Source organism: Rathayibacter sp. SD072 (assembly GCF_017355185.1).
Lineage (GTDB): Bacteria > Actinomycetota > Actinomycetes > Actinomycetales > Microbacteriaceae > Rathayibacter.
In genome coordinates, this window is record NZ_JADILJ010000024.1 from 1 (window position 1) to 56,708 (window position 56,708).

Below are 56,708 nucleotides of genomic sequence, written 5' to 3' on the forward strand. Positions count from 1 at the left end.
CGTCACCGTGCTCGATGCCCTGCGCTCGCCGCGGCAGCTCTCGCGCGAGGTCCTCGCCGGCATGGTGACGACACTCGCCCTCGTGCCCGAGGTGATCTCGTTCTCGGTCGTCGCGGGCGTGGATCCGATGGTCAGCCTGGTCTCGTCGATCGTGCTCGCGCTCACCATGTCGATCCTGGGCGGGCGGCCCGGAGTGATAACGGCGGCCGCCGGATCCGTCGCGCTCGTCATCGCCCCGCTCGTGAGCGAGAACGGAGTGCAGTACGTGCTCCCGACCGTGATCCTGGCGGGAGTGATCCAGATCGTGTTCGGCCTCGCGGGCCTCGCGCGGCTGATGCGGTTCATCCCGCGCTCGGTGATGATCGGCTTCGTCAACGCGCTGGGGATCCTGATCTTCCTCGCGCAGGTGCCGCACGTGATCGGGGTGCCGTGGGTCGCGTACGTGCTCTTCGCGGTGACGATCGCGATCATCCTGGTGCTGCCGCGCTTCACGCGGGCGGTGCCGGCTCCGCTCGTCGCGATCGTCGTGGTGACCACCGCGGTGATCGTCGCGGGGCTCGTCGTTCCCGACGTCGCCGACGAGGGGCCGCTCACCGGCCAGCTGCCCGGCATCACCCCGTTCCTGGTGCCGCTCACGCTCGAGACGCTGCAGCTGATCCTGCCGACCGCGCTGAGCGTGGCGTTCGTGGGGCTCATGGAGACCCTGCTGACGGCGAAGCTCGTCGACGAGATGACGGACACCCCGTCGCACAAGGGCCGCGAGTCGTGGGCGCTGGGCGTCTCGAACATCCTCGCGGGCTTCTACGGCGGCATCGCGGGCTGCGCGATGATCGGGCAGACCGTGCTGAACGTGAAGACCGGCCGCGCGCGGACCCGTATCTCGACCGTCGTCGCCGGCGTGTTCCTCCTGGCGCTCGTCACTGGTCTGAGCTCGCTGATGGGCCGGATCCCGATGGTGGCGCTCGCCGCGGTGATGATGATCGTGGCGATCACGACGGTCGACTGGCACAGCCTCCGTCCGTCGACGCTGCGGAGGATGCCGCTCCCGGAGACGCTCGTGATGGTGGTCACGGTGGTCGTCGTGGTGGCGACCGACAACCTCGCGCTCGGCGTGCTGGTGGGAGTGGTGCTGGCCATGATCCTGTTCGCCCGCCGGGTCGCCCACGTGATCGCGGTCGAGCGCGTCGTCGCGGAGGACGGCGGGTCGGTGCGCTACGACGTCACCGGTCCGCTCTTCTTCGGCAGCAGCAACGACCTGGTCGACCGCTTCGCCTACGCCGACGACCCCGCGCACGTGGTGGTCGACCTCCGGCACGCGCAGATCTGGGACGCCTCGACGGTCGCCGCGCTCGACTCGATCGAGACGAAGTACCGCGACCACGGGGCGACCGTGTCGATCGAGGGGCTGGACGAGCGCAGCACGGGCTTCCACCGTCGACTCACGGGGCGCCTGGGGTCCTGAGCAGGGGTCAAGCCCCTACAGTCCGTCGCGCGGAGTTGCTGGGATGGTCGGGAACGGAAGGAGCACCATGTCGACCGAACCCTCCCGCGAGGAGCTGCCGCTGCCCGACTGGAACGACATCCCGCTCGGCACGATCGCCGAGCGCATCCGCCCCCTGGACGAGGAGGGCGTCGTCGCCCTGCTGAGCTACGAGGAGGCGCACGGGGACCGCGCGCCGATCACCACGATCCTCCGCTCGCGACTCGCGCAGCTCCGAGAGGGCGCCGAACCCGCCGGCCGTGTTCCGGAGGTGCTGCCCGAGGTCTCGCAGGGGTCGACGGGCTCGAAGGTCTCGCCCGCCACTTCCGGTCCGCCGATCAACCCGCCGTCGCACGGCGATCCGACGAACCCGGCGCAGCCGCGCTGAGCTCCCTGCACACGGTCCGCCCAGCCTCGTTCGGCAGAATGGGGGACAGCCGATGACGGCGACCGGACGAGGGAGCAGTACCCGGACAGCGACAGGACTGACTCGGTAGGAGTCGTCATGTCCTGGATCGTCCTCGTCGTCTCGGGAGTCCTCGAAGCCGTGTGGGCCACCGCCCTCGGCAGGTCGGAGGGTTTCACCCGTGTGGGTCCGACCGCCGTCTTCGGTGTCGCGGTGGTGGCCAGCATGGCCGGGCTCGCCTACGCGATGCGCGAGCTGCCCACCGGCACCGCCTACGCGGTGTGGGTCGGGATCGGGGCCTCGCTGACCGTGCTGTACGGCATGTTCTTCGGCGGCGAGGGCTTCTCGCTCGTGCGCACCCTGCTGGTGGTCGGCATCGTGGCCTGCGTGATCGGGCTGAAGGTCCTGCACTGATCCGCGAGATGCCCCTCCGGTGCACGGCGCCCCGCGCACCGAACCGGCATCTCGCTGTGCATTCCACAGGGTGGTTGCAGCGGGGTGCGCGGTGCTCGTAGGCTCGTGTCATCAGGGGAGAACGGTCGTTCTACTGCTCTCCCCGTCTTCTTGAGGAGGAACCATGCCCACTCGTTCTGCACGCACCGCCTGGAACGGCTCGCTCGAGACCGGCGAGGGCCAGGTCGAGCTCTCGAGCTCGAAGCTCGGCACCTACGACGTCTCGTTCCCCAAGCGCGCCGCTGACGACGCCAACGGCGCCACCAGTCCCGAGGAGCTCCTCGGCGCCGCGCACTCCGCCTGCTACGCCATGCAGTTCTCGGCCGTGCTCGGGCAGGCCGGCGGCACCGTCGAGGCCCTCGACGTCCGCGCCGACGTCTCGCTCGGCCCGGACTCCGCGGGCGGCTTCAAGCTGACCGGGATCCACCTCGTCGTCAGCGGAGAGGTCTCCGGCATCGACGAGGCCGCGTTCCTCAAGGCGGCCGACGAGGCCAAGGCCACGTGCCCGGTCTCGAAGGCGCTGACCGGAGTCGAGATCACCCTCGACGCCACATTCGAGAGCTGAGCCCCGGCTCCACGCACTCCGAGCACCCCGTCGCGCACTGCGGCGGGGTGCTCGTGCGTCCGGGCCCGCGTGCTGATCGAGCAGCCCGCCCTGCGGGCGTCTCGAGATTCCCGTGCGCTGAGGATGCGGCAGTGTGCCGTTCTCCCGGGCAGCGCGGGTCTCAGTACGCCCCTGCGGGGCTACTCGACCAGCGGAGCGGGGCGTCCTCGACTCCGGTAAGGATCCCGCCCGCGCCGGACAGGGAAGACTGTGCAGATGCCTCCCGATGACGAGCGACGAGAGCGGTTCGAGGCGCTCGTGGCCCGGACCGCGGATCCGGTGCGCCGCTACCTCCGCCGCCGGACCGACGAGGCGACGGCCGACGATGTCCTGTCCGAGACGATGATCGTGCTCTGGCGGCGGATCGACGCCGTGCCCGAGGAGGAGATCGCCTGGGCGATCGGGGTCGCGCGCCTGCAGCTCGCCAACGCCGAGCGAGGCCGCCGCCGGCAGGACAGGCTGGCGCACCGCATCCTGGTCGTCGATCCGCCCCGCGAGACCGGGCCGGAGGTCGACGACGGCACCGCCGACGCCGTCTCGCGCGTGCTCGCGCAGCTGACGCCCGCCGACGCCGAGCTGCTCCGGCTCTCGGTGTGGGAGGAGCTCGCGCCCCGCGAGATCGCGCAGGTCCTCGGAGCGACTCCGGGCGCCGTCTCGGTGCGGCTGCACCGGGCCCGCGCCAGATTCGCGGCTCTCTGGAGTAAGACCGGCGGCGCCGCCGGACATGCAGGGGAAGAGGAGGGGAGCGGACGATGACCGATCCTGACGCGCAGGAGCTGCGCCGGCTGATCCGCGCCGCCGACCCCGCCTCGTCGCTCGCGCCCCTGCGCGACGACCAGCTCGCCCGACTCGCCCAGCACGCCATCGCGGAGGACGCCATGACCCAGAAGCCCGCCATCACTCCCGCCCGCCCGGCCGCCCGTCGCCGGGCGCCCCTCTTCGCCGGACTAGGCGCGCTCGCCGGAGGGCTCGCGGCCGCCGCCGTCGCGCTGACCCTCGCGCTCGGCCCCGGTTCCGCGCCGACCCGCCTCGACCAGCCGCCGGCCGGCAGCGGCCTCAGCGCGATGTGCGCCGTGGTCACCGCCGAGGCGATCGCCGACTCCGACACCGCCTTCCGCGCCGAGGCGACCGGGATCGACGGCGACGTCGTCACCCTGTCGGTCCTCGACGTGCTGCACGGCGACGTCGGCGACACGGTCACCGCCACGCAGGGCGGCGGCACGGCGATCGACGGCGAGCCGCTGCGGTTCGACGAGGGGTCGACCTACCTGCTCGCGACCCGCGACGGCGTGATCTCGACGTGCGGGCTGAGCGGCGAGGACTCGCCCGAGCTCGCGGCGCTGTACACGGAGGCGTTCCCGGGCTGACCGCTCGACGCGTTCACAACGAAGGAAGGATGCGGGAGAGCCCCCCGCTATCCGCGTGATCCGAGCGGCGGACGTGAATCCTTCCTTCGTTGTGAACGCCGCCCCGGCCCTCAGCTGTCCGGGCGCGGTGGGAATGCGCTTTCCACCGGCCGATGATCCCGGGTAGCATCGGGACTCCGCATCACCGTCGATCGCCGCTAGGACGCCATGACCGCCGCACCCCTCCTCCGCGCCGCCCTCGTCGGGACGGGCGCGGTCGCCCACCTCCACGCGCAGGCCCTCGCCACCCGCGCCGACGTGCGGATCGTCGCGGCCGTCGACACCGATCCGGCCCGCGCCGCCGAGTTCGCCGAGCGCTACGGCATCGCCGCGCACGGCACGAGCATCGACGACCTGCCCGAGGTCGACGTCGTGCACCTCTGCACCCCGCCCGCGGTCCACGCGGCCCAGGCCGAGGCGGCCTTCGCGCGGGACGCGCACGTCGTCGTCGAGAAGCCGCCGGCGCTCTCGCTCGCCGAGGTCGATCGGATGACCGCCGCGGCCGACGCCGCCGGTCGCCTCCTCGCCGTGGTCTTCCAGCAGCGCACCGGCACCGCCGCCGCGCACGTGAAGCGGCTGCTCGACTCCGGAGCGCTCGGCCGGGTGCTCGTCGCCCGCTGCGACACCCTCTGGTACCGCGACCCCGCCTACTTCGCCGTGCCCTGGCGCGGCACCTGGGAATCCGAGGGCGGCGGCACCACGCTCGGCCACGGCATCCACCAGATCGACCTGCTCGCGCACCTCGTCGGCGACGTGGTCGAGGTGACCGGCCAGGCCTGGCGCGAGGCGCGCGACATCGAGACCGAGGACGTCTCGACCGCAGTGCTGCGGTTCGCCTCGGGAGCCGTCGCCTCGGTGCTCACGTCGGCGGTCTCGCCGCGCGAGGTCAGCGCGATCCGCCTCGACACCGAGCGCGCCACGATCGAGGTCGAGCACCTCTACGGCCACGGCCGCACCCACTGGCGCATCACCCCGTCGCGCGAGGTCGCGCCCGAGGAGGCGGAGGCCTGGGCGTTCCCCGACGGCGAGGACGTGCCGAGCGGCCATGCGCCGTACCTCGACGCCGTGTACGACGCGATCGCGACAGGCGGCCCGCTGCCCGACGTCGCCTCCGGACCGGCCCGCTCGCTCGAGATCGTCGCGGCGCTGTACCTCTCGAGCAGCCGCGGCCGACCGGTGCGGATCGACGAGCTGGCCGATCCCGCGCTCCGGGGCCCGATGCGCGCCGCCGTGCAGGACCAACGCCCGTGAGCGCCGTCGAGCTCGCCGCCGGCCTCGGGACGCTCGTGCTCGCGGAGGACGCACCGCGCCACGTCGAGTCGCCGCGGCCCTTCGTGCATCCGCTGCGCACCCCCTCCGGTGTCGTCGTCTCCGACCTGCGCCCGCCGGATCACGACTGGCACCACGGCCTCTCGCTCGCGGTGTCGAACATCCGCGTCGGCGACGACCCCGACGAGATCAACCTCTGGGGCGGCGTCACCTGGGTCACCGGCGACGGCTACCGGCAGCTCGACAACAACGGCTCGCAGCTCGTCGAGTCGGTGACCCGCGAGCACGACTCGGTGCGCCTGCGCCTGGGCTGGTACGACGCGCACGGCCGGCGGTTCCTCGAGGAGGAGCGACGCTTGAGTGTGCACGAGGGGGCGACCGCGACGGTGCTCGAGGTCGTCAGCGAGTGGACGTCGCTGACCGACCGTCCGCTCGGATTCGGCTCGCCGACCACGGCCGGGCGGCCGGGCGCGGGCTACGGCGGGCTGTTCCTCCGTGCCGCACCGCGCCTCGAGGGCGCCCGCGTGCTCGCTCCGCACGGCGAGAGCGGCGAGGCGATGGGCCGATCGGAGGAGTGGCTCGCGCTGGTCGGCGCGGGCGTCACCGTCGCGATGCGCGCCGATCCCGGGAACCCGGTGGCGCCGACTCCGTGGTTCGTGCGCAGCGAGGGCACCCCGATGCTGTGCGCGGCGCCTTTCTTCCACGAGGTCTGGACACTGCCGCCCGCCGAGTCGGCGCGCTGGCGCTGGCAGGTGCTCGTCGCCGACGGCGAGCTCGACGCCACCGCGATCGGGTCCGCCTGGTGACGGCGCTGCGCCCCGACGCCTTCAGCACCCCCTACGAGGATCCGCTGCTCGACGGCCCGACCGACCCCGTCGTCGTGCCGGCGCCCGACGGCTCGTGGCGCCTGTTCTACACGCAGCGCCGGGCCGCCCTCGATCTGCCGGGCGTCGAGTGGGTGCACGGCACGCGGATCGGCGTCGCGGAGTCGGCGGACGGCGCGTCGTGGCGGTACGCGGGCACGGTCGACGGCCTCGATCCCGCCGGCGCTCCGGACCCGTCGACGCAGTGGGCGCCCGACATCGTGCGGATCGACGGCCGCTACCTGATGACGCTGAGCTGGATCGAGGGCGTGCGCCCGGACTGGACCGGCCGCGCCTCGCTCGTGCAGTTCGCGAGCGACGACCTGGTCTCGTGGCGGCGCCTGGGCACGATCGACGTCGGCTCGGACCGGGTCATCGACGCGGCGATCGCCCGGTGCGGAGACGGCCGCTGGCGGCTCTGGTACAAGGACGAGGAGCAGCACTCGACGACGTGGGCGGCGGTGTCGGACGACCCGTTCGATCCGGAGTCGTGGCGCGTCGAGGGGCTCGCGATCGGCGGCCGGCCGCACGAGGGGCCCAAGGTGTTCGTGCTCGGCGGGCGGTACTGGATGATCACCGACGAGTGGCGCGGGCTGGCCGTGCACTCCTCGCCCGACGGAGTCGGCGGCTGGGAGCGGCAGGGGCTGATCCTGACGGCGCCGGAGCGGCTCGGGGATCGGCCGGTCGTGGGGCGCCATGCGGATGTCGTGCCGCTCGACGAGGAGTCGGCGCTGATCGTGTACTTCACCCATCCGGGGTGGGACGGGGCCGAGCTGGCGGACGCCCCGGCCGACCGCTCGCGGCGCCGGAGCCACGTGCGCGCGGCGGTGCTCAGGGTCGACGGGGGAGTGCTGGGCTGCGACGCCGACTGAGGACCGCCTCCGGCTCGCCAGGACGCGCCAGCCGGAGGCGATCCGCGGGTCAGGCCGGCGTCGCCTGGTACCGGAAGCCCGCGCCCAGGTGCTCGGACGGCAGGCGGTCGCCGCGCCCGTGCAGCTTGTTGCGGAGGCTCCCCTCGACGTACTCGTCGGGGTACGCGCCGCGGCGGCGCAGCTCCGGCACGATGAACTCCACGACGTCCTCGAAGGTGCCCGGCGTGATCGCGTAGGCGAGGTTGAAGCCGTCGACGTCGGTGTCCTCGACCCACTCCTGCAGGTGGTCCGCCACCTCCGTCGGCGAGCCGACGACGAACGGGCCGAGTCCGCCGATCACGCTGAGCTTCGCGATGTCGCGGACCTTCCACTCGCTGCCGTCCTCGTTCGCCTCCTGGAAGTTGGCGACGGCCGACTGGATCGCGTTGCTCTTCACGTTGCCGATCGGCTCGTCGAGGTCGTACTGCGAGAGGTCGATGCCCATCCAGCCCGACATGAAGACCAGCGCGCCCTCCTCGCTCGTGTACGAGAGGAAGTCGCGGTGCTTCTCGTGCGCGGCCTCGCTCGTCTCGGCGGTGATGATCGTCAGCAGCGTGTAGATCTTGGCGGAGTAGCGGTCGCGGCCCGCGGCTTCGAGCGCGTCGCGGATCCTCGAGACCGTGGCCTTCAGGCCGGCCTTCGTCGAGGACGCGACGAAGATCGCCTCCGCGTTGCCCGCCGCGAAGCGGATGCCGCGCGGCGACGCCCCGGCCTGGTAGATCACCGGGGTGCGCTGCAGCGACGGCTCCGAGAGGTGGATGCCGGGCACGGTGAAGTTCTTGCCGCGGTGCCCGATCTCGTGCACCTTCGACGGGTCGGTGAAGACTCCGGAGTCGCGGTCGCGGATGACCGCGTCGTCCTCCCACGAGCCCTCCCACAGCTTGTAGAGCACCTCGAGGTACTCGTCGGCCACGTCGTAGCGGTCGTCGTGCTCCAGCTGGTCCTCGTGGCCCATGTTGCGCGCGGCGCTGGGCAGGTAGCCGGTGACGACGTTCCAGCCGACGCGGCCCTTGGTCAGGTGGTCGAGCGTCGACATGCGGCGCGCGAACGGGTACGGGTGCTCGTAGGCGGTGCCGGCGGTGATGCCGAAGCCGAGGTGCTCGGTCGCGGCGGCCATCGCCGACACGAGCAGGATCGGGTCGTTGACGGGGACCTGCGCGCCGTGGCGGATGGCGGCCTCGTTGGAGCCTCCGTACACGTCGTAGGTGCCGAGGACGTCGGCGATGAAGATGCCGTCGAAGGTGCCGCGCTCGAGGAGCTTCGCGAGCTCGGTCCAGTACGAGAGGTCCTTGTAGCGCCAGGACTGGTCCTGGGGGTGGCGCCACATGCCGGAGGACTGGTGGGCGACGCAGTTCATGTCGAAGGCGTTGAAGCGGATCTGGCGGGTCATGGGCACGATAGTGCCCGACGCTCCCCGGAGAGCGTCCGGGCTGCCGACGCGCGACGTCACAAACCAACGGGTGTGCGGGAGTGCGCCGGGCTCGAGGTGTCGCCCATCGAGCCGTGACCAGGATCATCACGCGTGATGTCTCGGGGTGCGGCCCTGACCCGAATCATCTCGGGCGGTGATTCGGGTTGTGGCCGTAACCCGAATCATCTCGGGCGGTAATTCGGGTTGTGGCGGTAACGCGAATCATCTCCTGCGGTTGCTCGGGTTGCGGAGGGCGTCCCCCTGACCCCTCAGCCCAGCTGACGCCCCAGGAACGCGATGTGCTCCGCGATCTGGAACGCCTCGCCCTGCTCGTGCCCGTTGTACGGGTAGATCCGCATCTCGCGCGGGCCGGTGTAGCGGTTGTAGGAGGCGTACACCGTCGAGGGCGGGCAGATGTCGTCGAGCAGGCCCACCGAGAACATCGCGGGGATCCGCGCGTGCGGAGCGAAGGACGTGCCGTCGAAGTAGGCGAGCGTGGCGAAGACGCGCTCCTCGGAGCCGCGGTGGATCCGCAGGTACTTCACGATCTCGCCGTAGGGCATCGTGTCGATGATCCGCGTGGCGTGGCGCATGTGGCTGAGGAACGGCACGTCGATGACCGCGGCCTGCGCGGAGTCCGACTCGTCGAGCATCCCGAGGATGCCCGCGACGGCGAGGCAGATGCCGCCGCCCTGGCTGCCGCCCGAGATCGCGACGCGCGACGGATCGACGGCCGGGTGCGCCCGCAGCACGTCGAGCGCGCGCACCGCGTCGGTGAAGACGCGGCGGTAGTAGTACTCCTCGGGCGAGGCGATGCCCTGGGTCATGAAGCCGTTGGCGTGCGGTCCGCTGCCGACCGGGTCGGGGGTGTCGCCGGTGCGGTGGCCGGTGCCCTGACCGCGGGTGTCCATCACGAGGTGCGCGTAGCCGGCGGCGCTCATGGTGGTCCACTCGGTGAGGTGCCCGCGCCCGCCGCCGTAGCCGATGTAGCTCACGAGGGCGGGGAGGGGCCCCTCGATGCCGCGCGGGAGGATCAGCCAGGCGCGGATGGGGTGGCCGCCCCAGCCCGAGAACGTGACGTCGAAGGTGTCCAGCAGCGGGAATCCGGCGTCGACCTGCTCGAGGACGGGCTCGGTCGCGAGGGCGCGGGCCTCGGCCACGGTGCTGCGCCAGAACTCCGCGAAGCCCTCGGGCTCTGCGAGTTCGGGCGCGTACTCCTCGAGGAGCTCGAGGGGCAGGTCGAACTGGGGCATCGGGGTCTCCTTCCGCGGTGCGGCGACGGTGCCGCGGATCCGCTACTTGACGTCCATCCGATATCGAACCTATCGTAGGGCAAACGCTTTCCCGGAACGTTTCACATGCCGATGCGAACCCCCGACAGATGTCGGGTAGGTTCTCCTCGAATGCTCCGGGACTGGAACGAGGAAGTTCACGAGAGGACGATGATGTTCAGCACCAAGCGCACACGACTCGCCGCCGCGGCGATCGCCGCCGCCGCCGCGATCAGCCTGACGGCATGCTCCGGAGGGGGTGCCTCCGGCTCCTCCACCGTCGACCCCGACGAGGAGATCACGCTCGACTACACCTTCTGGGGCAACGACGACCGGGCCGCCCGCTACGACCAGGCCATCGCGCTGTTCGAGGAGGAGTACCCGAACATCACGATCAACTCCACCTTCACGGACTACCCCGGCTACTGGGAGAAGCGCCAGACCGAGGCCGCCGGCGGCGGACTCCCCGACGTGATGCAGTTCGACTACACCTACCTCCGCCAGTACGGCGACAACGGCCTGCTGGGCGACCTCAGCGAGTACTTCGGCGGCGTCGTCGACGAGACCACCATCTCGGACGACCTCCTCGCCACCGGCGAGCTCGACGGCGCGACCTACGCGATCCCGACCGGCTACAGCGCCTGGGCGGTCTTCCAGAACCAGGACCTCCTCACCGCGAACGGCCTCGAGCCCTACGCGGGCGGCGGGAGCTGGGAGGACTACGCGGCCTACGTCGCGGACGTCACCGAGAAGACCGGCGGCGCCGTCTACGGCGGCACCGACTACACCGGCCGCATCCAGAACTTCGAGCTGCAGCTGCGCGCCGAGGGCAAGGAGCTGTTCACCGAGGACGGCGAGCTCGGCTTCTCCGAGGACGACCTCGCGGCGTTCTGGGAGCAGGGCGACGAGATGCGCACCACGACCGGCGTGCCGGCCGCGCGCCTCCAGGAGCTGCTGCCCAAGTCCGGCTTCGGCGCCGGCATCGCCTCCAGCGAGATGAGCTGGAGCAACTTCCTCGGCGGCTACATCGGCGACTCGGGAGCCTCCGAGATCGTCATGACCGCTCCGCCCACCGCCGACGAGGGGTCGAAGGACCTCTACCAGAAGGTCGGCCTGATGCAGGCGATCTCCTCGGCCACCGAGCACCCCGAGGCCGCGGCGACGTTCCTCGACTTCCTCATCAACAGCCCCGAGGTCGGCGAGATCTTCGGCGCCACGCTCGGCATCCCGGCCTCGTCGGCGCAGCTCGAGGGCGCGAACCTCGAGGGCCCCGACAAGCAGGTCGCGGACTACCTCGAGTCGGTCTCGGACCGCATCGGAGAGGCCCCGGCCGCTCCGGTCGCCGGCTACGGCGCCATCGAGGCGAACTTCCTCGACCTGGGCACCAGCCTCGGCCTCGGCGCCGTGAGCGTCGACGAGGCGGTCCAGCAGTTCTTCGACGAGACCGCCGTCACGCTCGACAACTGATCCCCTAGACGGCCAGGAAAGGCATCTCTCATGACGACGACGTCGACCCCGAGCGGCACCGCCGCAGCCGGTCGCGTCGCGCCCACCGCCGGCCGGACGAGCACTCCTCGTCCGGCCGGTGACGGGCCGCGGCGCCGCCCGAAGCGGGACACCCTGGCCGGATACGCCTTCCTGTCCCCCTGGCTCATCGGCTTCGTCGGGCTCACGCTCGGCCCGATGCTGATGTCCCTCTACTTCGCGTTCACCGACTACAACCTCTTCACGGCGCCGGAGTGGGTCGGCCTGGCCAACTTCGAGCGCCTGATCGGCGATCCGAAGTTCCTCCAGTCGGTGCAGCTGACCCTCGCCTACGTGTTCGTCGGGACGCCGATCAAGCTCGCCGCGGCGCTGCTCGTCGCGATGCTGCTCAACTACTCCGCCAAGGGCACCGGGTTCTTCCGCTCGGCCTTCTACGCTCCGTCGCTGATCGGCGCGAGCGTCAGCATCGCGATCGTCTGGCGCGCGATGTTCTCGACCGACGGCCCCGTCGACTCCGGTCTGCAGGTCTTCGGCATGGACTTCGGCGGCTGGGTCGGCGTGCCGGCCCTCATCCTGCCGATGATGATCATCCTCGCGGTGTGGCAGTTCGGCGCCCCGATGGTCATCTTCCTGGCCGGTCTCAAGCAGGTCCCGGCCGAGCTCTACGAGGCCGCGATGATGGACGGCGCGGGACCCTGGCGCAAGTTCAAGAGCGTCACCCTGCCGATGCTCTCGCCGGTCATCTTCTTCAACCTGCTGCTCGAGATGATCAACGCGTTCCAGGTCTTCGCCTCGGCGTACATCATCGGCAACGGCACCGGCGGCCCCGCCGGAGCGACCAACTTCTACACGGTGTACCTCTACACCCGTGCGTTCACGAACAACCAGATGGGCTACGCGTCCGCGATGGCCTGGGTCCTCCTGCTGTTCGTCGGGATCCTCGCCTTCGTCCTCTTCAAGACTCAGAAGAGCTGGGTGCACTACTCGGGAGACACGCGATGACCACGTTCGACACCACCCTGCCCTCGGCCGACACCCAGGTGCTGACCGAGCCGGCGCCGCGCAGGCGTCCCGCCCGCAAGCGCCCGAAGCCGGCGACGATCGTCTGGATCGTCGCGATGATCGCCCTGACGGCGATCGTCCTCTACCCGCTGGTCTGGATGGGCGCCGCGGCGTTCAAGCCGAACAGCGAGTTCGGCGGTCAGACCTCGCTCCTGCCGCAGAACCCCACGATCGACAACTTCGTGAAGGTCTTCGCGGGGGTGGGAGGAGTGCCGCTCTGGCAGTTCTTCCTCAACTCCACGATCCTCGCGGTCGGGTCGGTCATCGGAGTCGTGATCTCGTCGTCGATGGCGGCCTACGCCTTCGCGCGGCTCGACTTCCGCGGCCGTCCGCTCTACTTCGCGCTGATGATCGGCACGCTGCTGCTGCCGATGCACGTGCTGCTGATCCCGCAGTACACGATCTTCCGCACGCTCGGCATGATGGACACCTACTGGCCGCTGCTGATCGGGAAGTTCCTGGCGACGGAGGCGTTCTTCGTCTTCCTGATGGTGCAGTTCATCCGCAACCTGCCCCGCGAGCTCGACGAGGCCGCGCGGATCGACGGGGCCGGCCACGTCCGGATCTTCGGCTCGATCACGATCCCGCTGATCCGCCCCGCGCTGATCACGTCGTCGATCTTCGCGTTCATCTGGAGCTGGAACGACTTCCTCGGCCCGCTGCTCTACCTGAACACCCCCGACAAGCAGCCGCTGCCGCTGGCGCTGCGCGTCTACAACGACCAGACCTCGGCGTCCGACTACGGAGCGACGATCGCCGTCTCGGTGCTGGCGCTGCTCCCGGTGCTGATCTTCTTCATCATCTTCCAGCGCTTCCTCGTCGACGGGGTCGCGACGCAGGGTCTGAAGGGCTGACATGACGCTCCAGCGAGGGGAGTCGAAGCGGCGCTCGCGCGCGACGGCGTCGGCCCGGCGCGCGGCGGCCGACGGCAGCAGGCTGCGCTGGCCCGGCGCCGCCGACCGCTTCGCCCTCCTCGCGGAGGTCCTGTTCACGGGGCTGATCGTCGCGGTCGTCTCCCTGGGGGTCGTCACGATCCCGCTCGCGCTGGCCGTGGGCATCCGCCACCTCCGCCGCTTCGTGCTGGCCGAGGCGACCGGGCTCGCGCTGGTGTGGGCCGACGTGCGTGCCGGATTCGTCCGGGTGCTGCCGGTGGGCGCGGGTGTCGCGCTGGCCGCGCTGGTGCTCGGAGCCGACCTCGTGCTGATCTCGTCGGGCGTGCTGCCCGGCGGAGTCGCGGTCGCGGTCGTCTGCACCCTGCTGCTCGCCGCGATCGCGGTCGTGGTGCTCGTCGCCGCCACCGACTGGGAGCCGGGGGCGCGCTGGGGGGCGCTCGTCCGCGCGGCGGCGCGGCGCTCGGTGCGCGACGTGCGCGGCTCCGCTCTGCTGGCCGGAGGGCTGCTGATGACCGTCGTGTCGGCGTGGCAGCTCGCTCCGCTCGTCGTGCCGGCGCTGGGCTGCCTGGTGTTCGCGGCACTGGCCGTGCGGCTGTCGGCGGAGGCCCACTCGCGCTGACCCTGGGTGCCGGGTGGAAGATCCCCGGGATCGGGAACACCTCCGGACCCTGCGCGTTGAAGCCCGTATGACGACTTACGGAATCATCGGAGCAGGCAACATCGGCAGCCAGATCGCCCGCGCGGTCATCGGCCAGGGCGACGACGTGGTGATCGCGAACTCCCGCGGACCCGAGACCCTCGCGGACATCATCGCGGAGCTCGGCCCGAAGGCGCGCGCCGCGACCGCTCAGGAGGCCGCCGAGGCGGCGGACGTCGCCGTCGTGACGGTGCCGCTGAAGAACCTCGACCAGGTGCCGGTCGCGCCGCTCGCGGGCAAGATCGTGCTCGACACGAACAACTACTACTTCGAGCGCGACGGGCGCATCGAGGCGCTCGACCGCGGCGAGACCACGACGGCCGAGATGGCGCAGGCGCACCTGCCGGAGTCGAAGATCGTGAAGGCGTTCAACCACATCATGGCCGCCGACATCACGACCGACGGCTTCCCCGCGGGCGACCCGCAGCGTCGCGCGCTCGTCGCGTCGAGCGACTACCCCGAGGCGCTGCACTTCGTGACCGACCTCTACGACCGGCTCGGCTTCGACACCGTGACCGTCACTCCGCTGTCGGAGTCGTGGCGCGTCGAGCGCGACCGCCCCGCGTACGGCGTGCGCCAGTCGAGCGCGGAGCTCGAGGCGAACCTCGCCGAGGCGCCGCGCACGGTCTAGGCACGACCCGGCGCCGTCCGGTCCGAGCCTGCGCGGCTCTGCCGCACCCTCCTGCGAGAGTAGAGGGGAGCGCTGACGAGCCGCCCGGCTCGGACCGGAGGGAACCGCCATGTCATCCGACGCCCGTCGCACCCGCACGAGAGGCGCGCTGTCGCGGCGCGGGATCGTGCTCGGTCTGACCGCGCTGCCGGTCCTGCCGCTGCTGAGCGCCTGCACCCCCGGCGCCGACGGCGGTGAGCGGCAGCCGTCCGACACCGCTCAGCGCCCTCGGACCACGACCGCGGCGCCCGCCGGGCCCGTCGTGCTCGCCGCGGATGCCGCCGCGACCAGCGCCGCATTGTTCACGAGCGCCCCGCTGGTCGTCGTCGTCGAGGAGGCGCCGGCGTCGGTGGTCCTCGCCGCGCAGCTCGCGATCACGTGGGGCGTGCCGCTGCTGGTGGCGCCGGCCGCCGCGTCCGCCTCCGCTTCCCCCGCGCCGGGGCCGCTCGACGCCGAGCTCGCTCGCCTGGGCACCTCGCGGGTGATCGCCGTCGGCTCGGTCGCGGCACCCGCGGACATCGAGACCGTGCAGACGGAGGCGACGCCCGAGGCGGTCGCCGAGGCCACCGGAGTCGAGGTGTCGGCTCTCGCGATCGCCGACCTCGCCGGGTTCGCCCCCGGTCCGTCGGCCGAGCCGCCCTTCGGCGCCGTGCCCGAGCGAGCGGAGCCGCCCACAGGCGTCCTCGCGCTCGCGCAGCCGGTCGACGCCGACGTGCCCGCGCTCGCGACGGCCCGCGCCGCCGGGGTGCCGGTGACGCTCGTCGAGGGCGCCGATCTCCTCGCCTCGGGAGCCGCGGTCACGGCCGTGGCCGAGGCCGCCCCGACGGCGACCCTGCTGCTGGGTGCCGGGCTCGCCGCGCAGACCGCGCCGGAGTGGTCCCTCCGGGCCGCTGCGACCGGCTGGCAGCTGCCGGGCGGCGGGCAGCGCCTGTTCGGCGGGCACCTGTTCGTGGCGATCTACGGCACTCCGGGCGCCCCGGTGCTCGGGATCCTCGGCGAGCAGGGCCTGGAGGCGACCATCGAGCGCGCCGCGACCGTCGCCGAGCCGTACCGCGCGCTCACTCCGCTGCAGGTCGTGCCGAGCCTCGAGATCATCACGACGGTCGCGGCGGGCAGTGCGGGCGGCGACGGCGACTACTCCAACGAGCTGCCGGCCGACGGCATCCGCCCCTACATCGACGCGGCGGCGGCGGCCGGCATGTACGTCGTGCTCGACCTGCAGCCGGGCCGCTCCGACTTCCTGACGCAGGCCCGCGCTTACGAGGAGCTCCTGCGGCTGCCGAACGTGGGCCTCGCCCTGGATCCGGAGTGGCGGCTCGCCCCCGACGAGGTGCCGCTCGTGCAGATCGGCCGCGTCTCGGCCGCCGAGGTCGACAGCGTCACGACGTGGCTCGCCGACCTCGTGCGCGACGCCGGGCTCCCGCCGAAGATGCTCGTGCTGCACCAGTTCCGCTCGTCGATGCTGCAGGACCGCTCGAGCATCCGCCGCGACCGCCCCGAGCTCGAGTTCCTCGTGCACGTCGACGGCCAGGGGGCGCAGCCGGACAAGCAGGCCACCTGGAACGCGCTGCACCGCGACGCTCCGGAGGACTTCGCCTGGGGCTGGAAGAACTTCTACGACGAGGACCTGCCGATGCTCACCCCCGCCCAGACCATGGCGGACGTGTCGCCGCTGCCGGACCTGGTCACGTACCAGTAGTGCGCTCCGGCGCTCAGCCGGTGACCAGGAACGCGTCCAGGAGCAGGGTCCGTCCCCGGGCCGCGGGATTGCGGTCGGCGGTGCTCCGGATCGAGACGGTGTGCACTCCGGCGGGCAGTGCGGCACTGGTCCACACCGTCTGCCGGTACTTCGTCGTGCTGCTGTACCGGTCGATCCGGGCGACCTTCACGCCGTCGACGAAGACCTCGTTGATCCCCCCGGACGGCGAGAGCCGGCTGATCCACTGCACTCCGGTCCCGGTGAACGTCAGCGTCGCCGATGCGGTGGACTCGGAGCTGTAGGCGGAGCCGCCTCCGTCGTCGGCGGCGGCGCTCAGAGCCGTCCACGTGCCCGAGTACGCGACGGCGGAGGACGTGTTCTGGTACCGCCCGGGTCCGTTGGTGCCGGGAGCCGGCGTGGCGGTCGGCCGGGGCGTGAGAGTCGGCGTCGGCGTCGGCGTCGGCGTGGCGGTCGGCGTGCGGGTGGGCGTCGCCGTGGCGGTCGGCGTGCGGGTCGGCGTCGGCGTGGCGGTGGGAGCCGCGTTGGCGATGGTGAAGCGGACGGTCGGGCTGACACCCGTGTTGCGGGCGGGATCCTTCGCCTTGGCGGTCATCTGGTACGAGCCGTCGGCGTACGCCCTCGAGTCGAACGAGTAGGTGTAGCTGCCGTTCGCGCCAGGGACGCCTCGCCCGATCGCCGTCGAGCCGAGGTAGAAGCTCATGCTGTGGATACCGGAGGCATCGGTCGCCGTCGCGGTGAGTGCGACCGTGCCCGACACCGTCGCGTTCGCCTGCGGAGCGAGCAGGACGACCTTCGGCTTGACGGTGTCCGGCGCTGCGGGCGCGGTCGACGTCGGGGTCGCCGAGGGCGTGGTGCTGGGTGCGGCCGTCGCCGTCGCGGTCGCAGTGGGCGTCGGTGTCGGCGTCGGCGTCGTTCCCGGGTTCAGCGCCGCGATCGCGCTCCCGGCGAGCAGGAACGCTCCCACGCAGAAGGGGGGAGAGTCGGTGAGCAGAGTGCCGGTCGAGGCGGCTGTCGGCGCGGTCCGGGGAGCGGCGGCCGTGTAGTTCCGCGCGGGCTGGAACCCGACGGCCTGGCAGCCGCTCACGAAACCGCTCGGCTGCAGCGAGACGGTGGTCAGTCCCTCCCACGCCCGGGTGACGGACGGCAGGTACGTCGCCCGGTCGAGGGTTCCGGACGAGATCCCGGCGGCGAGGGCGTAGGCGGTGAGCGCGGTGACGCTGGTCTCGGGAGCAGGGAAGAGGGCGGTGTTCAGCAGGCTCGATCGCCAGAGTCCGTCCGAGCCCTGCAGCCCGATCATGCGGGCGGCCATCGTCCGAAGCATGTCCTCGTAGGGATCGGCGCGGGAGTCTCCGGCGGGCAGCGCTGCGATCACGTCGGCCATGCCGGCCATCACCCAGGCGTTGCCGCGTCCCCAGAAGACCTTGCCGCCGCTGGAGTCGGTGGCGCCGACGTACCGGCAGTCCCGGTACCAGAGTCCCTCCGCGGCGTCGAAGAGCCCGGGCTGCGGGACCGCTGCACCCGCGCAGCGGTCGCTGAGACCGCCTTCGTCGCGCGACCACCGGTAGAGGGCGTCCATCTTGTCGAGGTAGGCCGGGTCGCCCGTGCGCTCCGACCAGTAGGCCCAGTTGGCGAGGCCCATGAAGTGCGCGTCCGACCAGTCGTACTGGTCGATCGGGAGGGTCGCCAGGCCCTGCGCCATCCGGGCGTCCATCGAGGTCAGCGAGGCGCGCGGATCGGAGGCGTTGAGGGAGTGGTGGACCTGGCCGGCCTTGAGGTCGTCGGGATCCAGTCCGGAGGTCGAGATCTTCCACGAGGTGAGGCCTCCCCAGGTCATGCCGTCCGCGAGGTAGGCCGGCTCGCGGGTCTGGGCGTAGAGCGCGTTCTCGCCCTGCGCGAAGGTCGCCCACGACCAGCCGGGGAGGCTCAGCGGAGGCGCGAGAGTGATCATCGGGCGGTAGTAGTCGGCCGCCAGGGCCGTCGACGACAGGATCGTCGAGGAGGCGGGCAGCGGTGCCGCCGCGGCAGCGGGCGCGGCGGCCGAGAGGACTCCCGCCAGCAGCACGGGCGCGAGGAGGATGGCGAGGGCGGTGCGCGCAGCTGTCACGGTCGGTCCAGACGTCGAGCTCGATCGGGCGGATCGGCCCTGATCCGCTCGGGTGCCGACGGTGCGTCCGCGGCGATCCCAGGTGATCGCGCGACGTCGGGGAGCCGGCGAGCCCGACGTTAGTCCTCGTCGTCGTGACCGCGTGTCCCCGCCGCTGGGTCACTTGCCCGTCCCGAGCGCTCGCGCTCAGACCGGCGCGTCGACCAGCGTCAGCGCGGGCAGCTGCACGGAGGCATCGGCGCTCCACGCGGCGAGGACGCGCGGCCCGAGGTCGGCGCTCGCCGCGAAGCCCGCGTCGAAGCGGATCGCCGACAGCGCGAACGTCGTGCCGTCGACGTCGAGCGGCTCCCAGTCGCCTCCGGTCGCGGCGAGCGTCGTCGACCGCGTCGAGACCGCCTCCATCGTCGCGCGGTTCTCGGCCCGGGACCCGGCGAACACCGTCGTCTCGAACAGCAGGCCCTCGACGGCCAGCGTCGCGGTGCTCACGCGATCCGTGCGGGTCCCCAGGACGACGCCGCGCACCCACCGCGTCCCGGTGCGCTCCATGGTCCGCAGCACGACGCCGTCGAACGCGACCGACACGTCCGTCAGCCGTCCGTCGTCCTCACTGCCGCCCACGATCTCCCAGGGACGGTCGACGGGGACGAGGATGCGCACCGTCGCATCCTGCCACGTCGTGCGGCGGGGGTCAGCCGGGCAGCCGCGCCGTGATCTCGGCGGCGGCCACGACCGCGCGCTCGTACGCGGCCCGCGCCAGAACAGGAGCGTGGGCCAGAACAGGAGCGTGGGGGAGACGAGCAGGAAGTCCAGCGGCCGCGGCGGGTTCTCGTCGGTCCACACCGCGATCCGCTCGTCGTTCACGGAGAGCACGTAGTACATCGAGGACGCAGAGCGCGGAGCCTGCGTCTCGAGACGGTCGGTGAGGTCCTTCGCCCCCGTGTCGCTCGTCGACTCGTGATCTCGGGCCGAGAACAGCACCGCTGCGGGCAGGAGCGCGCTGAGCCGACGCTCCGTCAGTCGGGACGCGCGTCGGAGGAGGTACCAGAGCACCCCGCCCAGGATCAGCCCGCAGAGCGCGGCCGCCCAGCGGGCGCGGCCGACGGCGAGCAGTGCCAGAGCACCCGCGACCACCGGCAGGCAGATCGCGAGCGTCGCTCGGCGCTCGATCCGCTCGCGTCGCGAGGAGGACGCGGGGCCGCTCATCGGCGTGCGACCACGCCACCGGTGCAGACGCCCGCGCCGAGCTCCTCGAGGGTGCGGGGAGGCGGATCCGCGGTGGTCGCGGTGGGAGAGGTCGCCCGGCGATCCTGGCAGGTCGGCGAGCCCGCTCGGAGGGGTGGTGGCGGCGGAGGTGCGCGTCAGCGCACCGCGCGCGTCGACGCCCGCACGATCAGCTCGGGCTCGAAGCCCGCCGACCGCACGTCCGCGTCGCCGCGGATCGCCGCGATCAGCAGCTGGGCCGCGCACTCGCCCATGCGGTGGGTGGGCTGGCGCACCGAGGTCAGCGGCACGACGGCCGCGTCGGCGAACGGGATGTCGTCGTAGCCGACGATCGCGATCTCGCCCGGGATCGAGACTCCGCCGCGGACCAGGCTCTGCATGACGCCCAGCGCGAGCTCGTCGTTGGCGGCGAAGATCCCGTCGGGCCGCTCGTCGGCGGGCATGGCCAGGATCCGCTCGCCCAGCTCGCGCCCCAGCCCGGGGCCCATCGACACCGTCTCGATCGAGGAGAACGCGGCACTGGAGGGCCGGACCGCCTCGACGAACCCCTCGAAGCGGTCGCGTACCTGGGGGATCCGGAAGGTCCCGCCGAGGAACAGCAGGCGTCGGCACCCGCTCGCGAGCAGGTGCTCGGCCGCCGTCCGGCCGCCCAGGACATCGTCGAGCGCGACCGACAGCAGCCTGCCCCGCGGGTCGACCTGGTCGACCAGCACGACCGGCACGCCCCGCTGCGCGAACGCGTCGAGGTGGTCGAGCGAGGAGGCGATCGGAGCGAGCAGCACCCCGTCGACCCGCTGGCGGGCGAAGAGGTCGAGGTAGCGCAGCTCGCGCGCGGCCGAGTCCTGGGTGGCGCCGAGGACGAGGGAGTAGCCCGCCTCCTCGGCGCCGTGCTCCGCCCCGAGCGCGAGCTCGGCGTAGAACGGGTTGCCCAGGTTCACGACGGCCATTCCGACCGCCATGCTCTTGCCCGCCCGCAGCTGCCGCGCCGCCACGTTCGGGATGTACCCCAGCTCGGCGACCGCGTCGGCGACCGCCGCCATCGCCGCGCTGGAGACCCGCTCGGGGCGGTTCAGCGCGTACGAGGCGGTGGTCACCGAGACGCCGGCGCGGGCGGCGACGTCGCGGATGCCGATCTGGGGCACGGTGTCAGTCCGTGCTCGAGGAGCGGCGGCGGGAGTGCACCAGCAGGGCCGCACCGCCGAGCAGGAGCGCGAGCACCCCGGCCGGGAGGAGCGACAGATCGACGCCCGTCGAGGCCAGGCCGGTGCCGGAGCCCGTGTTCGAGCCGGAGCCCGACCCGCTGTGCGGGCCGCCGGGCGCCGTGTGCGTCGGCTGCGGGGACGGCGCGGTCGCAGTCGGCTCGGGAGTCGGCTCCGCGGTCGGTCCGGGAGTGGGCTGGGTGGTGGGCTCCGTGGTCGGCGCGGTCGTCGGCTCCGGACTCGGCCCCGGGGTCCCCGGCTGCGCGAGCACCGGCACGGTCGACCAGTCGATGTCGCTCGCCAGCCCGTACGAGGTGTACGACGGCTGGTTGTACGCCGTGTTCTGGCGCGCGACCTCGACCCGGTACTGCGGGTCGTGCATGAGCGTCGTCAGCTTGCGGTCGGTGACCTCGGTGCTCGAGTAGACGCGGATCGCGCTCGAGTCGGCGGTCGGCAGCAGGAGCTCCTCGCGCCAGTCGCCCAGCACATCCGCGACCAGCGACGGGTTGCCCTTGGTGCCGTTGTTCGTGACCGTGCCGTCGGCCGAGAGCAGCACTTCTCCGTCGCCCGTGACGATCGTCGGGGTGACCGGAGTGGCGTCCTGCATCGTCGTGCTCGCGACGATCTGCGTGGTCATGTCGGCCGCCCAGCGGATGCTCTGGTTGGTGCCCGGCTGCGTGTCCGAGAGCGGCTCGCCGCTGCTCGAGAACTCGCCGACCGCCCAGACCTCCTGGCCCGGCACGGCCGGGTCGATGTCGCCGATCATGCCGCGACCGGTGTCCTTGCCGGTGTAGCCGCCGAAGAGCAGCTCGCCGGTGGCGGCGTCGCGCATCGCGTAGCCGTAGGGGGCGTAGGCGCCGCCCTCGTGCACCGTGAAGATCTCGAGACCGGGGTTCGCGGGATCGATGTCCGTGACGTGCATCGCGTCGCCGTGGCCGAGCTTGGCCTCGACGCCCGGGTCCGCGCTGCCCTCGGGCAGGGTGTCGTAAGAGCTGTAGAGGAGGCTGCCGTCGTCGTCGAGGGTGGCGGAGCCGTAGACGATCTCCTGGCGCCCGTCGCCGTCGACATCGGCCGCGCTGAGCGAGTGGAAGCCCTGCGTGGTCAGGCGGCCCCACTCCTCGCTCGTGCCCTCGCGGCCGTGCGGGCCGTCGTTGAACGGGTTCGTCATCGGCACGTGACCGCTGTCGGCCTTCCAGCGCTGGGTCAGCTCGCGGCCGTCCCAGTCGTAGGCCACGACGACGGCGCGCGTGTAGTAGCCGCGGGCGAAGACGGCCGAGTGGGTCTCTCCGTCGAACGACGCGACTCCGGCGAGGAAGCGGTCGACGCGGTTGCCCGGCTCGATGCGCGACATGGCGTAGTCGCCCCAGAGCAGGCCGTCGTCCCCGCGACCAGGCTCGTAGGCCGCGGTCTCGAGCTCGGCTCCGGTCTCGCCGTCGAACACGGTGAGGTACTCGGGCCCGGTGAGCACGAAGCCCTCGAAGGTGGTGAGGTCGTTGCGGTCGCTGCGGCTGGGCGCGTAGACGTCGATGAAGTAGTCGACGAGCTCCTCGGCGCCGGCGCGGTCGAGCGGGTACTCGTGCGTCGGAGCGGTGCCGAACGCCTCCTCGAGGGTCGCGGGCCACTGCCCGCTCGTCACCTCCTCGCGCTCGCCCCAGCCCTGGAAGACCCCGACGAGGTGCTCGCGGTAGTCGGCGGCGGACATCCGGTAGTCGTCGTCGGCGGTGACGCCGGCCGCGACGTCCTCGGGCAGCAGAGTGATCGACTCCGCCTCGGAGGCGTCGCCGCCGGGCAGCACCCGGGTGCCGGGCGCGGTCTTGGTCATGATCTCGGAGCGGCCGTCGCCGTCGAAGTCCGAGACCGTGAACTGCGTGTAGTGCGCACCCGAGCGGATGTTGACGCCCAGGTCGATGCGGTGCAGCAGCGTGCCGTCGGCCTCGTAGGTGTCGAGGTAGGTGCTGCCGGTGTAGCCCTTCTGCGAGACGTCCTTCGCGTTCGAGGGGTACCACTTCACGACGTACTCGTAGTCGCCGTCGCCGTCCATGTCGCCGACGCTCATGTCGTTGGCGCTGTAGGTGTACGCCTCGCCGGCCGGAGTGACTCCGTCGGCGGGCTTCTGCAGCGGCAGGGTCTCGAAGGCGTCGGCCGACGCGGTGGCGGGCGCGCTGGGCTCGCCCGGCTCGCCGTCGACGATCGGCACGACGCGGTACTCGTCGCCTGGAGCACCGTCGGCATCGTGCAGGTTGGTGCTGTCGGTGACGACTCCGACCTTCTCCGCTCCGCGGAAGACGGCGAAATCGGCGCCGATCATGCCGCTGTCGGAGGAGCCGGTGACCTCGGTCGCCAGCAGGCGCCAGCTGACGAAGACCCCTCCGTCGGGCGAGGCGAGCGCCACGACGCCGCGGTCGAGGTCCTCGAGCTGCGCGGTGAGGACGGGGTTGCCGGACGCGGCGTTGAGCGGCGCGGCCGAGGCGGGGATCGCCGCGGCGAGCGAGACGCCGGCGACGAGGGCGAGGCAGACGCCGGAGCGCACCGCCCGCCGGGAAGGAGCGTGACCGGACGAGGTCGCGCGCGGACGTAGGAACGAATTCGGCATTGAATCCCTCGGCATCGATGGACCAGGGTGCTGGAATGCGTTTTCCCTGGCGGTCCGGCCAGCCTAGGCGACCCCTTTCGCAGGGGTCAACAGCCCGCCGACAGGTGGCGGACAGCCCGCGTCGTCTCGCGCCGACCGGCCCGCGGCGCAGGCGGCCGGGCGCGGCCACCCCGTACCGTGGGGCGGATCGTCCCTCGTCCGGTGCAGGCGGCGGTCACCGATGATCGGAGCACCACAGGTGTCAGCTGTTCCCTCTCTTCCCCGCGGTGCGACGTTCCGCGGCGACCTCCTCGCCGAGCTGACGCGGCTGGAGGACTCCCAGGTCGAGGGCTGCATCCTCGTCGAGGGCATCACCTTCACCGACGACTCGACCGGGCTCGCCCTCGCCTCGCGACGATCCGTCGATGTTCCGGCCTTCATCAGCGCCGACGGGCTCTACAGGGCGCTCCGTCCGCACCTGGATCTCCGGCCCGTCAGCGAGAGGAGCTGGTCGAGCTACCCGGACGCCTCCGTGCACGGGCACTGGCGGATCCTGCTCTACGACCTCGCCCTCCTCGAGAGCAACATGGCGGAGGAGGTGCCCGGTCTGCACTACGCATCGGTGGTCCGGGACGGTGAGGAGGCCACGGTCTCCGTCGCGGTCGGGCCGCAGCGGCAGCGGCTGGTGGTGCCGCTCACGACGCATCCGCTGGGCGTCCCGATCGATCTCGCGCACGCCGTGATGGAGGCACGCGCCACCCCCTGACCCCGCTTAGCGGCCGGCGACCTCTCGTGCGAGGACGCCGCCCTCACAGGTCGCCGAGCAGCCTCTTCGGGGGGCGGGCGCGGAACGCCTCGTGCAGCACCTGCTCGAGGTCCCCGACCGGGATGCTCTCCAGGCGTACGATCACGCTCGCGTGCCCGTCGTAGTGCGGAGTCGTCGTGAACGTCTCCGGGTCGCGGTGCAGCAGCGCCTCGCGCTCGGCGAGATCGGCGCACCAGCAGAGCAGGTCGCCGGGCGTCTCGAGCAGTCGCGCGAAGATCGAGCGACCGGCGTACCAGGCGGGCGTGCCGTAGGAGGTGCGCTCCTGGACGCCGGGCAGCGCGAGCGCGATCCGCCGGGCATCGTCTTCGGTGCTCATGTCTCGGCGCTCACGCCTTCGTGCCCAGCGCGCCCTCGCGCAGGCCCTCCTCCTTGGCCTCGCGGACGAGCTCCTCGACGCGGCGGCGCGAGCGGAGGCGGCCGGCGAACAGGGCGCCGAGGATCAGCAGCACGCCGAGCAGCGAGAGGAGCTGCGGCACGGGGATCGCCGTCACGGTCGCCGACTGCGAGACCGGGGCGATCTCCACGAGCTCCTCCGACGGGGTGACGACCGTCGGGGCGACGGTGAAGTCGACTCCGACCGCGAAGAGGGGCCAGACGCCGTCGAGCACGACCGAGACGGTGCGGCGGTCGCCCGGGAGCAGCTCCTGCTGCGTCGCCTCCTCGGGCACGAGCGGGGCGGAGGCACCGCCGGCGCTGACCGTGCCGTCGAGCAGCAGCCGGACGTTGCCGGTGTTGACGATCTCGGCATCGACGGCCACGGATCCGGGGTGCAGCGGGTTCCAGTCGAGGCGGTAGTCGCTCCGCACGTTCTCGACGGTGAGGCCGGGGGAGACCTCTCCGCTCACGCGGGTCATCACGCGGAAGCCGACCCGGCTCTCGACGCCCACGGAGGCGCCGCCCTCCTCGGTGCCGACGGAGGTGATCGAGGCGGCGATGCCGGCGGCGTGATCGCCCGGCTCGGCGTCCTCGGGAACAGTGACCGTGAAGGGCACGACGGCCGTCGCGCCCGGGTCCACCGTGACGGACTCGGGGGCGTCGATCCAGGTGCCCGCCTCGACGGAGGGCTCGGACGACGGCAGCATGCTGAAGCGGCCGGTGTCGGTGAAGTAGCCGTCGGCCGCGGTGATGCGGAAGGTCACCGTCTGGGTGCTGAGGTTGCTGACCGCGGCCTCCTCCTGCACCTCGGCGCCCGGATCGAGCTCGAGCTCGATCCACGAGCGCTTGTCCGGTGCGCCGTCGGAGGCGGGGCGCATGGCCCAGGAGACGTCACCGGCGGTCTCGGCCGAGGCGGGCGGGGCCGCGGCCAGGGCGGGTGCGGCGACGGCCAGAGCGAGGAGGGCCAGGAGCGCGGCGCGCGGGCGGAGGGAGGATCGTCGCTGATCGGTCATGAGAATCCCAGGATGTCACGTGCAGAACAGGAGGCGCGGCCGAGCGGATGCCCGGCCGCGCCTCCCACGGGTCACTCGAAGAGCGACAGGGTGAGGGTGGAGGAGTACTCGCCGGCTTCGACGGTGGGCTCGGTGCGGAGGAACAGGTCGGCGTTCGCGGTGAAAGGCCCGGTGGGAGCCACCTCCGCGGACTCGTTCGTGAGGAACAGGAGCTCCTTGTCGACGAGGCCGACGTTGTTCGGGCCCTCGTCGATCGCGGTGTCGACGCGGTCGCCCTCGGCGACGAGTCCGGTGTCGCCTCCGTCGATGACGTTCGGCTGCCAGCCGAGGTTCTCGGCGCCGATGACGTCGCCCTCGGCGTTGGTGAAGTCGGACGCGGTTCCGACGACGTACCAGCCGGGGGTGGCGGGGATGTCGGCGGGATCGCGGGTGTCGGTCACCGTGACGGTGGGGAGGGTGCCGGTGAACTGGCGGATCACGGCGGTGGAGCCGCTCTCGACCAGTTCTGCGGAGGTGCCGGCGACGGTCATCGAGAGCGCGCCTCCTCCGGGCAGAGGGGCGATGTCGACGTTGACGTCGACGTCGTCGTTGCCGTACTCGAGTTCGGCCGCCATCGCGGTCCCGGCGGTGCCGAGCAGGAGCAGGCCACCGGCGAGGCCGGCGGTGGTGCGGATCAGGAGCGATCGGGTGTTCATTGCGGGTGTTCTCCGTTCTCCGCGGCGGCGCCGTCGCCGCCGCGGTTCTGTGTGTCGGTCGGATCCCGTGGTCAGCCGCAGCTGGCCGCGGAGGTGGGGGTCGTGGTGGTCGCCGAGGCGGGCTTGCCCGCGACGAACGCCGTGGAGGTGGTGGTGGCCTCACCGGCCGGGACGCTCGCCGTGCGGGCGGTGAAGGCCGCCGTGACGGTCTTCCCGGCGCCGACCTCGGCGAAGGACTTGGAGCCGTGGGCCGTGGTGATCGTCGTCTTCACCGGGAAGGCGTTCGGATTGGTCGCGGTCACGGTGACCACGATCTTCCCCGCGACGCAGCGGGTGCTGGTCGTGGTCGTCGCTCCGACGATCCCGGAGGCCCCGGTGACCGCGCCGGTCTGCGCGCTCGCCGTGGCCGGGGACCATCCGGGCTTCGTCGCCGTCACCGCGACCGAGACCACGGTGCCGCGGTCGGCGGCGGTGAGGACGTACGACGACGCGGTCGCGCCGGCGATGTCCACTCCGCCGCGCTTCCACTGGTACGCCGTGGCGGTCCAGGGGGAGGAGGCGGTCGCGGTCAGCGTGCTGCCGACGGTCGCCGTGCCCGTGATCGCCGCTCGCAGCGGCGCGGGGTCGGTGATGGTCTGGGCGGGCACGCTCTCGAGCGTCGGCGTCACCTTCTGCATCAGCCCGGTCGTCGCGTCGAAGGTGACGCGGTCGATCGTGGTCTCGCGGTGGGTGCCGTCGCCGCCCGGGATCGCGAAGCGGTGGTAGGCGATGTACCAGTCGTCGGTGCCGGGGACGTTGACGATCGAGTCGTGGCCGGTGGCGAGGATCCCCAGCGCCGGGTTCTTCTCGAGGATCACGCCGCGGTAGGTCCACGGGCCGTCGACGCTCGTCGACGTGGCGTAGCCCACCTTGTAGTTCTCGGAGCCGGTGTCGTCGATGGAGTAGGTCAGGTGGTAGAGCCCCTGGCGGTAGTTGACGAAGCTGCCCTCGCGGTAGTCGGTCAGGCCGCTCATCCGCTTGATGGTGCCGGCCTTGATCGAGAGCATGTCGTCCGAGAGCTCGCCGTACACGGGCGAGCCGTTGCCCCAGAAGAGGTAGCTCTTGCCGGTGGCCGGGTCGGTGAACGCGGCCGGGTCGATGGCCTGACCGGACGTCACGGACTCGCCGTTGGTGATCATCGCGGTGGGCTGCGCGGTGAAGGGACCGACGGGGCTGTCGGCGACGGCGACTCCGATCGTCTTGCGGTTCAGCGACGCGTTGTGGCCCGAGAAGTAGAAGTAGTACTTCCCGCCCTTCTCGATGATCGTCGGCGCCCAGGCGTTGCCGACGGCCCAGGGAACGTTGCCGTTCGCCCCGTCGAGGGTCAGGAACGGCTTCTCGGAGCGGGTCCAGTCGACGAGATCCTTCGACGACCAGACGAAGAACTCCTTGCCGCCCCAGCCCGGGGTGCCGTCGGTCGTCGCGTAGATGTAGAAGGTGTCGCCGAACGCCACGATGCTGGGGTCGGCGTAGAGACCGGGGAGCACGGGGCTCCTCATCTCGATCGCCTTCATCGTCCAGGTCGCGGTCGCGCCGCCCGCTGCGGTCAGCGTGTAGGTGACGGGGGTGCGCAGGTCTCGGACGGTGCCGGAGGCGGGGGAGGCGGTGGTGCCGGTCGCCGTGGCGAACACGGGGGCCAGCTTCGAGCGGTCGGTGCCGGGCTTCACGGGGAAGACGACGGTGCGGGCGGCCGAGTCGACGATCGGAGCGACCTTCAGCACGTCGGGCGTGGTGAGCGAGACTCCGGCGATCTGGTCGGCCGACCCGGAGCGGGTCAGCACCTCGCTCTCGGTGAGGGCGCGGTTCCAGAGCGCGAACTCGCGGTACTCGCCCGTGAAGAGCTTGTCGCCGCCGTAGAGCGAGCGGCCGAGGTGGTTCGCCGTGGTGCGTCCGCCGCCGAGGTCCGCCGGCACGGTGGTGACTCCGGTCTTCGTCGCGACCTTCGCCCCGTTCAGGTAGATCGTGGCGGTGCCGTTCGAGAGCGTGTAGGTCAGCTTCGCCCACTGCCCGCGGGGCAGGTTCGAGCCGGAGCTCGCGGTCTGCTCGGTCGTGTAGTTCCCGGAGGCGATGCTCGTGCGGTACGCGTTGCCCGTGGTGAACAGGTAGCCGTCGCCGGCGTTGTTCGACGAGTTGCCGAGTCCGTAGAGGAAGTACGGCGTGCCCTGGGCGGGGTCGATCTTCACCTCGGCCTCGATCGTGATGTCCTCGACTCCGGCCAGGACGTCGTCCGGCAGGTCGACGTGGTCGTCGACGCCGTCGAACGCGAGGGCGCCGGACCTCCAGGCCGCGCCGCCGACGATCGTGCCGTCGCGGTCGTTGCCCGAGACGTCCTCGAGCGCCGTGCCCGAGCCGTTGTCGAAGGAGTAGCGGAGGATCTCGCCGGCCGCGTTCGCGGTGACCGGGGTCGGTCCGGCGGGCTCGGCCGCACGCAGCGCGGCGAGCTCGGTGGCCGTCACCGGGAGCACCGTGCCGTGGCGCGGGCTGGCGGGGAGGTCGTAGTCCGGGGCGACCTGCCAGTTCGGCGCGTTCAGGTCGGCGGTCTGCAGCGGGATGTAGCCGCGTCCGCCGTACTCGTCGACGAAGAGGTAGTTCGTCTGCCCGTTGACGTCGCCGGGGTTGGCGGCGAAGGCGGTGGGGCCCTCGACGGCGCCGGTGCCGGCGTCGCGGCCGATGCAGCTGTCGACGGTGGTCCAGCCGGTGAGCGGCGCGCGGAGCGACGTCGACTTCTCCTGGATGATGTCGGAGCAGCCGGTGCCGCTCGCGCCCTCGTCCTTCGTGAAGCGGTGGAAGGTGCCGTTCTGCTCGAGCACCGTGGAGTCGATGCGCGAGGTGTTCTGCCAGACCTGCGGGGTGCTGAAGGTCGTGAAATCGCGGGTGGTGGCGTACATCATGACGTTGTTCACGTTGCCGGTGTGGTTCGGGTCGTTCTCGGCGTAGAGCTTCGAGGCCCAGTAGACGACGTACGCGCCGATGCTCGCGTCCCAGTGCGCCTCGGGCGCCCAGGTGTTGCCGGCGGTCTCGGGCGAGACCAGCACGTGGCGCTGCTCGGACCAGTTCACGAGGTCGTGCGACTCCCAGACCTCGAGGTAGCGGCTGCCCTGGCGCTGCGAGCGGTCCCAGTCGCCGTTGCGGCCGATGGAGAGGTCGGTCGCGATCAGGTAGAAGGTGTCGCCCTCGGGGGAGCGGAGGAGGAACGGGTCGCGCAGGCCCTTCTCGCCGAACGTCGAGGTCAGCGTCGGCTGCCCGCCGTTGAGCTCGTCCCAGGCCAGGGCGTCGTTGCCCTTGCTCGCGGCGAAGAAGATGTTCTCGCCCTCGACGCTGTTGCCGGTGAAGTACGCGAAGGCGTAGCCCTCGAGAGCGCCGAGCTCCTTCGAGGCGCGCACGGTGGCGACGAGGTCGCGCGTGGCGGTGGCCGAGTTCTTGGTGACCGTGGCGCGGAGCGTGACGGTGCGGTCGGCGGACTGGCGGGTGACGACTCCGGTGGTCGAGATCACGGCCGGGTCGCTGGAGGTCCAGCTGATCGACGTGCCGGCGGGAGCCGCGGGGATCGTGATGTTGCCGCGCACGTCGCCGAGGTCCGGGATCGCGAGGCCGGCGGCGGCCGCGTCGACGACCTGCTGGTCGCCGGCCTGCGAGAGCACGGTGGCGGTGAACGCCTTCGTGCGCGACTCGGAGCCGCTCGTGATCGTCGCGGTCAGGGTGACGGTCGCGTTGCCCGCGGAGGCGGCGGGCCGGGTGACGACTCCGCTCGTCGAGATCGTCTGCGGAGCGCTCGAGGCCCACGTGATCGTGGATCCGTTGGCGCCCGTCGTGGGCAGTGCGAGGTTCGCCTGGACGGCCGAGAGGTCGCCGAGCGCCAGCGCGGACGCGTCGCGGGCGGCCTTCGTCGCCGCGGTCGGCTGCAGGGCGGCGACCTCGGCGGCGGTGAGCGCGTTGTCGTAGATGCGGAAGTCGCGCACGCTGCCGGCGAGCGTGCGGTCGGCGGCGTAGTTGGAGCGGCCGATGAAGTTCGCGGTGGTCGTGCCGCCGCCGATCGAGGCGGGGGTCGTGGTGACTCCCGTCTTCACGGCGACCTGGCTGCCGTCGAGGTAGAGGCGCGCGGTGTCGCTCGCGTCGTCGAGCGTGTAGGTGAGGGTCTTCCAGACGCCGCGGGAGAGCGGCGACGCGGTCTCGACGTTCTGCTCGCCCTGCCAGTTGCTCGGCGTGATCGTGGTGCGGTACCGGTTGTCGGCCAGGGTGGCGAGGTAGCCGGCGCCGGAGTTGCTCGTCGCGGCGGTGCCGAGCCCGTAGACGAAGTAGTTGCCCGTCTGCTCGGGGCGCACCAGCACCTCGGTGCTGACGGTGATCGAGTTCAGCCCGGCGAGGACGTCGTCGGGCAGCTTCACGTGGTCGTCGGTGCCGTCGAGCCGCAGGCCCGCGTCGCCGCCCGGGGTCGCTCCGCCGACGATCGTGCCGTTGCGGTTCCTGCCCGAGCTGTCGACGGCGACGGTGCCGCTGGTCTCGGTCAGCTGGTAGCGCAGGACGAGGTTCTCGGGGTTCGCGGCGGCCTGGGCGGGCGGCGAGGAGAGGAGGGGGACCGCCAGGGCCACGGCTGTCGCCATGACGAGGGGTCGTAGGAAGGGCTTCATCGCGCTTGCTCCTAGGTCGGCACCATTGCTGAGTGGAGGGGGCCGACACACGTCGGCGTGTTCACGGTAACACGATGTTGACGTCAACGTGAAGGGGTGCGGGCACCTCCGGCGCACTCGGATCCGCAGCGCTCGCAGCACAACGACGAACGGCACCCCCGGACCCGTGAGGGGCTCGAGGGTGCCGTCCGAGTCGGTGCGTGGAGGGTGCGCGCTACGTCCTGCTGCGCCGCATCACGGCGCGCTGCAGGAGGACGAACACGAGGAGGATGCCGCCGGTGATGATCGTGGTCGCCTCGGGCGGGATGCCGCCGTCGCGGGTGATCAGGACGTTCATCAGACCCAGGACCAGCGCGCCGACGACCGAGCCGAGCACGAAGCCGACGCCTCCGGTCAGCAGCGTGCCGCCGATGACGGTCGCCGCGATCGCGTCGAGCTCCCATCCGGTGCCGGTGATGTTCTGGGCGCTGCCGAGGCGGGCCGTGTAGACCACTCCGGCGAGACCGGCGAGCGTGCCGCTGATCACGTAGATCGAGAGCTTGGTCCGCAGGACCGGGAGGCCCATGAGCGCCGCCGACTGCTCGGAGCCGCCCATCGCGTAGACCGTGCGGCCGAGCCGCGTGCGGTGCAGGACGAAGAACGCCCCGGCCACGACGAGCAGCGCGATGACGACGCCCGGGCTGATGACGAAGTCGTTGACCTTGGGCCCGTCGATCAGCTTGATCGGGGTGGCGAGCGAGAGCACCGCCGAGTCCTCGGGGAGGCGCTCGGGCACGGTGCTCAGCATCGAGGCGAGCCCCCGCGCCAGGAACATCATCGCCAGCGTCGCGATGAACGGCTGGACGTCGAAGTACTGGATCAGGATGCCCGAGATCAGGCCGAACGCGGAGCCGATGACGATCATCAGGACCATGACGATCCAGGGGTTCCAGCCGGCGTTGATCAGCAGAACGCCGCTGACGCTGCTGAAGGCGATCACGGCGCCGACCGAGAGGTCGATGCCGCCGGTCAGGATCACGAAGGTGAGCCCCACCGCGAGGATGATCAGGTGCGCGTTGTTGACCAGGAGGTTCGACAGCGTGCTCGCCTGGAGGATCCGGCCGTAGGCCGCCTCGCCGTAGACGATCATGCCGACGAAGATGACGAGCGCCGCGAGGGTCGGCAGCTTGTCGAGGTGCTGGCTGAAGAAGGACCGGGCGCTCGTGCGCTCGGAGCTCGCCGGAGGGGCGGAGCGGGTCAGCAGGGCGCTCATGCGGGGATCGCCTCTTTCTGCGGGGCGCGACGACGCGCTTCGCGACGGTGGGAGAAGGCGGAGCGGACGCGCTCGGACTGCAGGAGGCAGAGAGCGACGATCACGATCGCCTTGAAGGCCGGCGTCGCGGAGGAGGAGACGCCGAGGAAGACCACGGTCTTGTCGAGGGTCGCGATCAGGATCGCTCCGACCGCGGCTCCGGCGATGTTGAACTTGCCGCCCGCAAGCGACGTGCCGCCGATGACGACCGCGAGGATCGCGTCGAGCTCGAGCTGGTACCCGGTGCGGGAGGTGTCGACGGTCATGACGCTCGCGGTGGCGAACACGCCCGCCACTCCGGCCAGCACGCCGCTGCTGATGTAGGCGGTGAGCAGGAGGCCGCGGCGGTTGATGCCCGCGAGGCGGGCGGCCTTGGCGTCCATGCCGATGGCCTCGATCATGAGGCCCAGCGCGCTGCGGCGGACCAGGAGGCCGACCGCGACGACGATGGCGATGGCGAGGAGGAAGACCACGGGGAGACCGAAGACGTAGCCGTTGGCGAGCCAGCGGAACGGCTCGTTGGTGGCGGCGGTGTTCTGGCCGCCGGTGATCACCTTGGCGAGGCCGCGGCCGGCGAGCATCACGACGAGCGTGCTGATGAAGGGCTGGAGGCCCACCACCGAGACGAGCACGCCGTTGACCGCTCCGAGCACCGCGCTGACGAGCAGCGCGAGGCCGAAGGCGGCGGCCGCGGCGCCGAGGGAGTCGGGGGCGCCCTGGGCGTTCAGGAACTCCATCGAGACGGCTCCGGCGACGACCATGATCGAGCCGACCGAGAGGTCGATGCCGCCGGTCGCGACGACCAGGCACATGCCGACGGCGATCATGAGGATCGGAGCCGACGCTCGGGCGATGTCGATGACGTTGCCGACGAGGTAGCCGGTGGTGGGGCTCATCGATACCGCGAGGTAGCCCGGGTCCTTGACGACGTTGATCAGCAGGAGGAGGACGATCGCGACCGCTCCCCAGAACCACTGCCTCCGGATGAGACCGGTCAGGAACGAGGTCCTGCCGGCTCGGGTGTCGCTGCTCATGATGCGGCCTCCTGCGTGGCGCCTTCGAGAACGACGACGTCCTCGTCGACGACTCCCTCTGCGGCGATGGTAGTGACGATGGACTCCGCTGTCACCGCGGGTCCGTTGAGGATCTCGGCGATGACCCGGTGATCCTTGAGCACGATGATGCGGTCGCTCAGGCGGACCACCTCGTCGAGCTCGGAGGAGATGAAGATCACGGCGACGCCCTCGCCGGCGAGCGCGACGACCTTCTCCTGGATCTCGGCCTTGGCGCCGACGTCGATGCCGCGGGTGGGCTCGTCCAGGATGAGGATCTCGGGGTGCGTGGCGAGCCAGCGGCCCAGGAGGACCTTCTGCTGGTTGCCTCCGGAGAGCTTGCTGATCGGGCGATCGGGGTCGGCCGGGCGGACGTTGAGCTCGACCAGGTACTTCGCGACGATGTCGTCCTTCTCCTTCTTGGAGAGGGGACGGGCCCAGCCGCGCTTGGCCTGGACCGCGAGGATCAGGTTCTCGCGGACCGAGAGGTCGCGGATGATTCCCTCGTCGCGGCGGTTCTCGCTCGAGAACGCGATCTTGTGCGCGAGGCCCGCGGTGGGCGTCGGCACGTCGATCTTCTTGCCGTGCAACGTGATCTCGCCCGTCTCGGGCTTGTCGACGCCGTAGATCAGGCGCGCGAGCTCGGTCCGGCCGGAGCCGAGGAGCCCGGCGAATCCGACGACCTCTCCGCGGTGCAGGGTGAGGTCGGTGGGCTCGATCGAGCCCTTCCGGCCGATCCCCTTGGCCGTGTAGAGCGGCGCGTCGCGGTAGAGGTGGTCGCTGTTCTCGCGCTCGGAGTCGAGGGAGCGCAGCGCCGCGATGTCCTTGCCGATCATCTTCGAGATGAGCGAGGTGCGGTCGAGGTCGGGCGTGAGGTACTCGCCGATGAAGGTGCCGTTGCGCAGCACGGTCAGGCGGTCGCTGATCGCGTACACCTGGTCGAGGAAGTGCGAGACGAAGAGGATCGCGACGCCCTCGGCCCGCAGGCGCCGGATGACGGTGAAGAGGTTCTCGACCTCGTTCGCGTCCAGGCTCGAGGTCGGCTCGTCGAGGATGAGGACCTTCGAGTCGCTCACCGTCGAGCGGCTGATCGCGACCAGCTGCTGCATCGCGATCGAGAGCGAGGAGAGCGACTGGCGCGTGTTGAGGTGGTCGAGCCCGAGCTTGCCGAGGGCGACCTTCGCCGCCGCGTGCGTGGCCTTCCAGTTGATGCCGAAGGGGCCGCGGACCTCGTAGCCGAGCATCACGTTCTCGCCGATGGAGAGGTTCGTGACCAGGTTCACCTCCTGGTACACCGTCGAGATGCCGGCCGCCTGCGCGTCGGCGGTGCCGCTGAGGCGCTTGGGGGAGCCGCCGACCAGGATCTCGCCGCTGTCGATGCGGTAGACGCCGGTCAGGGCCTTGATGAGCGTGGACTTGCCGGCGCCGTTCTCGCCCATGAGCGTGTGGACCTCGCCCGGGAAGAGGCGGAAGTCGACGCCGTCGAGCGCTTTGACACCGGGGAAGCTGATCGAGATGTTCTTCATCTCGACGATCGGAGGCGAGCCTGTCATGTCGCGTCCTTCCGTTCTCGAGCAGGGCGGACCGGAAGCGGTGACGCCGAGGGACGGAGACGCGGGGCCCGGAGATCGTCCGGGCCCCGCGTGTTCCGCAGGGGAGGGTGTGAGCCCTAGGGCTGCGGTCGGGCCCTAGAACTTGCGGTCGGGCAGGACCTCGGCGGCCACCTCGGGCGAGTCGAAGGTCTCGCTCGGGACGACGATGGAGGACTCGACGGTCTCGCCGGCCAGCGTCTTCTCGACGGCGTCGAGGGCGGTCTCGCCGAACAGCGGGTTGTACTCGGCGACGAAGCTGAGCTCGCCGTCGGCCAGGGCCTGCAGCGCGTTCTTGGTGCCGTCGATCGTGGCGATCTTGACGTCGGTGCCGGGGGTGAGGCCGGCCTCCTGGACGGCCTGGACGGCGCCGAGGCCCATCTCGTCGTTCTGGGCGAAGACGAGCTGGACGTCGTTGTTGTTCGACTTCAGGACGGTCTCGAAGACGCTCTTCGCCTCTTCGGTCGACCAGTTGGCGGTCTGCGCGCCGAGCTTCACGAACTTCGAGTCGGCGCCGATGACCTCGTCCCAGCCCTCGTTGCGCTCGTTGACGACCGAGACGCCCGCGGGGCCCTCGAGCGTGAAGTAGTTCGCGCCGTCGGGGAAGGTCGTGGTGGCCCAGTCGGCGACCGAGGTGCTGACCGCGATGTTGTCGGGCGCGATGCGGGTGACGTAGAGGTCGGAGTCGTCCGGCTCGATGCCGCGGTCGATCAGGATGACCGGGATCTCGGCCTCCTGAGCGCGCTCGAGCGAGTCCTCCCAGCCGGAGCCCTCGGTGGCCGACAGCAGGATGATGTCGACGCCCTCGTCGACGAACGACGTGAAGGAGTCGATCTGGGACTTCTGGTCGCCGTTGGTGGCGGGGGCGTACTTGAGCTCGTAGCCGGCCTCCTCGGTGAACGTGTCCTCGATGTTGGTCTCGTTCGCCTGGCGCCACGCGCCCTCGGGGCCGACGGCCACGAATCCGATGGTGGTCAGGTCGCCCTCGCCGCCGGCTCCCGCCTCCGAGTCGCCGCCGGAGCAGCCTGCGAGGCCGAACGCCATCGCGCCGACCGCTGCGAAACCCAGGAACTGGCCGATACGCCTCTTCGTGGACATGTGTCTCCTCCTTGAGACCGCGGGCGCGCCGAAGAGCGCCCGGGATGGGGTGGGCGCGAAGGCCCGGTGGTGGTCGGGCCTAGCGGCCCGAGGTGCAGTGAGTGCAGGATGTGCTGTGGACGCCGAGTGATCGCGTCCTCTGCTCGGATGTTACCGTGAACAAAAGTTGTGACGCAACAGCGTCCTCGCGCTGCCGTGTAACGATCCGGTACCCCGGTGCGGAGGGCTCGCTCCTCCCGGCGGCGCCGTTGCGGCCCCGCACCCCGCTGCCGGGTCGCGCTGCTGCACTTCGCCGTTAGATTCCGCCGCCGCGGCTCGCCGCGTCTCTCTGCCGCGGCCCCTCGCCGCCTCTCTCTGCCACCGCCGCTCCACTTCGCCGCCGCCGCCTCTCGCCGCCCGTCGCTGCCTCTCCGTCGCCTCGCCTCGCGTGGCCGCCTCTCGCCGCCGTCGCCCTCGCCGTCGCGCCTCGCCGTCGCGGGAGCCGACCGGTCAGAACGGCGGCGGGGCGTCCTCGAACCTCGGCCCGCCCGAGAACGCGCGAGGAGCGCCGGGGATCGGGGTCGGACGGGTGGTGACGCGCCGTCCGGTGGGAGTGGTCCAGTCGGCGGTGCCGTCGGGATGCAGGACGTAGGTCCAGCGATCGCCGTGTCGGACGTGGTGGTGGGCGACGCAGAGCGAGGCGAGGTTGTCGAGCGCGGTCTCGCCGCCGTGGCGCCACTCGATCGTGTGGTCGGCCTCGGCGGTGGCGGCGGAGCGGGTGCAGCCGGGGAAGCGGCACGTCCGATCCCTCAGCTGCAGGTGGAGCCGCATCCGAGCGGGCGGGACCCGGTGGGTGCGGCCGACGGACGCGACACCGCCGGACACCGGATCGACCAGGACCCGGGTGAAGGAGGCCGCCGCGCCCACCAGTTCCCGCGCGGCACGGGCGGGGATCGGTCCGTAGCCGTCGAGGTCGGCCGGAGCATCGTCGAGGCCCGCGGCGGTGCTCGCGGCGATCGTGAGGCGCACCTCGGCGCGCACCCCCGGCACGAAGGCGCGGGAGGCGACGACCCCCTCCTCGGTCGGGGCGGTGCCGGAGACGTCACCGTCGCAGAGCAGGTCGGCGAGCGCGTCGGCCCGCAGCTGCGAGAGCGTGCGCTCGTCGGTCTCCGCGCCGGCATCGTCCTGCTGGACGTCGCTCCCGGGGGCGCCGTCGCGGAGGGTCCGCGCGATGCGATCCAGGCGGGCGAACGCGCCCAGCGCGACCGGTGCCGGGAGGAGCGCGCACAGGGTCGCCATGCCGTCGACCTCGGGCACGACCCAGACCGCCCTGTCCTCGCGAGCGCGGACGTGCCGCCGCTCGAGGGGCTCCTCGTGCACCTCCTCGCGGAGCCGCGCGACGGCGCGGCGCAGCTGGGTGGGGGTCATCGAGACGGCGAGCCCCGCCGCCCGCTCGTCGAAGACCGCCCGGGAGGAGGAGGGAAGGGTCCGCGCGACGGCGCAGATCAGCCGTCCCGCCTCCCAGCGGATGAGCGCTGCGGCCAGCGCGGCCCGCGTGCACGGCAGCTCCTCGACCAGCAGCTGCGCCTCGTCGAGCTCGCGCGACGCGACCCGCTCGGACACGCCCAGTGCGACCGCGAACTCCGCTCGGATCGACCGCTCCACCAGCTCGTCGGTCTCGCTGCGCGACAGGCCCCGGGCGAACGCCTCCGGGTGCGCGAGTGCCGCCCGGTACCCCGCGTGCAGCTCCTCGGCCGCCGCCAGCAGGACCGGAGCCGCGGAGCGCGCGAGCGCGCCGGCGCGATCACCGCGCTCCCTCACCTCCGCGAGCGCCGTCTCGGAGGGATCGTCTTCTCGAGTTTCTCTCATGTCCACGAGTCAACACGAGACCACCGACCTCCGTGTCCGCCCGGCGGTGAGCGGGGGACGGATCGGACGCGGGCGCCCTGGGGAGGAGCGCGCGCCCGAGCCGTTCAGGCGCCCGAGCTGAGCGCACCCCGAGCCGACCCGGCGCTCGCGCGCTCACACCAGCGCGCCCCCCGACGCCACGACCGCGCCGCGGTGCACCACGAGCCGGTCGGGATCCCGGTCCATCACCGCCGCGGTCGGGGTGTCCCCGCGCAGCACGACGAGCTCTGACGGGTCGCCCACCGCGAGTCCCGGCCGATCGGCGACGTCGCCGAGGCGCCGGAGCGACGGGTCGATCACCGTGGCGCCGCCCCAGGTGGCCACGGTGAGGGCGTGCTCGATGTCGACGTCGTCGTCGAAGCCCTGGCCGTGCGCGAGCAGGAAGGTGCGCTCGAGCATGTCGCCGGTGCCCCAGGGCGACCAGTAGTCGCGCTGGCCGTCCATCCCGAGTCCGACGCGGACCCCGGCGGCCAGCAGATCGAGCAGCGGCAGCTCGGCGCCGTGGCCGGGGGCGATGGTCGTGAGAGCGACGTCGAGCGAGGCGAGTCGCTCGATCGCGGCGGCGACTCCGCGGTCGGGCGAGGCGAGGGCGAACGCGTGCGAGATCGAGACGCGGCCCTGCAGACCGAGCGCTTCGATCCGCTCGGCGATCAGGTCCATCGAGAACAGGCCCAGCGCGCCGCGCTCGTGCAGGTGGATGTCGAGGCCGACGCCGTGCTTCTCGGCGAGGGCGAAGACCGCGTCGAGGTGGCGGACGGGATCGCGGTCGATCTCGCACGGGTCGATGCCGCCCAGCAGGTCCCCGCCCAGCGACAGCGCCTCGTCGAGCAGGGCGACGACTCCGGGCTCGACGAAGACGCCGACCTGCGGGAAGACGACGATCTCGACGTCCGAGCGCTCGCGGTGCGCCTCGCGGGCCGCGAGCACGCCCTGGAACTTCTCGAGGCCGGAGTCGGCGTCGACCTGCGCGTGGCTCCTGACGCGGGTCGCGCCCTTCGCGATCATCGTCGCGAGCGTCGAGGTCGCCCGCTCGGCGACGGGCGCCTCGGCGCTGCGCCAGTGCGCCCGGTCGTTCATGATGCGGCCCCAGCGGCCCTCCTCGCCGGTGCGCGGGCGGAACGGCAGGCCGAGCCGGGTCGAGTCGAGGTGCACGTGCACGTCCGAGAAGGAGGGGACGAGCACTCCGCCGCGACCGTCGACGACCGCGGCGCCCTCGCCCTCGACGACCGCGGCGCCGACCGGGCTGACAGCGCGGATCCCGGTCTCGTCGACCAGGACGTCACGGGCCTCGCCGCCCCACGGGCGGACGTCGTGCAGGAGCGTGGAGTTCGGCATGCGGGAAGCCTTTCAGAGTGCGGGAGGTGGGGATCGGCCTGCGGGCGGGGGAGCAGCCTGGCACGGGCGTGTCCGAGACCCGCCGCTGCCCGCGGATCGCGCTGCCGGGGGTGGGTTCGGGCGAGGTGGATCTCGATGCGCCCGCCAGGCCGCTCGGTCAGCAGGGGAGGGCGCGGCGCGTTCCGGCCCGTGACCCGAGGGCCACGGGCCGGAACGCGCCGCCCCGGGTCAGTCGGCGAACGCCACGTCGCTCAGCACGTACTCGCCGTCGGCGCGAGGCGTCCACTCGAGCCCGGGCGCCAGGGCGTAGTCGGCGTCCGGAGTGAACAGCGGCACGATGTACGCCTGGTCGAGGTTCGTCTGCGCCAGACGGGCGAAGACGGCGTCGCGCTCGTCGCCCGTGACGGTGCGCTGCTCCTCGACGAGGGCGGCGGTCTCGGGGGACTTCGCGTAGTCGTTCTGGCCGCCGGCGAAGAGGTTCGTCGCGGGCATGTCGCCGTCCATCGTCGACGGCGCCCAGGTGTTGAGGTAGAGGCCCTCGACCGAGACCGTGCCGTAGATGATGTTCGACAGGCTCGCCTGGTCGGTGCCCTTCAGCTCGACGCTCAGGCCGACCGCCTCGAGGTAGCCGACGATCGCCTGCGCGATCTCGGACGAGAGCGGGATGCGCCCCTCCGTCGCGTACTGCAGCGGGATGGTCTCGCCCGAGTAGCCGGCCTCGGCCAGCAGCGCCTCGGCGGCGGCCGGGTCGTACTCGGAGGGCTCGAGGTCGGCGTGGCCGGCGACGTCCGGAGCGACGATCTGGTCGTTCGCCACCGCCCGCCCGCTGAGCACGCCGTCGACGAGAGCCTGCGAGTCGATCGCCAGCCGGATCGCCTGGCGGACCCGGGCGTCGGCGAGCGGACCCGTGGTCGAGTTGATCCCGAGGAAGGTGACGCCGTTCGACGTGCGCGACGCGACCTCCACTCCGCTGCCCCCGGCCGAGTCGACCTGGTTGGGCGAGAGGAGGGCGATGTCGAGGCTGCCGGAGGACACGCCGTTCAGGCGGGCGTCGGCGTCGCCGACGGTCTGGAAGGTCACCGTCTCGACCTCGGGCTCCTCGCCCCAGTAGTCGGGGTTCCGCTCGATCACGTACTCGACGCCGCGGGTGTAGCTGACGAAGCGGAAGGGACCGCTGCCGACGGGGGCCGCGGCGAAGCCCTCGGACCCCAGCTCGGTGTAGACCGACTCCGGCACGATCGAGACGGCCGTGGTGATCGAGGGCCACGGCGAGAACGGCGCGTTCAGCGTGAACACGACGGTGGTGTCGTCCGGCGCCTCGACCGACTCCAGGACCCCCATGTAGCCGAGGTTGTCGGAGTCGGGCGAGGCCAGGATCGTGTCGTAGGTGAAGGCCACGTCGCCCGCGGTCACCGGGTCGCCGTTCGAGAAGACGGCGTCGTCGCGGAGCGTGTACGTCCAGGTCGTGAGGTCCTCGCTCGGCGTCCACTCCGTCGCCAGCGAGGGCTCGATCGCTCCGTCGGCGTCGAGCTTCGTGAGCTGGTCGAAGACGTTGTAGTAGTAGTTGTAGCCCGCGAGCGACCCGTCCATGATCGGGTCGGGTGCCCCCTCGGGCTCGGCCACCTGGCCGATGACGATGTCGCGGTCGGCCGCGGCGCTGCCGGCGCCCGAGCAGCCCGTGAGGGCGGCGATCGAGAGCGCGAGCGTCGTGAGGGCGATGAAGGGCGTGGCCCGGTTCCTGGTCATGAGCGTGTCTTCCTGGGGTCGGTGGGGCGTGCAGCGGGAGCGTCGGCGCGCAGGCGCGGGTCCGAGAGCGGGATCGAGTCGAGCAGGGTGCGGGTGTAGGGGTGGGCGGGAGCGTCGAAGACCTGGTCGCGGTCGCCGACCTCGACGAACTCGCCGCGGTTCATCACCGCGACGCGATCCGAGAGGTAGCGGACGACCGCGAGGTCGTGGGCGATGAAGAGGTACGAGAGTCCGCGCGCGGCCTGCAGGTCCTTGAGCAGGTTGATCACCTGCGCCTGCACCGACACGTCGAGCGCCGACACGGGCTCGTCGAGCACCAGGACGTCGGGCTCGAGCGCGAGCGCCCGGGCGATGCCGAGGCGCTGGCGCTGCCCGCCCGAGAACCGCGCGGGGCGCTTGTCGAGGGCGTCCGTGCCGAGCCCCACGTCCTCGAGGAGCGAGACGACGCGGTCGCGGGAGTAGCGCCCGGCGATCCGCAGCGGCTCGCCCACGATCTCGAGGGCGGTCAGGCGCGGGTCGAGGGCGGAGTAGGGGTCCTGGAAGACGAGCTGCATGCGGTTCTGCAGGCGCCGGCGCTCGCCGCGGCCGAGGGAGTCGAGGCTGTGCCCGAGCACCTCGATCGATCCGCTGGCCGCGGGGGTGAGTCCGAAGATCGTCCGCACCAGCGTCGACTTGCCGCAGCCCGACTCGCCGACGAGCCCGAGGGTCTCGCCGCGGCCCAGCTCGAACGACACGCCCTTCACGGCCTCGACCACCCGGCGCGAGCGCAGGCCCGTCCTCTGCGTGAAGCGGACGTGCAGGTCGTCGACCTTCAGCACCGGCGCGCTCACGCGAGCACCCCCTCGACGGAGCGGGGCATGCGGCGGGCGAAGTGGCAGGCCGACCACTGGCCGTCCTCGACCTCGACGAGCAGGGGCTCGAGCTGCGTGCACAGGTCGGACTTCGCGGGCAGCTCGCAGCGCGGCGCGAACGGGCAGCCCCGCGGGCGGTTCTGCGGCGACGGAGGGGAGCCGGGGATCGCGTGGACCCGCTCGCCGCCCCGGCCCGCCGACAGCAGGCTGGCCAGCAGGCCGGCCGTGTAGGGGTGGGTCGGGTGCGCGAACACGTCCCAGACCGATCCGCGCTCGACGACGCGTCCGGAGTAGAGGATGCAGAGGGAGTCGGCGACCTCGGCCACGAGTCCGAGGTCGTGGGTGATCAGGATCATCGCCGCGTCCGACTTCGCCCGGGCGGTGCCCAGCACGCTCATGATCTGCGCCTGGATCGTCACGTCGAGCGCGGTCGTCGGCTCGTCGGCGATGAGGACGGACGGCTCGTTCGCCATCGCCATCGCGATGACCGCGCGCTGGCGCATCCCTCCCGACCACTGGTGCGGGTACGCCTTCGCGCGCTGCGCCGGGTCGGGGACCCCGACGTCGGCGAGCAGCCCGGTGACGCGGCGGCGCACCTCGGCGGGGCGCAGCGCCCGGTCGTGCACGCGCAGCGCCCGGCCGATCTGGCCGCCCACCCGCTTGACGGGGTTGAGCGCGGTCATCGGGTCCTGGAACACCATCGCGAGCTCGCTGCCGCGCAGGCCCCGCAGCTCCGGCTCGGGCATTCCGAGCAGGTCGCGCCCGCGGTACCGGACGCTGCCGCCGAGCACCTCGAGCCCGGCGGGCAGGAGCCCGAGCACGGCGAGCATCGTGACGCTCTTGCCCGAGCCCGATTCGCCGACGAGGCACAGGACCTCGCGCTCGTGCAGGGTGAAGGAGATGCGGTCGACGAGGGTCACGACGTCGCCGTGCTCATCGGAGTAGCCGACGCTGAGGTCGCGGACCTCGAGCAGCACGGCGCGGGGGGAGTCGGTCATCGGAGGCTCCGCTTCACGGATCGACGGGACGTGCGGCGGACGGTGGTGGCCGAGCCCTCGGCCGTGAAGCGCTGGCTCAGGAGGTTGGTGCCGGCGACCGTGAGGAAGATCGCGACGCCGGGCACGATCGCCAGGTGCGGAGCCTGGCGGACGTAGTTCTGGCCCTCGCTGATCATCAGTCCCCAGCTCGGCGTCGGCGCCTGCACCCCGAGTCCGAGGAAGTCGAACGACGAGGTGAGCAGCATGACCGCGCCGATGTCGCTGGAGGCCAGGATCATCATCTGCACGGCGACGTTCGGGACGATGTGGCGGCGCACGGTCCAGAGCCCGCCCGCCCCCTGGATCCGCGGCGCGAGGACGAAGTCGCGGTCGCGCAGCGCCATCGCCGTGCTCCGGGCGACCCTCGCGTAGCCGACCCAGTAGGTGGCGGCGAGCACGCCGATCATGAGCCAGACGCTCGGGCCGAGCGAGGCGGCGAGGGCGATGAGCACGAGGATCACCGGCATCGCGAGCTGGATGTCGGCGAGGCCCATCAGCACGTTGTCGGTGCGGCCGCCCACGTAGCCCGACCAGGTGCCGATCGCCATGCCGGCGAGGCTGTTGACGACGACGATGAGCACGACGATGCCCAGCGTGACCCGGCCGGCGAGAGCGAGCCTCGAGGCGACGTCGCGGCCGAGTGCGTCGGTCCCCAGCCACGCTCCGGAGGTGCCGGGCGGTGCCAGCACCTGCGCGAGGTCCTGCGCGAACGGCGCGTAGCCGGGGAGCAGCGGGTAGGCGAGGGAGAACAGGACGACGGAGCCGACCATGACGGCGCCGAGCGCCTGCAGAGCGGGGACCCGGCGGCCGCGCAGGAACGCCGTCGTGATGCCGGCCCGCAGGGCTCCGGTGCGGATGATCTCGGTGGTGGTCACGCGAGCCTCACTCGGGGGTCGATGAGCCCGGACACGAGGTCGACGAGCAGGTTGGCGAGGATGAAGAGGACGGCCACGACGATGAGCCCGGACTGCACCACGGGGAAGTCGCGGGAGTAGACCGCTCCGAGCATCAGCTGCCCCATCCCGGGCCAGGCGAACACGTTCTCGACGATGACGAGGCCGCCGAGGAAGGAGCCGAGGCTGATGCCCGCGACCGTCAGGACCGGCAGGAGGGCGTTGGGCAGGAGCTCCCCGACCACCACGCGGAACCGGTTCTCGCCGCGGGCGGAGGCCGTGCGGGCGTAGTCCTGGGTCGACTGCTCGGTGAGCGCGTTGTCGAGCAGCCGCGTGTAGAGGACGAACTGACCCGTCGCGATGGTGAGCGCCGGCATGACGATCGCGAGCGGATCGCGGTTGCCGAGCGAGGGGAGGGCGCCGAGCCAGACTGAGAAGACCAGCACCAGCAGCAGCCCGAAGAAGAAGTCCGGGATCGCCTGCCGCGTCGATCCGAGGCCCAGCGAGAGCGCGCGCAGACCGCGCGACCGGGTGAGCTGGATGACGACCCCGGCGATCAGGGCGAGCGCCAGGCCCAGGAGGAGCCCGACCGCGCCGAGCGAGAGCGAGGCCGGCAGGCGCTCGAGGACGAGCTCCATCGAGGACACCCCGGTCTGCCGGTACGAGTCGCCGAAGTCGCCGGTGAGCAGCCCGCCGAGGTAGCTCAGGTACTGCTGCCAGAGCGGCAGGTCGAAGCCGAGGCGGTGGTTCAGATCGGCGATCTGCTCGGGAGTCGCGTTCTCGGTGAGCAGGAGCGCCGCGGGGCTGCCGCTGAGGCGGCCGAGGGCGAACGCGATCGTGACGACGGCGAGGATCGTCGCCGCGCCCTGGGCGATCCGGCGGACGAGGTAGGGGCCCACGACGTCACCTCCCTTCCTGGTCTGTCGGTGCTGGCGGTATACAGAATTGCGCTCTCGTGTTTCCTCTGCATCACGGGAGGTTTCGACTGCGTAAACACTGCGGCGCTCATCCTGGATGCAACAGGCCCGCGCTGTCCCGGTAATCCGGCCTTGAAAAGCTCACCAGCAGTCGACTGGATACATCTCTCCTGCAACCTCGGTAGCGAGCATCGATCGCGGACTCGCCTTTCTGCATACAGAATGACCCCAGGAGGAACACATGACGACACGCATCATCACGTCCGAGGACTGCGAGGAGCTCATCGAGTGGCCCGGTCTCACGGCGGCCCTCGAGGCGGCGCACCGCGCCCTCGCCACCGGAGGCGCGGTGCAGCCCGTGCCGCACGCGCTGCGGATCCCGGGCGACACCAGCGCCGACGGTCCCGCGGTCGTGCCCATGGGCGCCTCCGCCCCCTACCTCGGCCTCGCCGCGGTGAAGCTGCTGATCGACTCCCCGCGCAACCGCGCCCTGGGCGCCCCCGCGCAGCGCTCCACGGTCTCGCTCTACTCGAGCGAGACCGCCGAGTGCCTCGCGCTGATCGACGGCCGCGCCCTCACGCGACTGCGCACCGCCGCCGTGTCGGCGCTGGCCACGCGGACGCTCGCCCGGCCCGACTCCCGCGTCCTCGCCCTCGTGGGCGCCGGCCCCCTGGCGCGTGAGCACGCCCTCGCGCTCGGGTCCGTCCTCGAGCTCGACGAGGTCCGCGTCTGGTCGCCGTCCGGCTCCTCCGCCCAGGTCCTCGCCGCCGAGCTCGTCGCCAACGGCATCGCCGCCTCGGCGCCGAGCGGGCTCGAGCGGGCGGTGCGCGGAGCGGACGTCGTCTGCACCCTGACCCCGTCGGTCGACCCCCTCCTCGACGCCTCCTGGCTCGCCGACGGCGTGCACGTGAACGCCGTGGGATCGCCTCCGCGCCACGGCTACCGGGAGCTCGCCGCCGAGGTCCTCTCGCGCGCCGACCGGGTCGTCGTCGACACCCGCGGCATCGCCTTCGCCGAGTCGGACAACATCCGCCGGTCGGGACTGGGAGCCTCCGACGTCGCCGAGCTGGGCGAGGTGCTCGTCGGACGAGCGCCCGGTCGAGCCCGTGCCGCCGACGTGACCGTGTTCAACTCCGTCGGCATCGGACTGCAGGATCTCGCGGCCGCCGCGTACGTCCTCGAGCGCGCCGTGCGCACCGAACGGGGCGTCGAGGTCCGGACGCGGGCGGCCCGATGAGCACCGCGCGGACCGGCGCACCCGCGCCGACGCGCTTGAATAGGGGGAGCCGAGCGAAGGAGGCCCGCGTGACCGGCATCGTCCCCGAGGAGTCTCTGACCGCGCAGACCTACCGCACGCTGCGCCGCCGCATCATCCTGGGCCAGTACCCCCAGGGCTCCCGGCTCGTCGAGTCGGCGCTCGCGAGCGAGCTCAGCGTCTCGCGCCTCCCCATCCGGGAGGCGGTGCCGCAGCTCGAGAACGAGGGCTTCGTCCGCACGCTCCCGCGGCGCAGCTCCCGGGTCTCGGAGTGGACGGCCGCCGACGTGACCGAGCTCTTCGACGTCCGCCTCAGCCTCGAGACCCTGGCGGCCCGACTCGCCGCTCGGCGCGTGGCCGAGGGCGTGTCGCCCGCGCCGCTGCACGACGCGATCGCCGCCGAGCACCGCGCGCTCGACAGCGAGGACTGGCTCCTGGTCGCCGAGACGAGCACCGTGGTGCACGAGGCGATCGCCGGCCTCGCCGGCAGCGCGCTCCTGGGGTCGCTCATGCGCGCGGTGAGCGGGCGGATGACGTGGCTCTTCTACCTCACGTCGGCGCGCGACCAGCACCAGCAGTCGGACGAGCACCAGGGCCTGCTCGAGGCGATCCTCGCGGGCAACGACCGGCTCGCCGAGTCGATCGCCTTCACCCACATCGAGAAGGGCCGGGCGCCGTCGCTGCGGCTGATGACCGGCGGCGACTGAGGACCCGCCTCAGTACCCGTCGTCCTCGTCCGCGTCCGGCTCCGCGTCGGCCGCGATCATCTCGACGATCGTGTCGACCGTCAGCCACGGGCCGTTGCTGACCTCGCCGATCTTCTCGCGGTCCTTGAACACGACGATGCGGTCGCTGAGCCGCACCACCTCCTCGAGCTCGGAGGAGATGTAGACGACCGAGACGCCCTCCTTGGCGAGCTGCGAGATGTGGGCCTGGATCTCGACCTTCGAGGCCACGTCGATGCCGCGAGCGGGCTCGTCGAGCACGAGCAGCCGCGGCCTGGTCGCGAGCCAGCGCGCCAGGACCACCTTCTGCTGGTTGCCTCCGGAGAGGTACTTGACCGGGAGGTCCGGGTCGGCCGGCGTGATGTTGAGCGCCTCGATGTACGTCGAGACGAGGTCGTCGGTCTCGGCCGCTGAGAGGGGGTGGGCCCAGCCGCGCAGCGCCTGGATGCCGAGCACGATGTTGTCGCGGAGGGAGAGGTCGCCGATGATGCCGTCCTCGCGGCGGTTCTCGCTCGAGTGGGCGATGCGGTTGCGCAGGCCGGAGCCCGGGTCGGTGATCAGCGCCGGCTCGCCGTCGATCAGCACGCGGCCGGTGTCGGCGCGGTCGACGCCGCTGAGCAGCGACGCCAGCTCGGTGCGCCCGGAGCCGCGCAGACCCGCGAAGCCGACGATCTCGCCGCGGTGCAGCTCCAGATCGGTCGGGGCGACGGCTCCGCGGCGGCCGAGGCCGAACGCCCGGTAGATCGGCGGGCCGCTGGGCTGGCGGCGGTGCTCGCGGCGATCGGAGCCGATCTGCCGCAGCGCGTCGATGTCCTTGCCGATCATCTTGGCGATCAGCTCGGCGCGGTCCATGGAGTGCGCCGGGTACTCGCCGACGGTGCTGCCGTCGCGCAGCACGGTGAGGCGGTCGCTCAGCGTGAGGACCTGCTCGAGGAAGTGCGACACGAAGAGGATCGCGACGCCTCCGTCGCGCAGCCGCCGCAGCACCGCGAAGAGACGGGCGACGTCGCCGAGGTCCAGGCTCGAGGTGGGCTCGTCGAGCACGAGCACGCGCGGCCGGTCGACCATGGCGCGGCTGATCGCGACGAGCTGGCGGATCGCCGGCGAGAGCGAGCGGAGGGGGAGCCGCGGATCGAGGTCGCCGAGGCCGAGCTCGCCGAGCATCTCGGCGGCGCGCTGATGGGTGCGCGACCACGAGATGCCGAAGCGGCCGCGGATCTCGTGGCCGATCATCATGTTCTCGCCGATGCTGAGGTTGTCGGTCAGCCGCTCGTCCTGGAACACCGCGGTGATGCCGGCGGATTTCGCGTCGGCCGGGCCGGTGAAGCTGCGCTCCACTCCGTCGATCACGATCACGCCGGCCTCGGGCCGGTGGATGCCGGTCAGGGTCTTGATCAGGGTCGACTTGCCGGCGCCGTTCTCGCCCATGAGGCCGTGGATCTCGCCGGGGAACAGGCGGAAGCGCACGTCCTCGAGGGCCCGGCCGGACGCGAACGACACGGTGATGCCCGACATCTCGACCACGGGAACGGCTCCGCGCTCCGTCGTCCTCGACTGAACTGCCACGTGCCGCCCTCGGTTCGTGTCGCGCGCGAGTGCCTGCCTCGACGCTGATGGGTGCCGCCGATGATACGCGAGCACGGGGACCGGGGTGGTCCCGGAAGGGTCACGACCGGGGCGGCGCCGTCGACTCGCGCACGACCAGCTCGGTGGGGATCCGCGTGCGCTGCGGGATCTCCTGGCCGCGGATGCGGGCGTGGATCACCTCGGCGACGGTCGAGCCGAGCTTGTCGAAGTCCTGCTTCACCGTGGTGAGCGGAGGGAGGAAGTGCCGCGCGGTCGGCAGGTCGTCGAAGCCCACGATGCTGACGTCCTCGGGCACCCGGATGCCGCGCGAGACCAGGCCGTGGATCACTCCGAGCGCCATCTCGTCGTTCGCGACGACCATGGCGGTGAAGTCGGGGACCGAGCGCAGGCTCGTGGCGAAGTCGTAGCCGGAGTCGGGGGTCCAGTCGCCCACGACGATCGGCCGCTCGTGCATGCCCCACGCCTTCGCGCGGGTGTGGAAGGCGCGCTCCCTGGCGCGCGCGTCGAGCCAGTCGAGGGGGCCGGACATGTGCAGCACGTCGCGGTGCCCGAGCGAGGCGAGGTGGTCGACCGCCTGGGCCATGCCGCCCTGCTGGTCGACCGAGACGGTGAGGAAGTTGGGGTCCTTGTCGGACTTGACCACCAGGGTCGGCACGCCGATCCGGACGGTGCGCAGCGTCGCGACGGAGGAGGAGCGCGGGGCGATGACGCAGAGCGCGTCGATCCCGAGTCCGGTGAGGTGGTTGATCGCGTCGACCGCCGTCATGTCGGCGTCGCTGCGGAGGGCCACCGAGGTGATGGAGTAGCCCTTCTCGCGGGCCGCGCGCTCGATCGCCCGCAGCGTGCTCGAGGGGCCGAACTCGGCTCCGCTCTCGACCATCACGCCGATGCGGTCGGTGCGCTGGGTGACCAGCGAGCGCGCCGCGATGTTGGGCCGGTAGTTGAGCTCGTCGACCGCCTCGAGGACCTTCTGCCGGGTCGACTCCTTGATGTTGGGATGACCGCTCAGCACCCGCGACACCGTCATGTGCGAGACGCCCGCGACGGCGGCGACGTGGCGCAGGTTGGGCCGGTCGGCCATGTGCACCCCCTCCGGTCCCCGGGCGTCGGAGTCGCGAGCCCGCGACCGGCGAGGGCTCGCGGGTCGTAGGTGCTGACAAGCATAGTCAGGCGGTGCGGCGGGGAGCGGCAGGGCGGGGTCGCGCTCTCACAGCGGCTCCGGACGGGGGGTGCGGGCTGCGCCCCGCGCTCAGGCGGACCCGGCGAGGAAGCGGCCGCGCTCCTCGATGAGGCGGCGCAGGTGGCGCGCGAGGACGGTGTGCTCGACGAGCCGGCCGAGGGGGCCGAGCGGCGCGGTGAACTCGATCCGGTCGGTCATGACGCAGCCTGCTCCGTCCGCCTCGAAGAGGTGCTCGTGGCGGAAGCGGGCGAAGGGACCGCGGACCTGCTCGTCGACGAAGCGGTGCGGGGCGTCGAACGCGGTGACGCGGCTCGTGAGCGAGAACGGGAGGCCGAAGTGGCGGGCCCGCCACGTCACCTCCTCGCCCGGTCCGATCAGGCCGGTGACGACTCCGCCCACCGCCCGCTCGCCGGCGGCGGCCTGCGAGGCCGTGTGCACGCCGATGTCGCGGGCGAGGTCGAAGAGCTCGGCGGGCGAGCGGGAGGAGCGGGTGCGGCACTCGAACGACACGGTCACGGAGTCGATCCTCGCGCAGGCGGGTCCGAGTCGCTCCCGCGGTGGAAGCGGCATACCCTCGGAACGCACGCGCCGTCGCAGCCCGCGGGCACCGAGGTCCGCGCCCCCGAGGGCGACCGCGGCGGCGTCACCGGGATGATCCATGTCTGCTCGCACTCCTCTCCACCCCGTCCGGTCCCTCGCGCGTCGAGCGGTCGCGGCGGTGCTGGCCGGCCTCCTCGTGCTCGCCCTCGCGCCGACGACGGCGGCCGCGGCGCCCGCTCCGGCGGCGTCCGCTCCGGTCGTCGACCTCGACGCGATGCGCGAGCGGATCGTCGCGGGCCTCGTCGGGACGGTGCCCGGGAGCGACGCCGTGGGCGACCTGTCGGCGGCGGCGGAACGGGTGGCCGAGCAGGCGCGCTCGTACCGGGCCGCGCTGGACCCCGCGGGCACCGAGCCGTGGGCCGACCTCTCGACGGGGGAGTCGATGATCGAGGTGTGGCGGGCGTACCAGCGCCTGGTGGTGCTGGCGCGGGCGGTGAAGACCCCCGGCTCGTCCCTCTTCGAGGACCGGGCGCTGATCCGGGACGTCGTCGCCACTGCCGACCGGCTGCACGCGACCCGCTACAACGAGGGCACCGTCGCGGACTCGCACTGGTGGCAGGCCGAGATCGGCGTGCCGAGGGAGCTCAACCACCTCGTGGCCCTGCTGCACGACGACCTCTCGGACGAGCAGGAGCGGGCGTACCTCGGGGCGGCCGCGCACTTCTCGGACTCCGTCCAGCGCACGGGGGCGAACCGGGTCTGGTCCGCCTCGGTGCTCGCGCTGCGCTCGGTGCTGCTCGGGCAGCCGGACCGGATCGGCGAGGCCGTGGAGGCCGTCGCGCCGGCGCTGCGGACGGCTGCGGGCGGTGACGGCTTCCACGCCGACGGCTCGTTCGTGCAGCACGGCGTGTTCGCGTACACCGGGGGCTACGGCCTCTCGATGCTCGAGACGCTCGCCGAGCTGCACTCGGTGCTCGACGGCTCGCCCTTCTCGATCCGCGGCCCGGACGGGTCGACGATCCACGATCGCGTCCTGGACGCGTTCGGACCCGTGACGTGGTGCGGAGCCCTGATGTCGACGGTCCGCGGGCGGGAGATCGCCCGCGCCGACCAGGAGGACACCGAGGCGGGGGTGCGGGTGCAGGCGGCCGTGCTCCGGCTGGCCGACAGCGCCGGGCCCGCTCTGCAGTCGAGGCTGCGCGCCCTCGCGAAGTCGTGGCTCGAGTGCGCCGGCGACCGCGCCGCGACCGTCGAGTCCCAGGGCGGAGTGGCCGATGTGGTCCGCGCGCGGCTGGTGCTCCAGGACGCGGCGATCGAGCCGGCCCCGATCGGATCCGGCGCGGTGTCGTTCACCGGCATGGACCGCTTCGTCCGCAGCACCGACGACTGGGCCTTCGCGGTCGGGATGTCGAGCGAGCGCATCGCCGGGTTCGAGACCCTGAGCGGGGAGAACGGGACGGGGTGGAGCACCGGGAACGGGGCGACGTACCTCTACTCCGGTGCCGCCGAGCAGTACGACGGCGGCTACTGGGCCACGGCGGACCCCTACCGGGTGCCGGGCACGACCGAGGACACGATCGTGCGCGCGCCCGGAGACGGCGGGAACGAGACGGTCCCCGGATCCGCGGCCGGGAGCATCGCGACGCCGTCCGAGGCGGGAGTCGCCGCCTTCGTGCACCGCGATCCGGCGACCGGCCTCGTCGCGCAGAAGGCGTGGTTCGCGTTCGACGACGAGATCGTGGCGCTGGGCTCCGGGATCACGTCGACGGGGATGACCGGCCCGGGCTGGGACGGCGCGCCGCGGCGCGTGGAGACGACCGTGGACTCCCGGCGCGCGCTGGGTGAGGACGCGGTCCTGCGGGTCGACGGTGCTCCGGTGGCCGCGGGCTCCTCGTCGACGACGACCGCCCGCTGGGCGTCGATCACCGGATCGGGCGAGTCGGTCGGGTACGTGTTCCCCGAGCCGGCGTCCGTCACCGCCCTCGACGAGACCCGGTCGGGAGAGTGGTCGGGCGAGGACCGCTCCCCGGCGGCCGCCCGCTTCGACACGCTGACCCTCGACCACGGCACCGACCCGACGGACGCGGGCTACGCCTGGACCGTGCTGCCCGGCAGCGACGAGGCGGCGACGGCGGCGTACGCGCTCGACCCGGACGTCGACGTGCTGGCGAGCACCGCGCAGCTCGGCGCGGTCCGGGACGGCTCGAGCGGCACCGTGAGCGCGGTGACGTGGAGCGACGAGCCCCAGCGGATCGTCGCCGACGGCCGGACCTGGGGCGAGATCGACGGCCGCGCGCTCGTCAGCGTGCACGAGGACGAGCGGACGGTGACCGTGACGGTGAGCGATCCGGCGCAGCTCGGCGGCGGCGCCGCGGGGCTGACCGCGCCCGTGACCGTCGACCTCGCGCGGGACACCTTCGGCACGGTCGGAGGCGCCGACGCGGCGGTGAGCGTGTCGGCGTCGCCCGGGCACACGGTGGTGACCGTGGCGCCCTCCGGTGAGCGCGGCGCGACCGCGTCGGTCACGTTCGAGAAGGAGCCCCGGTCGCTCGCCGAGCTCCCGGTGATCGTCCTGCTGGTGCTGGCGATGCTGGCGCTGCAGCTGCTGCTCGTCGAGCGGCCCGGGTCGGCGAGGCGCCGCGAGCGGCCCGGGTCGGCGAGGCGCCGCGGGCGGCACGCGGGGTGAGGCGTCAGCCCTCGGACGGGAGGACCGCGAAGAGCGAGTGGATGTTGCCCTCCGGATCGGCGAAGAAGCCGGTGAGGTGGCCCCAGTCCTGACGCACCGGTTCGGCGATCGCGACGGCTCCGGCGGCGACGATCGCGGCGAACTCCTCCGGGAGCTCGGCCGCGCTCGCGCACTCGAAGTTGAGCTCCACGGCCTGGCCGCCGCGCGGTGCGCGGAAGGAGGGGTGGTCGCGGGTGTGCGCGCCGAGACCGGCGCGGTGGAAGACGGCGAGGCGGACGCCCTCGTTCTCGAGTTGCACGTACGACTCCTCCCGCACGACGACGGCGAAGCCCAGCGCGCGCTCGAAGAAGGCGGCGAGCCCCTGCACGTCGTCGGCGAGCAGGGTGATGCCCTCGAGGGCGATGCGGGTCATGGTCGAGGACGGTAGCAGCCGGGTCGGACGCCGGAGGGCGGCGCGGTCCGGCCTACCGCCTCGCCCGGGCGTCTGCGAGGCTCGCCGGATGACCGCTCCTCCCGTCTTCGCCGACCCGCGCCGCACGGGGGCCCTGATCGGGCTGGCCGGTGCGGCGGTGTTCGTCTTCTCGTACACGCCCGCCGGGCCGCTGCCGCTCGTCGTCCGGGTGGGGGTGGTGGCGGTGATCGCCGCGACGCTCTGGTTCCTCTTCGCGCGCCCGCGGGATCTCGGTCCGTTCGTCCCTCCGAGCCGCGTCGGCATCGCCGTCTACCTCGCGTGCGTCGCCGGGGAGCTGGCGCTGATCGCCGCAGGCACGCGCCTGCTCGAGGGGGCGGGTGCCGGCGAGCTGCGCCCCGCCCTGATCGCGCTGGTCGTGGGACTGCACTTCCTGCCCTTCTCGTGGGCGTTCCACGAGCGCATGTTCGCGCTGCTGGGCGGGCTGCTCGTCGTGCTCGGTGCGCTCGGGCTGGTGACGGGCGCCGCCGAGGCGCTGGCGGTCGCGTCCGGAGCAGTGATGGCGCTGCTGCTGCTGGCGTACAGCCTCGGGCTGTTCGCGCGCCGACGCTGACTCCGTCGGGTGGGGGGCGGGGTCGACCCTGGACGACCCCGCCCGGGGACGGCCCGGTCGGAGCGGCGTACCCGAAACGCGTGCTCGACCCTGAGGCCCGTCCCGATCCCGGAGACGCGGGGGTCCGCCGTCGTCCGGGAGCTGGAGGCGAGACGGGTCCGGGTCTCGTGATGACGTTCAGGATGCCGGAGAGGGAGGGGCGTGTCCAATCGCGCGGCGCCGCTCGGGCGGAGCCGGCCGGGCGTGCATCCGGCTCAGGGATCCTTCGTAGACTCGGGATCCGCTCCGGATGAACGCCGCGTCCTGAAGTGACGTACCTCCCTCGACGGACCGACCGGTCCGCGATCGAGGAGGTGCCGATGGCATCCGCGGCATCACTGGCGCGACGACACGAGGAGCCCGCGATGACCCGGTCCTCCCGCGACCGCGATCGCGCGCCCGCCCCTGTCGCCCGGCTCCGACCCGGGACCGGCTTCGACCTCGCCGAGGCCTTCGACGCGCACGGCTCGGCCCTGCTCGGCTTCGCGGTGAACGCGCTGCGCGACCGCGGACTCGCCGAGGACTGCGTGCAGGAGACGTTCCTGAGGGCGTGGCGCTCGCAGGCGAGCTACTCGCCCGAGCGCGGCAGCCTGCGCACCTGGTTGTTCGCGATCGCGCGGAACGTCGTCGTCGACGTCCACCGCTCGATGCAGCGGCTGCCCCGCCTGGTCGCGGCGGACGTGCTCGAGGACGTCCCCGGCGACGAGCGCGACCCCCTCGATCCGCTCGCGATGGCGGAGGCGCTCGCGCGGCTCTCGGAGCCGCACCGCGCCGTCGTGGTCGCGATCCACCTCCGCGGCGAGAGCTACTCCGAGCTGTCCGCGGCGACCGGGGTGCCGGTCGCGACCCTGCGCACCCGCGCCTTCTACGCGCTGCGGGCGCTCCGCGACCACCTCGCGGCGCCCGACGGCACCGATTCGACCGACCCGACCGACCCGACCGACCAGGAGCGACCATGACAGGCACCGAGCAGTCCGGCGGACGCCGCGAGGAGCTGATCGCCGCGGCGCTCGCGGGCGAGCTGTCCGCGGGCGAGGCGGCCGAGCTCGACCGCCTGCGGTCCGAGGACCCCGCGATCGATCGCGAGCTCGCCTCCTTCGGAGTCGTGCTCGAGGGCCTCGGAGCGATCGGCGGGTGGGAGGAGCCGGAGGCCCCGGCCGCGCTCCGCTCGCGTGTGCTCGGCCTCGCTGAGCAGCCGCCGACGCGCCATCGCGTCCGCCGCGCAGCCCTCGCCGTGGGAGCGGCTGCGGCGTGCGTCGCGATCGGCGCCCTCGGCGCGACGGCGCTGCAGGGCACGGAGGAGCGACCCGTCGCGGGTCCGCCCGGCACGCTCGGCGCGGTCGAGACGATCGCCTTCGAGGAGTCGTCGGCGATCGACGTCGAGGGCTCCGTCATCGCCCACACCTGGGGCACCGAGACCGTGCTGCGCGCCTCCGGCTTCACCGCGGGGGAGAGCTTCGACCTCGTCCTGGTGACCGACTCGGGCGAGCGCCTGGCGTCGGGGTCGTTCCTCGGAAGCGCGGTCGAGATCGACTGCGAGATGAACGCGGCGGTGCTGCGCGAGTCGGTGGCCGCCGTCGAGATCGTCGCGACCGGCGGCGCTGTGGTGGCGAGCGCGGAGCTGCCCGTCGTCGAGAGCTGAGGGCGGCGCTCCGGGCCTGCAGAAGTGAGGCTCAGCGGGCGTTCCGCGCGAGATCCGTGGTCCCTGAGTCGTTCAGCCTTCGTCGCGACGGCGCCCGCCGCGCGCCGCCCACCGGGTGCCGGCCCAGAACGCGAGCACGAGCAGTCCGAGAGCGGCGAGCGCCGCGGCGACGAGCTGCTCCCAGCGCACGAGGAGCGTCCCCGGCGGCGGGAAGAGGCTGTCCGACAGCGGGGCGTAGGCGAACCAGCCGAACGAGATCTCGCGCGGAGTCGCCAGAGCGACGACGACTCCGGCGGTCAGCAGCAGGACGCCGAGGGCGGGGACGAGGATCGCCGGCTTCCGACTCACTCCGGGCCCCACTTCTCGAGGAACTCCGCGGTGGTCGTCGTCTCGAGGTCGAGCCGCACCAGACCGAGCAGGTCGTGGGGATCGCCGATGTCGGCCGCGGTGCGGATCACGACGCCGCCCGTGTCCAGGCGCGTGACGACGAGATCGAACACGGTGATCACGCCACCGCCCAGCGCGGCGTCGAGGAGTCCGCGGAGCCGGCCGCCCCGGGTGTACTGCAGGTCCGCAGCCAGGTGATCGGCCGCGACCTCGGGCTCCTCGCCGTGCTCCGTCTCCACCCCTCGACGCTACCCCGGGTCGCTCGCGTAGGGTCCCCTGGTGACCTCTCGACCTGTGCAGGTGTGGCGGGCCGCGACGGCCGGGCCGCGACTCCTGCTCGCTGCGAAGACCGCCGTCGCGGTCGGCCTCGCCTGGGCGATCGCGCCGCACGTGCCCGGAGTGGCCGAGCAGTACCCCTACTACGCGCCGCTCGGGGCGCTCGTCAGCATGTACCCCACGCTGATGGGCTCGGCCCGCACCGGCCTGCAGACGCTCGCCGGGCTGGCGACCGGGATCGGTCTGGCCGCGCTGGTGGTCGCGACCGTCGGGCCGACGTGGTGGACGATCCCGCTGATCGTCGGGATCGGCGTGCTCGTCTCGGGCACGGGCTGGTTCGGCGCCGGCAAGGAGTACGTGCCGATGGCGGCGCTGTTCGTGCTGATCATCGGCGGGGCGC

50 protein-coding genes and 1 riboswitch (1 of these 51 running past the window's edge) are annotated in these 56,708 nt (G+C 72.3%); of the genes, 23 read left to right on the plus strand and 27 right to left on the minus strand.

Annotation, left to right across the window (positions count from 1 at the left end; all coding sequences use genetic code 11):
* Positions 1-7 precede the first annotated feature (7 nt).
* The 9 genes from IOC53_RS10870 to IOC53_RS10910 all read left to right on the plus strand — a co-directional run bounded on the left by IOC53_RS10870 (position 8) and on the right by IOC53_RS10910 (position 7,353).
* Positions 8-1,462: a SulP family inorganic anion transporter gene (locus IOC53_RS10870; protein ID WP_207405697.1), complete on the plus strand. Its 1,455-nt coding sequence runs from the start codon at positions 8-10 to the stop codon at positions 1,460-1,462.
* A gap of 67 nt (positions 1,463-1,529) precedes the next feature.
* Entirely contained in the window at positions 1,530-1,868 is a 339-nt protein-coding gene (locus IOC53_RS10875; protein ID WP_207405627.1) for a hypothetical protein, read from the plus strand.
* Positions 1,869-1,911: 43 nt separating this feature from the next.
* Positions 1,912-1,975: riboswitch (guanidine-III (ykkC-III) riboswitch) on the plus strand.
* Positions 1,976-1,985: 10 nt separating this feature from the next.
* A complete protein-coding gene (locus IOC53_RS10880) occupies positions 1,986-2,300 on the plus strand; it encodes a multidrug efflux SMR transporter (RefSeq protein WP_207405628.1) in 315 nt (104 codons plus the stop codon).
* 163 nt (positions 2,301-2,463) lie between these two features.
* Positions 2,464-2,904, plus strand: a complete 441-nt coding sequence (locus IOC53_RS10885; RefSeq protein WP_077222948.1) for an OsmC family peroxiredoxin — start codon at positions 2,464-2,466, stop codon at positions 2,902-2,904.
* Positions 2,905-3,159: 255 nt separating this feature from the next.
* Positions 3,160-3,699, plus strand: coding sequence for an RNA polymerase sigma factor (locus tag IOC53_RS10890; protein WP_207405629.1), 540 nt, complete (start codon positions 3,160-3,162; stop codon positions 3,697-3,699).
* Positions 3,696-4,310: a hypothetical protein gene (locus IOC53_RS10895; RefSeq protein ID WP_207405630.1), complete on the plus strand. Its 615-nt coding sequence runs from the start codon at positions 3,696-3,698 to the stop codon at positions 4,308-4,310. The genes IOC53_RS10890 and IOC53_RS10895 overlap by 4 nt, the downstream gene beginning before the upstream one ends.
* A 207-nt stretch (positions 4,311-4,517) precedes the next feature.
* Positions 4,518-5,600, plus strand: a complete 1,083-nt coding sequence (locus IOC53_RS10900; RefSeq protein ID WP_207405631.1) for a Gfo/Idh/MocA family protein — start codon at positions 4,518-4,520, stop codon at positions 5,598-5,600.
* Positions 5,597-6,424 (plus strand): PmoA family protein, encoded by an 828-nt coding sequence (locus IOC53_RS10905; RefSeq protein ID WP_207405632.1) that lies wholly within the window; start codon positions 5,597-5,599, stop codon positions 6,422-6,424. Before IOC53_RS10900 ends, IOC53_RS10905 begins: the two co-directional genes overlap by 4 nt.
* The gene (locus IOC53_RS10910; protein ID WP_207405633.1) at positions 6,421-7,353 is read left to right on the plus strand and encodes a family 43 glycosylhydrolase; all 933 of its coding nucleotides are present in this window, start codon (positions 6,421-6,423) and stop codon (positions 7,351-7,353) included. The genes IOC53_RS10905 and IOC53_RS10910 overlap by 4 nt, the downstream gene beginning before the upstream one ends.
* Before the next feature lie 49 nt (positions 7,354-7,402).
* On the opposite strand, the gene IOC53_RS10915 is transcribed toward IOC53_RS10910, so the two are convergent.
* Entirely contained in the window at positions 7,403-8,782 is a 1,380-nt protein-coding gene (locus IOC53_RS10915) for an LLM class flavin-dependent oxidoreductase (protein WP_207405634.1), read from the minus strand.
* Between the two features lie 290 nt (positions 8,783-9,072).
* The gene (locus tag IOC53_RS10920) at positions 9,073-10,056 is read right to left on the minus strand and encodes an acetylxylan esterase (RefSeq protein ID WP_207405635.1); all 984 of its coding nucleotides are present in this window, start codon (positions 10,054-10,056) and stop codon (positions 9,073-9,075) included.
* Between the two features lie 189 nt (positions 10,057-10,245).
* On the opposite strand from IOC53_RS10920, the gene IOC53_RS10925 reads away from it, so the two are divergent.
* The 6 genes from IOC53_RS10925 (at position 10,246) to IOC53_RS10950 (ending at position 16,580) form a co-directional block, all read left to right on the plus strand.
* The gene (locus IOC53_RS10925) at positions 10,246-11,541 is read left to right on the plus strand and encodes an ABC transporter substrate-binding protein (protein ID WP_242683212.1); all 1,296 of its coding nucleotides are present in this window, start codon (positions 10,246-10,248) and stop codon (positions 11,539-11,541) included.
* Positions 11,542-11,571: 30 nt separating this feature from the next.
* The gene (locus IOC53_RS10930; RefSeq protein ID WP_207405636.1) at positions 11,572-12,561 is read left to right on the plus strand and encodes a carbohydrate ABC transporter permease; all 990 of its coding nucleotides are present in this window, start codon (positions 11,572-11,574) and stop codon (positions 12,559-12,561) included.
* Entirely contained in the window at positions 12,558-13,475 is a 918-nt protein-coding gene (locus tag IOC53_RS10935) for a carbohydrate ABC transporter permease (protein WP_207405637.1), read from the plus strand. The genes IOC53_RS10930 and IOC53_RS10935 overlap by 4 nt, the downstream gene beginning before the upstream one ends.
* Before the next feature lies 1 nt (position 13,476).
* Entirely contained in the window at positions 13,477-14,133 is a 657-nt protein-coding gene (locus IOC53_RS10940) for a hypothetical protein (protein WP_207405638.1), read from the plus strand.
* Positions 14,134-14,182: 49 nt separating this feature from the next.
* Positions 14,183-14,842, plus strand: a complete 660-nt coding sequence (locus IOC53_RS10945) for an NADPH-dependent F420 reductase (RefSeq protein WP_278250058.1) — start codon at positions 14,183-14,185, stop codon at positions 14,840-14,842.
* Positions 14,843-14,951: 109 nt separating this feature from the next.
* The gene (locus tag IOC53_RS10950; RefSeq protein ID WP_207405642.1) at positions 14,952-16,580 is read left to right on the plus strand and encodes a hypothetical protein; all 1,629 of its coding nucleotides are present in this window, start codon (positions 14,952-14,954) and stop codon (positions 16,578-16,580) included.
* A gap of 13 nt (positions 16,581-16,593) precedes the next feature.
* On the opposite strand, the gene IOC53_RS10955 is transcribed toward IOC53_RS10950, so the two are convergent.
* The 4 genes from IOC53_RS10955 to IOC53_RS10970 form a co-directional block, all read right to left on the minus strand.
* Complete coding sequence (locus IOC53_RS10955) at positions 16,594-18,705, minus strand: glycoside hydrolase family 88 protein (protein WP_207405644.1); 2,112 nt, start codon at positions 18,703-18,705, stop codon at positions 16,594-16,596.
* Between the two features lie 186 nt (positions 18,706-18,891).
* On the minus strand, positions 18,892-19,908 hold the full coding sequence (locus IOC53_RS10960; protein ID WP_207405646.1) for a hypothetical protein: 1,017 nt from the start codon (positions 19,906-19,908) through the stop codon (positions 18,892-18,894).
* A 155-nt stretch (positions 19,909-20,063) separates the two neighbouring features.
* Positions 20,064-21,068, minus strand: a complete 1,005-nt coding sequence (locus IOC53_RS10965; protein ID WP_307786161.1) for a LacI family DNA-binding transcriptional regulator — start codon at positions 21,066-21,068, stop codon at positions 20,064-20,066.
* Between the two features lie 4 nt (positions 21,069-21,072).
* The gene (locus IOC53_RS10970; protein ID WP_207405648.1) at positions 21,073-23,718 is read right to left on the minus strand and encodes a rhamnogalacturonan lyase; all 2,646 of its coding nucleotides are present in this window, start codon (positions 23,716-23,718) and stop codon (positions 21,073-21,075) included.
* A gap of 238 nt (positions 23,719-23,956) precedes the next feature.
* On the opposite strand from IOC53_RS10970, the gene IOC53_RS10975 reads away from it, so the two are divergent.
* A complete protein-coding gene (locus tag IOC53_RS10975) occupies positions 23,957-24,463 on the plus strand; it encodes a hypothetical protein (RefSeq protein WP_207405650.1) in 507 nt (168 codons plus the stop codon).
* A gap of 43 nt (positions 24,464-24,506) precedes the next feature.
* Here IOC53_RS10975 and IOC53_RS10980 read toward each other — a convergent pair whose 3' ends face one another.
* The 15 genes from IOC53_RS10980 to IOC53_RS11050 all read right to left on the minus strand — a co-directional run bounded on the left by IOC53_RS10980 (position 24,507) and on the right by IOC53_RS11050 (position 44,951).
* Positions 24,507-24,839, minus strand: coding sequence for an MmcQ/YjbR family DNA-binding protein (locus IOC53_RS10980; protein ID WP_207405652.1), 333 nt, complete (start codon positions 24,837-24,839; stop codon positions 24,507-24,509).
* A gap of 10 nt (positions 24,840-24,849) precedes the next feature.
* Positions 24,850-25,911: a WxL protein peptidoglycan domain-containing protein gene (locus tag IOC53_RS10985; protein WP_207405654.1), complete on the minus strand. Its 1,062-nt coding sequence runs from the start codon at positions 25,909-25,911 to the stop codon at positions 24,850-24,852.
* A 71-nt stretch (positions 25,912-25,982) separates the two neighbouring features.
* Positions 25,983-26,606 (minus strand): hypothetical protein, encoded by a 624-nt coding sequence (locus IOC53_RS10990; protein WP_207405656.1) that lies wholly within the window; start codon positions 26,604-26,606, stop codon positions 25,983-25,985.
* A 71-nt stretch (positions 26,607-26,677) separates the two neighbouring features.
* Positions 26,678-31,273, minus strand: coding sequence for a family 43 glycosylhydrolase (locus IOC53_RS10995; RefSeq protein WP_242683213.1), 4,596 nt, complete (start codon positions 31,271-31,273; stop codon positions 26,678-26,680).
* A 214-nt stretch (positions 31,274-31,487) separates the two neighbouring features.
* Entirely contained in the window at positions 31,488-32,525 is a 1,038-nt protein-coding gene (locus tag IOC53_RS11000; protein ID WP_207405658.1) for a sugar ABC transporter permease, read from the minus strand.
* On the minus strand, positions 32,522-33,598 hold the full coding sequence (locus tag IOC53_RS11005) for an ABC transporter permease (protein ID WP_207405661.1): 1,077 nt from the start codon (positions 33,596-33,598) through the stop codon (positions 32,522-32,524). Before IOC53_RS11005 ends, IOC53_RS11000 begins: the two co-directional genes overlap by 4 nt.
* On the minus strand, positions 33,595-35,169 hold the full coding sequence (locus IOC53_RS11010) for a sugar ABC transporter ATP-binding protein (RefSeq protein ID WP_207405663.1): 1,575 nt from the start codon (positions 35,167-35,169) through the stop codon (positions 33,595-33,597). Before IOC53_RS11010 ends, IOC53_RS11005 begins: the two co-directional genes overlap by 4 nt.
* Before the next feature lie 135 nt (positions 35,170-35,304).
* On the minus strand, positions 35,305-36,303 hold the full coding sequence (locus IOC53_RS11015) for an ABC transporter substrate-binding protein (protein WP_207405665.1): 999 nt from the start codon (positions 36,301-36,303) through the stop codon (positions 35,305-35,307).
* A 489-nt stretch (positions 36,304-36,792) separates the two neighbouring features.
* The gene (locus tag IOC53_RS11020) at positions 36,793-38,151 is read right to left on the minus strand and encodes an HNH endonuclease signature motif containing protein (protein ID WP_207405667.1); all 1,359 of its coding nucleotides are present in this window, start codon (positions 38,149-38,151) and stop codon (positions 36,793-36,795) included.
* Between the two features lie 153 nt (positions 38,152-38,304).
* Complete coding sequence (locus IOC53_RS11025; RefSeq protein ID WP_207405669.1) at positions 38,305-39,525, minus strand: amidohydrolase family protein; 1,221 nt, start codon at positions 39,523-39,525, stop codon at positions 38,305-38,307.
* 228 nt (positions 39,526-39,753) lie between these two features.
* Positions 39,754-41,271: an ABC transporter substrate-binding protein gene (locus IOC53_RS11030; RefSeq protein WP_207405670.1), complete on the minus strand. Its 1,518-nt coding sequence runs from the start codon at positions 41,269-41,271 to the stop codon at positions 39,754-39,756.
* On the minus strand, positions 41,268-42,101 hold the full coding sequence (locus IOC53_RS11035) for an ATP-binding cassette domain-containing protein (protein WP_207405672.1): 834 nt from the start codon (positions 42,099-42,101) through the stop codon (positions 41,268-41,270). The genes IOC53_RS11030 and IOC53_RS11035 overlap by 4 nt, the downstream gene beginning before the upstream one ends.
* Positions 42,098-43,120 (minus strand): ABC transporter ATP-binding protein, encoded by a 1,023-nt coding sequence (locus IOC53_RS11040; protein WP_207405674.1) that lies wholly within the window; start codon positions 43,118-43,120, stop codon positions 42,098-42,100. Before IOC53_RS11040 ends, IOC53_RS11035 begins: the two co-directional genes overlap by 4 nt.
* On the minus strand, positions 43,117-44,034 hold the full coding sequence (locus IOC53_RS19485) for an ABC transporter permease (RefSeq protein ID WP_207405676.1): 918 nt from the start codon (positions 44,032-44,034) through the stop codon (positions 43,117-43,119). Before IOC53_RS19485 ends, IOC53_RS11040 begins: the two co-directional genes overlap by 4 nt.
* Complete coding sequence (locus IOC53_RS11050) at positions 44,031-44,951, minus strand: ABC transporter permease (RefSeq protein WP_207405677.1); 921 nt, start codon at positions 44,949-44,951, stop codon at positions 44,031-44,033. The genes IOC53_RS19485 and IOC53_RS11050 overlap by 4 nt, the downstream gene beginning before the upstream one ends.
* A 259-nt stretch (positions 44,952-45,210) precedes the next feature.
* Here IOC53_RS11050 and IOC53_RS11055 point away from each other — a divergent pair, with 259 nt between their 5' ends.
* Together IOC53_RS11055 and IOC53_RS11060 are read left to right on the plus strand one after the other, a co-directional pair.
* Positions 45,211-46,206: an ornithine cyclodeaminase family protein gene (locus IOC53_RS11055; protein ID WP_207405678.1), complete on the plus strand. Its 996-nt coding sequence runs from the start codon at positions 45,211-45,213 to the stop codon at positions 46,204-46,206.
* A gap of 68 nt (positions 46,207-46,274) precedes the next feature.
* Entirely contained in the window at positions 46,275-46,931 is a 657-nt protein-coding gene (locus IOC53_RS11060) for a GntR family transcriptional regulator (protein ID WP_207405679.1), read from the plus strand.
* Between the two features lie 9 nt (positions 46,932-46,940).
* Here IOC53_RS11060 and IOC53_RS11065 read toward each other — a convergent pair whose 3' ends face one another.
* From IOC53_RS11065 to IOC53_RS11075, 3 genes are all read right to left on the minus strand, one after another.
* On the minus strand, positions 46,941-48,464 hold the full coding sequence (locus IOC53_RS11065; protein ID WP_207405705.1) for a sugar ABC transporter ATP-binding protein: 1,524 nt from the start codon (positions 48,462-48,464) through the stop codon (positions 46,941-46,943).
* 151 nt (positions 48,465-48,615) lie between these two features.
* Positions 48,616-49,617: a LacI family DNA-binding transcriptional regulator gene (locus IOC53_RS11070; RefSeq protein ID WP_207405680.1), complete on the minus strand. Its 1,002-nt coding sequence runs from the start codon at positions 49,615-49,617 to the stop codon at positions 48,616-48,618.
* A gap of 168 nt (positions 49,618-49,785) precedes the next feature.
* Positions 49,786-50,232: an SRPBCC family protein gene (locus IOC53_RS11075; RefSeq protein WP_207405681.1), complete on the minus strand. Its 447-nt coding sequence runs from the start codon at positions 50,230-50,232 to the stop codon at positions 49,786-49,788.
* Positions 50,233-50,374: 142 nt separating this feature from the next.
* Between IOC53_RS11075 and IOC53_RS11080 the strand changes: the two genes are divergently transcribed.
* A complete protein-coding gene (locus IOC53_RS11080; RefSeq protein WP_207405682.1) occupies positions 50,375-52,942 on the plus strand; it encodes a polysaccharide lyase 8 family protein in 2,568 nt (855 codons plus the stop codon).
* A gap of 4 nt (positions 52,943-52,946) precedes the next feature.
* Here the strand turns inward: IOC53_RS11080 and IOC53_RS11085 are convergent, their stop codons facing one another.
* Positions 52,947-53,354 carry a VOC family protein gene (locus IOC53_RS11085; RefSeq protein WP_207405683.1) on the minus strand — a complete coding sequence of 136 codons (408 nt, stop codon included), beginning with the start codon at positions 53,352-53,354 and terminating at the stop codon, positions 52,947-52,949.
* An 88-nt stretch (positions 53,355-53,442) separates the two neighbouring features.
* Between IOC53_RS11085 and IOC53_RS11090 the strand changes: the two genes are divergently transcribed.
* The 3 genes from IOC53_RS11090 (at position 53,443) to IOC53_RS11100 (ending at position 55,645) form a co-directional block, all read left to right on the plus strand.
* Entirely contained in the window at positions 53,443-53,964 is a 522-nt protein-coding gene (locus IOC53_RS11090; RefSeq protein ID WP_207405685.1) for a hypothetical protein, read from the plus strand.
* Positions 53,965-54,368: 404 nt separating this feature from the next.
* Positions 54,369-54,962 (plus strand): RNA polymerase sigma factor, encoded by a 594-nt coding sequence (locus tag IOC53_RS11095; RefSeq protein ID WP_207405687.1) that lies wholly within the window; start codon positions 54,369-54,371, stop codon positions 54,960-54,962.
* Positions 54,959-55,645, plus strand: a complete 687-nt coding sequence (locus IOC53_RS11100; protein ID WP_207405689.1) for a hypothetical protein — start codon at positions 54,959-54,961, stop codon at positions 55,643-55,645. Before IOC53_RS11095 ends, IOC53_RS11100 begins: the two co-directional genes overlap by 4 nt.
* Before the next feature lie 72 nt (positions 55,646-55,717).
* Here IOC53_RS11100 and IOC53_RS11105 read toward each other — a convergent pair whose 3' ends face one another.
* Together IOC53_RS11105 and IOC53_RS11110 are read right to left on the minus strand one after the other, a co-directional pair.
* Positions 55,718-55,993: a hypothetical protein gene (locus IOC53_RS11105; protein ID WP_307786163.1), complete on the minus strand. Its 276-nt coding sequence runs from the start codon at positions 55,991-55,993 to the stop codon at positions 55,718-55,720.
* Positions 55,990-56,271, minus strand: a complete 282-nt coding sequence (locus tag IOC53_RS11110) for a hypothetical protein (RefSeq protein ID WP_207405693.1) — start codon at positions 56,269-56,271, stop codon at positions 55,990-55,992. The genes IOC53_RS11105 and IOC53_RS11110 overlap by 4 nt, the downstream gene beginning before the upstream one ends.
* 40 nt (positions 56,272-56,311) lie before the next feature.
* On the opposite strand from IOC53_RS11110, the gene IOC53_RS11115 reads away from it, so the two are divergent.
* On the plus strand, positions 56,312-56,708 hold the 5' portion of the coding sequence (locus IOC53_RS11115; protein WP_307786164.1) for an aromatic acid exporter family protein. 689 nt of this gene lie beyond the right edge of the window; only the first 397 of its 1,086 coding nucleotides appear in the window; the start codon lies at positions 56,312-56,314; the stop codon falls past the right edge of the window.

Bases quoted from the DNA above. Each gene is read 5' to 3' on its own strand.
- IOC53_RS10875 (WP_207405627.1), top strand. From the start codon at position 1,530: ATGTCGACCGAACCCTCCCGCGAGGAGCTGCCGCTGCCCGACTGGAAC.
- IOC53_RS11095 (WP_207405687.1), top strand. From the start codon at position 54,369: ATGACCCGGTCCTCCCGCGACCGCGATCGCGCGCCCGCCCCTGTCGCC.
- IOC53_RS10950 (WP_207405642.1), top strand. From the start codon at position 14,952: ATGTCATCCGACGCCCGTCGCACCCGCACGAGAGGCGCGCTGTCGCGG.
- IOC53_RS11090 (WP_207405685.1), top strand. From the start codon at position 53,443: ATGACCGCTCCTCCCGTCTTCGCCGACCCGCGCCGCACGGGGGCCCTG.
- IOC53_RS10890 (WP_207405629.1), top strand. From the start codon at position 3,160: ATGCCTCCCGATGACGAGCGACGAGAGCGGTTCGAGGCGCTCGTGGCC.
- IOC53_RS11080 (WP_207405682.1), top strand. From the start codon at position 50,375: ATGTCTGCTCGCACTCCTCTCCACCCCGTCCGGTCCCTCGCGCGTCGA.
- IOC53_RS11070 (WP_207405680.1), bottom strand. From the start codon at position 49,617: ATGGCCGACCGGCCCAACCTGCGCCACGTCGCCGCCGTCGCGGGCGTC.
- IOC53_RS10885 (WP_077222948.1), top strand. From the start codon at position 2,464: ATGCCCACTCGTTCTGCACGCACCGCCTGGAACGGCTCGCTCGAGACC.
- IOC53_RS11020 (WP_207405667.1), bottom strand. From the start codon at position 38,151: ATGAGAGAAACTCGAGAAGACGATCCCTCCGAGACGGCGCTCGCGGAG.
- IOC53_RS10980 (WP_207405652.1), bottom strand. From the start codon at position 24,839: ATGAGCACCGAAGACGATGCCCGGCGGATCGCGCTCGCGCTGCCCGGC.
- IOC53_RS10935 (WP_207405637.1), top strand. From the start codon at position 12,558: ATGACCACGTTCGACACCACCCTGCCCTCGGCCGACACCCAGGTGCTG.
- IOC53_RS10930 (WP_207405636.1), top strand. From the start codon at position 11,572: ATGACGACGACGTCGACCCCGAGCGGCACCGCCGCAGCCGGTCGCGTC.
- IOC53_RS11040 (WP_207405674.1), bottom strand. From the start codon at position 43,120: ATGACCGACTCCCCCCGCGCCGTGCTGCTCGAGGTCCGCGACCTCAGC.
- IOC53_RS10895 (WP_207405630.1), top strand. From the start codon at position 3,696: ATGACCGATCCTGACGCGCAGGAGCTGCGCCGGCTGATCCGCGCCGCC.
- IOC53_RS11015 (WP_207405665.1), bottom strand. From the start codon at position 36,303: ATGTCCACGAAGAGGCGTATCGGCCAGTTCCTGGGTTTCGCAGCGGTC.
- IOC53_RS10880 (WP_207405628.1), top strand. From the start codon at position 1,986: ATGTCCTGGATCGTCCTCGTCGTCTCGGGAGTCCTCGAAGCCGTGTGG.
- IOC53_RS10970 (WP_207405648.1), bottom strand. From the start codon at position 23,718: ATGCCGAATTCGTTCCTACGTCCGCGCGCGACCTCGTCCGGTCACGCT.
- IOC53_RS10995 (WP_242683213.1), bottom strand. From the start codon at position 31,273: ATGAAGCCCTTCCTACGACCCCTCGTCATGGCGACAGCCGTGGCCCTG.
- IOC53_RS10940 (WP_207405638.1), top strand. From the start codon at position 13,477: ATGACGCTCCAGCGAGGGGAGTCGAAGCGGCGCTCGCGCGCGACGGCG.
- IOC53_RS11100 (WP_207405689.1), top strand. From the start codon at position 54,959: ATGACAGGCACCGAGCAGTCCGGCGGACGCCGCGAGGAGCTGATCGCC.
- IOC53_RS10920 (WP_207405635.1), bottom strand. From the start codon at position 10,056: ATGCCCCAGTTCGACCTGCCCCTCGAGCTCCTCGAGGAGTACGCGCCC.
- IOC53_RS11025 (WP_207405669.1), bottom strand. From the start codon at position 39,525: ATGCCGAACTCCACGCTCCTGCACGACGTCCGCCCGTGGGGCGGCGAG.
- IOC53_RS11065 (WP_207405705.1), bottom strand. From the start codon at position 48,464: ATGTCGGGCATCACCGTGTCGTTCGCGTCCGGCCGGGCCCTCGAGGAC.
- IOC53_RS10925 (WP_242683212.1), top strand. From the start codon at position 10,246: ATGATGTTCAGCACCAAGCGCACACGACTCGCCGCCGCGGCGATCGCC.
- IOC53_RS10985 (WP_207405654.1), bottom strand. From the start codon at position 25,911: ATGACCGATCAGCGACGATCCTCCCTCCGCCCGCGCGCCGCGCTCCTG.
- IOC53_RS11085 (WP_207405683.1), bottom strand. From the start codon at position 53,354: ATGACCCGCATCGCCCTCGAGGGCATCACCCTGCTCGCCGACGACGTG.
- IOC53_RS11010 (WP_207405663.1), bottom strand. From the start codon at position 35,169: ATGACAGGCTCGCCTCCGATCGTCGAGATGAAGAACATCTCGATCAGC.
- IOC53_RS10990 (WP_207405656.1), bottom strand. From the start codon at position 26,606: ATGAACACCCGATCGCTCCTGATCCGCACCACCGCCGGCCTCGCCGGT.
- IOC53_RS10915 (WP_207405634.1), bottom strand. From the start codon at position 8,782: ATGACCCGCCAGATCCGCTTCAACGCCTTCGACATGAACTGCGTCGCC.
- IOC53_RS11000 (WP_207405658.1), bottom strand. From the start codon at position 32,525: ATGAGCGCCCTGCTGACCCGCTCCGCCCCTCCGGCGAGCTCCGAGCGC.
- IOC53_RS10960 (WP_207405646.1), bottom strand. From the start codon at position 19,908: ATGAGCGGCCCCGCGTCCTCCTCGCGACGCGAGCGGATCGAGCGCCGA.
- IOC53_RS11055 (WP_207405678.1), top strand. From the start codon at position 45,211: ATGACGACACGCATCATCACGTCCGAGGACTGCGAGGAGCTCATCGAG.
- IOC53_RS11005 (WP_207405661.1), bottom strand. From the start codon at position 33,598: ATGAGCAGCGACACCCGAGCCGGCAGGACCTCGTTCCTGACCGGTCTC.
- IOC53_RS10900 (WP_207405631.1), top strand. From the start codon at position 4,518: ATGACCGCCGCACCCCTCCTCCGCGCCGCCCTCGTCGGGACGGGCGCG.
- IOC53_RS11030 (WP_207405670.1), bottom strand. From the start codon at position 41,271: ATGACCAGGAACCGGGCCACGCCCTTCATCGCCCTCACGACGCTCGCG.